Below are 56,033 nucleotides of genomic sequence, written 5' to 3'. Positions count from 1 at the left end.
GTCGCGGGTGTCGTTGAGTATCGGGACGACGACATCGGCGCGGTCACGGACCCAAGCGTGTTCGTCGCGGACCGTCTGCGGCGTAACGCGCATGGGCGGGGTTGGGCCGCCTGCGGCTTGCCCTTTGCGAAGGCTTTTATAACGGCGGGGCAGTAGCGTGAACCAAGCGGGTTTTCGCTGGCTGTTCCCGCGTACGGAACCAGTACGGACAGTACTTCCACTATGCCTACCCCGTCACGGTCGATCGATCGGCGGCGAGTCGCCGCACGACGCGCGACGCGATTCGACGACGACGGCGGCCTCGACGACCCGCAGTGAGATATGAGTCAAGTCGACAAGCAACTCGATACGTTGAAATCCGAGATAGAACAGGAGATTCCGAACGACATCACGGTCACCGACGTGAAATACGAGGGGCCGGAGCTGGTCGTGTACACGCGCGACCCCAAGCGCTTCGCGGGCGACGGCGACCTCATCCGACGGCTCGCCTCGAAGCTCCGCAAGCGGATCACGGTCCGTCCGGACCCGAGTGCCCTCTCGCCGCCGGCGCGGGCCGAAGACGAGGTCCGCGAGGTGATCCCGGAGGAGGCCGGCGTGACCGATCTGGACTTCCACGAGGACACCGGCGAGGTCGTCATCGAGGCCGAGAAACCCGGCATGGTGATCGGCCGCCGCGGCTCGACGCTCCGCGAGATCACCCAAGAGGTCGGCTGGACCCCCGAGGTCGTTCGGACGCCGCCGATAGAGTCCTCCACCGTCTCGAACGTCCGCGGCTTCCTGAAGAACGAGCGCGAGGAGCGCCGCGACATCCTCGAACGCGTCGGCCGGCAGATCCACCGCGAGGAGATGTCCGACGACGAGTGGGTCCGGATCACGACGCTCGGCTGCTGTCGCGAGGTCGGCCGCGCGGCCTTCATCCTCTCGACGCCCGAGACCCGGATCCTCATCGACTGCGGCGACAAGCCCGGCGCCGAGGGCGAGGTGCCGTACCTCCAAGTGCCCGAGGCGCTCGGCGCGGGCGCGGCGACCCTCGACGCGGTCGTGTTGACCCACGCCCACCTCGACCACTCGGCGCTGGTCCCGCTGCTGTACAAGTACGGCTACGACGGCCCCATTTACACGACTGAGCCGACCCGCGACCTGATGGGCCTGCTCACGCTCGACTACCTCGACGTCGCCGCGAAGGACGGGCGGACGCCCCCCTACGAATCCGCGCAGGTCCGCGAGGCGATCAAACACACCATCCCGCTGGAGTACGGCGACGTGACCGACGTTGCGCCGGACGTGAAGCTCACTTTCCACAACGCCGGCCACATCCTCGGCAGCGCGGTCACCCACTTCCACATCGGCGACGGCCTCTACAACGTCGCGTTCTCGGGCGACATCCACTACGAGGACACGCGCCTGTTCAACGGCGCCGTCAACGACTTCCCGCGCGTCGAGACGCTCGTCTTAGAGTCCACCTACGGCGGCCGCAACGACTACCAGACCGACCAGGAGGACTCCGAGGAGGCGCTCAAGGAGGTCATCAACGAGACGTACGAGCAGGGCGGGAAGGTCGTCATCCCCGCCTTCGCCGTGGGGCGCTCCCAAGAGATCATGCTCGTCTTGGAGGAGGCGATGCGCGAGGGCGAGATCCCCGAGATGCCCGTCCACCTCGACGGGATGATCTGGGAGGCGACAGCGATCCACACCACCTACCCCGAGTACCTCCGCGACGACCTCCGCGACCGCATCTTCCACGAGGACGAGAACCCGTTCCTCGCCGACCAGTTCAACCACATCGACGCCGGCGAGGACGAGCGGCAGGAGGTCGCCGACGGCGACGAGTGCATCGTCATCTCCACCTCCGGGATGATCGAGGGCGGGCCGATCATGTCGTGGCTCCGCCACATCGGCCCCGACCCGGACTCGAACCTCGTCTTCGTCGGCTACCAGGCGCAGGGGACGCTCGGGCGCCGGATCCAGAACGGTTGGGACGAGATCCCGGTCGACGGCTGGGGCGGCGGGAGCCGCGGCGACACGCTCACCCTGGAGATGGGCACCGAGGTCGTCGACGGCTTCTCCGGCCACGCCGACCGACAAGGGTTAGAGAACTTCGTGAAGACGATGAACCCGCGTCCGGAGAAGGTGTTGTGCGTCCACGGCGACGAGAGCTCCGTTCAGGACCTCTCGTCCGCGCTGTACCATGACTACAACATGCGGACGTTCGCACCGAAGAACCTGGAGACGTTCCGGTTCAAGTAGGCGGGCGACACCCTGTGTGACGCTCTGTCGTGCCGTCGTCAGCCGACGCGGGCGGGATCGACGGATCGACGACAATGACATCGAAGTTACTTTTACGATCCGAACGGTCGGTTCGGTAATGGCCACCTATGAGGCGTTCGACCGAGGCGTCGAGGTGAACGGGCAGACCGTGCTGACGATCGTCGAAGAGGCGATGGGGCGCTTCTCCGAGGCGTATCGGGAGCGGGCGCTGCGGGCGCTCGCTGCGGAGGGGATCACCGACCCGGACCCGGAAGAGTGGTATCCGCAACAGACCTGGTTGAACGCCTTCGAGACCATCGCCGAGGAGCTGCAGCCGCACGTGCTCGACCGGCTCGGGGAACAGCTCCCCGAGGTCGCCGCGTGGCCGAACGAGTTCGAGACCGTCGCTGCGGGGCTTCAGTCGATCGACGAGGCCTACCAACAGAACCACCGCGGCGGCGACATCGGCTACTACGAGTTCGAACGGAAGGGAGACCGAGCGGGCGAACTCACCTGTCACAACCCCTACCCCTGCCGGTACGACCGTGGCCTCGTCCGCGGCGTCGCCAGACAGTACGCGCCCGTGGACGCGTTTGTCTTCATCGAGGAGACCGGAGAGGCGTGTCGGCGTGACGGCGACGACGCCTGTTCGTACACGGTGTACTGGTAGCTACCGGTCGTAGGACTCGAGCGCGTCCCTGAGTTCCGCGGCGGTGAACTCCGACGCGAGCGTGACGATCTCTTGGAGGTCCTCGTAGCTCCGTCGCAGCTCCTCGATCCGCGCCGCCTCGGGCGAGCCGTCGTCGGGGAGCTGTGTCTCCGCGCGCTGGATCGCACGCAGCGTCGTCTGTATCTCGCGTTGGACGTACTGCTGGAACACGTCTTGGAGGCTGAACCAGAGTTCCCGCTCGGCCGCGTAGTGGACCCGCCGTCCGCCGCCCTCCGAGGACCGGCGGTGGACCAGTCCGATCCGCGTCAGCGTCCGTGTCACGTTGCTGATCGTCGATTTCGCGTACCCCGTTTCCTCGACGAGTTCCGGAATCGAGAGGGGCGCTTCAGAGAAGTATAAGACGCCGTAGATCCGCCCCGCGCTGCGACTGAGACCGTAGACTTCCGCCGACTGCTCCATCGACTCGATAACTCGCTCGCGGGCGAGGAGGCGGTCGTCTTCACTCATACCTGTCTGTCGTGCGCGCGACGTGATGGAAACGCTGTTGGATCATATCACGTACATATATTCCGAAAGTATTAAATTGTTTGATTCGTTTGTTCGGAGCAAGCCGAACAAACAGAACGAGAAGATCGCGATTCACCGATCCCATGCCTAGCGCCTTCCCCCACCAACCGCCAGTCACCCACGCCCCCCGAGAACAGACCAACATCGTCGTCGACCAAGACGGGACGACGGACGTCTTACAGGTCCTCTCCTCCGAGTCGGCACAGCAGATCCTGAGCACGCTGAAAGCGAGGCCGAAAACCGCCTCGGAGATCGCCACGTCGGTCGACCAGTCTGTCCAGAACGTCTCGTACCACCTGAAGCGGCTCTGTGACGCCGAACTGATCACGCCGACCGAGACGTGGTACTCCGAGAAGGGAACGGAGATGACGGTGTACGCGCTCGCGGCCGAACGACTCGTCGTCACGTTCGACGGCAGCGCCGACTGAGAGCTGCGCCCGGCTGAATCGCCGCCTACCCGCGGACGTCTCCGTCAGGCCGCTCGTCGGCCGACTCGCCCTCAGTCCTCGACCTTCCCGTCCCGTCGGTCTCGCTCCCGAGCCTTCGGGTCGCGCTCGGCGGGGTCGCCGTGCCCGCCGCCGCCCGGCGTCCGAATGGAGACCGTCGTGCCGGCGGCGACGTCGACGGACGCCTTCGCCGGGACCGCCTCGCCGTCAATCAGATTCTCGCCAAGCGCCCCGTCCTCGCCGCCGTCAAGGCCACGCGGCGCTGTCCGGCGGCGCTCAGTCAGCAGCGAGACGGTCGCGTCCGTCTCGACCGTGAGCGTCCGTTCGATGCCGAGGCCCCCGCGGTAGCGGCCGTCGCCGCCGCTCGACGGGCGCAGCGCGTAGCGCTCGACCCGGAGCGGGTACGCGGTCTCTAGCGCCTCGACCGGCGTGTTGAGCGTGTTGGTCATCCCAACCTGAACGCCGTCCATCCCGTCCTTGCTCGGGCGACCGCCGAACCCGCCAGCGATCGTCTCGTAGTAGGTGAACTCGCCGCCGCGGTCGCCAACGATCAGGTTGTTCATCGTCCCCTGTCCGCCGGCGGGGACGGCGTCCGGAACTGCCGCCGCGAGCGCCTCCAGTGTCACGTCCGTGACGCGCTGGCTCGTCTCGACGTTCCCGCCGACGACCGCGGCCGGCGGGCGCGGGTCGAGCAGCGACCCCTCCGGCGCCGAGATCGAGACCGGCTCGTAGCAGCCGTGGTTCGGCGGGATCTCCGGGTCGGTGATCGCGCGGACGACGAAGTACACCGCGCTCTTCGCGACCGAGAACGGCGCGTTCAGGTTGCCGTCCACCTGGTCGGCGGTCCCGGCGAAGTCGACGTCGATCGCGGCGCCGTCGACGGTGACGGCGACCTCGACCGGGATGTCCGCGTCCGTTACGCCGTCGCCTTCGAGGACATCCTGCGCCCGGTAGGTCCCGTCCGGGAGCTCCCGGATCTCGCTTTCGACGCGCTCGCGGGAGTAGTCGATGACGGCGTCGAAGGCGTCGAGGAGCGCGTCGCCGTGCTCGTCGAGCAGTTCGCCGACCCGCTCCTCAGCTCGCGAGTTCGCGGCGCGCTGCGCGCGGAGGTCCGCCTCGCGCTCGTCCGGCGTGCGGACGTTGGCGAGGATGAGGTCGCGGACGGCATCGTTCGGCTCGCCGCCGTCGACGAGCCGAACCGCCGGCAGGCGGAGCCCCTCCTCGTATATCTCCCGTGCGCCGGGCGGCATGCTCCCCGGCGCGCTCCCGCCGACGTCGGCGTGGTGCGCGCGCGACACGGCGTACCCGACGATCTCGTCGTCCGGTGCGATCGACGAGACCAGCGTCACGTCCGGGAGGTGCGTCCCGCCGGCGAACGGGTCGTTGACGACGAACACGTCGCCCGGCTGCGGGTCCTTTTCGAGGACGACCTCCACGGCGTCGGGCATCGCGCCGAGGTGGACCGGGATGTGTTCGGCCTGCGCGACCATCCGCCCGTCGGCGTCGAACAGCGCGGTCGAGCAGTCCTGCCGCTCCTTGATGTTCGGCGAGTACGCCCCGCGGATCAGCACGTGGCCCATCTCGCTCGCGACGCTCTCCAGCTGGTTGCGGAGGATCTCCAGCGAGACCGGGTCGATATCCGTGCCGCTCTCCGGGTCGCTCACGCGCCGCTCACCTCCGCGACCAGCGCGCCGTCGTCGCGCAGTCGGACGCCCCACGCGGGCGGGACGACGACCGTGCTCTCTGGCCCCTCGACCACGACGGGGCCCTCGACACGCTCGTCGGCCGGGAACCGATCGCGATCGTAGACGGGGGTCTCGTGGGCCCCGTCGGGGAACACCGTCTCGCGGGTGGTCCGCGGTTCCGCGTCAGGGACGCCGACGGACTCGATCGCCGGCGCGCTCCGCGTAACCGTCGCCGTCGCGCGGCAGTTCACCAGTTCGACGGGCTCGTCTGCCCGGTAGCCGTACGCCGACTCGTGGGCCGCCGCGAACCGCTCGCCGACGGCCGAGGGGTTGAACGGGCGCTCGACGTCGACGGTGAGCTCGAAGCTCTGCCCGGCGTACCGGCAGTCCGCGGCGTACTCGACGCGCGCAGCGTCCGGGTCGCTGACCTCGTCGAGCAGCCCGTCGGCGAGCTCCCCGTAGAGCGCGTCGACCGCCTCAGAGTCGACCTCGGCGAGCGGGCCCTGACGGGTCCGCACGGCGTCGCGCGTCTCGTCGGCCGCGAGCAGCCCGTACGCCGACAGGACGCCCGACGCGTGCGGAATAATAACACGCTCGACGTCGAGCCCGTCCGCGATCGAGACCGCGTGCATCGGGCCGGCGCCGCCGAACGCGACGAGGCCGAACGCACGGGGGTCGTGGCCGCGCTCGACGGTGACGGAGCGGATCGCGCGGGTCATGTCGGCGTTCGCGACGCGGTGGACGCCGAGCGCGGCCGCGACCGGGCCCTCCATCCTAGCCTCGTCGGCGAGGTCAGCGAGCGCGTCGCGGGCGGCGCCCGCGTCGAGCGACAGGTCGCCGCCGAGGTCCGTGTCCGCGCCGACGTAGCCCAACACGAGGTTCGCGTCCGTCACGGTCGGCTCCGTGCCGCCCTTCCCGTAGCAGGCGGGGCCGGGGTCGGCGCCGGCCGAGCGCGGGCCGATCCGGAGCGCGCCGCCGGAGTCGACCCACGCGATCGACCCGCCGCCCGCGCCGACCGTCTCGACGTCGACCATCGGGGTGCCGATCGGTCGATCGGCGATCACTGACTCCGTCGTCCGCTCGACCTCGCCGTCGCGGACGAGGCTCACGTCGCTGGAGGTGCCGCCCATGTCGAAGGTGATGAGGCCGTCGCGGTCGCCGTCGGTCGCCGCCGTCGCGCTCGCGCCCACGACGCCGGCCGCGGGGCCCGAGAGGACCGTCGTCACGGCGTTCCGCCTGACGGTGTCTGCGTCGGTGACGCCGCCGTTGGCCTGCATGATCTGCGGCTGCGGCAGGCCCAGGTCCCGGGCGCGCTCGGTGAGGCGACCAACGTAGCCGTCGATCGCCGGGCGGACGTACGCGTCGACGACCGTCGTCGAGGTGCGCTCGAACTCGCGGAACTCGGGGAGCACCTCGTGGGAAGCCGACACCGGGGCGTCGAGCGCGTCGCGCAGCGCGTCCGCGAGGCGCTCCTCGTTCTCCGGGTGCGCGTAGGCGTGGAGCAGGCAGACTGCGACGGACTCGACGTCCGCGTCGCGGAGGTCGGCGACGACCGACTCGATCGCCTCGTCGTCGACGGGGTCCTCGATCCCATCGGCCGTCGCGCGCTCAGGGACCTCGAACCGACGACGCCTCGGGACGAGCGGCGCCGGCTTCTCGGCGTCGAGGTCGTACAGCGACGGCCGGGTCTGGCGGCCGATCTCCAGCACGTCGCGGAACCCTTCGGTCGTCACGAGCGCGGTCTTCGCCCCGTCGTTCTCCAGCAACGCGTTGACGGAGACGGTCATCGCGTGAGAGAACTCGGTCACGCTCTCGGGGTCGATCCCGGCCGCCTCGCAGGCCTTCTCGATCCCGGCCGCGACGCCCTCGCTCTGGTCGTCGGTGCTGGGCACCTTCGCGGTGACGAGGTCGCCGTCGAGCGAGAGCGCGACGTCGGTGAACGTCCCCCCGACGTCGACGCCGATCGCTCGGTCGTCCGCCGATCTCCCGCCCATCTACGACACCCCCGCGGCGTCGCCGAGGCTCCGGACGCCGAGCGGTGCGGTGTCTCGGTCGCGTGGCATGGAGCCTCCTCGTTACCGGACGGACTTAAGACCGCCCCGTTCGGCGGTGCGGCGGCCTCACGCTCCCCGGCGCCCGCCGGCCGAGAGCCGCGTTCCCGGGACGCGACGGGGGGCGCGAACATCTTCGGGAACAGTCGGAGGGCGGCGGCGGATCGTGATCCGAACATGGGAGCAGTTCCGGGCGGAATCGACACGGCGCAGGGGCCGCCGATGACGGTCCCGCTTCGACACTTCCTCGTCGGGCTGGCCCTCCTCGGCGGCGCCCTGCTCGTCGGGGTCGGACTGGTCGTCGACGCGGTACCGGGGCTCGGCGGGCTCGTCCACGTTCACCTGTTCCTGGTCGGGTGGGTGTGCGTGACGATCATGGGCGCGATGACGCAGTTCGTCCCGGTGTGGTCGGGGACGACGCTTCACTCGCGCCGGCTCGCGAGCGCCCAGCTCGCGCTGGTGGTCGGGGGGCTGGTCGGCTTCGCGGCCGCGCTCGTGCTGGGCCGCCTCCCCTGGCTCGCGGGGTTCGGCGCCGTCATGCTCGTCGGGTTCTGGACGTTCGTCTACAACGTCGGCCGGACGCTCGCGACGGTCGACGAGCTTGACGTGACCGAGCGCCACTTCGCCGTGGCGCTCGCGTTCTTCGTCGTCCTGACCGGGCTCGGCGTTCTGCTCGCGGCGGATCTCGGCTCCGGGCTCCTCGCCGGGCTCGGCGTCTCGCACGCCGGCGTCCGCGGCGCCCACGTCACCCTCGCCGTCTTCGGGGCGGTGCTCACGACGATATACGGCGCCCTCTACCAGCTCGGAACGATGTTCACGCAGACGGAGCTTCACGGGATCGACCACCGCCTCGGCGCGGTCGAGGAGGTCGGTCACCCCGTGGGCGTCGTCGCGCTCGCGGCGGGGCGGCTGGTCGGAGCGACCGCGGTCGCCCGGGTCGGCGCCGCCCTGATCCTGCTCGCCGCGCTGGGGTTCGCGGTCGTCCTCGCCCGTCGGCTCTTCGAGATGCGCGTCGAGCGCACACCGATGCACACGCGGTACGCCGTCGTCGCGCTCGCGCTGGCCGCGTGGGTCGCGACCGCCGCGCCCGCATGGCTGCGGTCGCCGACCGCCCCGGAGCACGTGCTCGGCGGACCCGGCAGCGCGCCCCTGCTGCTGCTCGGCGTCGTCGGGTTCGTGATCCTCGGAACGTTATACCACATCGTCCCGTTCGTCGTCTGGGTCGAGCGGTACAGCGACCGGCTCGGCTTCGAGGCGGTGCCGATGGTCGATGACCTCTACGACGACCGGCTCGCGGCCGCCGACGGGACAATGCTGTTCGTCGGGACCGCGCTCGTCGTCGCCGCCGACCTCCTCGCGGGCGCGTCGGGGACGACGCTCGGGAGCGGAGCCCGGGGACCGGCGCTCGTCGGGATGTCCCTGGTGACGCTCGGCGTCGCCGTCTTCGCAGCCAACGCGGTTTGGGTTATCCGCCGGCACAGTCCCGGCACGCTGGCTCGGGTCGCCTTCGGGCGGTTCGCCGCTCACCGGGCTGTCGGCGGAAACGAAGCGGGCGACGAGCCCGCACCGACCGAGTGAACGTCGGAACGATTTCGAGCCAGAACCAGCGACGATCTGAGACACACTATCATGAACACAGTCACCCCCTCACGAACGATCGAAGCGCCCCCGGAGACCGTCCGCGACGCGATGGCGGACGTCGAGGCGTTCGTCCGCTCCTCGGGGTTCGACGAGGTCGAAGTCGACGGCGAGACGGTGCGTGTCGCGAACGATGTCGGCGTCGCGTCGATCGAGCTGACGCTGGAACTCGTCGACGACCCGGACGCGACCCTCGCCTACGAGCAGCGTGAGGGGATCTTCGAGGCGATGCGGACGGAGTACGTCGTGGCGCCGGCCGCGGAGGGAAGCGAGGTGACCGCGACGACGGAGTTCGCGCTCGACGTGGCCCTAATCGGCGACCTCCTCGACGCCACCGTCATCGAGCGGCAGCGCCGAAAAGAGCTGGCCGCGCAGTTCGACTGGCTCGAGGCGCGGTGCGCGGAGGCGATGTCCGGCGACCGGTGAGCGGGGCGACGACTGCGCCGAAACCAGTACTTAAGCGACGCCGCGATGTGCCAACCGTATGCGCATCGCGCTGATCGCTCACGACGAACTGAAAGACGAGATGGTCGCGTTCGTCGAGTCGCACACGGCGGTTCTCGACGAGTGCGAACTGGTGACCACCGGGACGACGGGGAAACGCATCGCGGAGGCCACGGGCCTCTCCGTGAACCGGCAGGCCTCGGGCCCGTTCGGCGGCGACCTACAGATCGGCGCGATGATCGCGAGCGACCGGATCGACGGCGTCGTCTTCCTCCGCGACCCGCTGACCGCGCAGGCGCACGAACCCGACATCTCGGCGCTTCTTCGCGTCTGCGACGTGAAGGACGTGCCGCTGGCGACGAACGTCGCGTCCGCCGAGCTGCTCGTCGAGGGGCTCCTCGGCGGCGATTCTCTCGGCTGATATCGCCGACCGCGGTGATTTAAACCGGGCCGACGAATGGACGGCCGATGACGCGCCCGCAACGGACCCGCGTCCGCGCCCTCGCGCTCGCGCTGCTGCTCCTCGTCGCGAGCCTCGGCGCCGGCGCGGTCGCGGGCCAGGTCACGGGACAGACCGCGCCGCCGGAGGGAACGGCGACGGAGTCGGCGGGTGAAGGGCCCGCCGCCGGTCCCGCAACCGTCGGGCCCGGCGTCGACGCGAACGGAGGCGAGGCCCCGCCGATCACGCGATGTTTCACCGGGAGCGGATACCCCATCTCGATCGGCGACGGCGAGAGCGGGGCGACGATGGAGACGGTGGTCCACCTCTCCGTGCTGACCGACCCCGGCGCAGGCAACGAATTCGGGATCGAGACAGCCGGGCGACTCGACGGGGAGCCGATCGTGACCCTCGCCGCGGGCGTCAGGCTGACCGCCCGGCAGGCGATCGCGGACGGAATCGACCCGTTCGCGGCGTTCGACGTGTTGTACACCTACGAACTCCAGCTCCCGATGTTCGCCGGCTCGGTCGGCGACGCCGACTACGAGGACGACGGCTCGCCGATCGAGTCGAGCGCCGGCGCGGTCGACTGCTGACCGGTCATTCCGAGCGCTCGACGGCGTCTCCCTCCACGTCCGGCGGCCGAACGCAGCGCACCATCGCCAACACGTCCTGTCTCGTCGCCTCGAAGCCCTCGCCGATCGGGTAGGCGCCGCCCGCGAGCAGGTACTCGCCGGCCTCCCACACCGCGAGCAGGGCTTCGACCGGAACCCGTTCACCGTCGACCGCACAGCGGCCGTGAAACACGGTGAGCGTCGCGCGCGACGCGGCCGGGTCGTCGACGTCGAGGCGTCGCTCGTCGCGGCGCGAGAGGTCGAAGATGTCTCGGTCGGCGAGGCGGTCGCGGAATCCCTCGCGGGCCCGCGACTCGACGAGTCGGGTCAGAGCGGGATTCGGCCCGGTGTCCGGCGAGATCCGGAGTCGACTCGCAAAGAAGAACGGCCGCGGCGGCGGGGTCTCGCGCTCGTAGCGCGCCGTGCCCGCCGTCACCGAGACCGGGCCGGCCTCGAAGGGGCGCTCCGTCGTCTCGGCGACGAGCGTCCAGCCGTCGAGACGGTCGCGGGGGACGACGGGCGGCTCCATGGGCGCGCATCTCCCTGGACGGGAATAAAACGGACGGGCGGCGAGAGTGGAGTCAGACGGGCGCCGAAAGCGGAGTTAGACTGGCGCCGAAAGCGGAGTTAGACTGGCGCCGAAAGCGGGGGTAGACCGACGGCGAAAGGGGAGTCGGGACGGCCGAAAACGCGGTCAGTGGTCGTCTTCGCGCCACTTGTGCTCGCACTCGGTACAGACAAAAAAGCGGGTCTCGGACTCGTCGGCCGAGCGGATCTGTTGCATGTACCAGTACGCCCGGTCGTTGTCGCACTCGGGACACTGGGCCGTCGTCGTCGGGAGCCCCTTGTCCTCCGCGTCGCTCACGTCGACGATCTCGGACTCGACCTGCGACTGGGTCGTCCACTCGTCGTCGCCGTCGTCGCGGCCGATCTCGTAGCCGCAGGCGTCGCACACCCAGTGGTCTTCGCCCTCGCCGGATTTCATCATGGATCCGCACTCGTCGCAGAACTTCATGCCCGAACCTACCGCGGATCGTATTTAAACGGCGGGATCGCGGGCGAGGAGCGGACGCGCGCTCGGGGCGCCGACGCGGCCGTCAGTCCGCGTCGACGTGTTCGGCGAGCGCGAACCGAACGCGCTCCTCCTCGGGGCCCTTCGTCTCCCGGCCGGTGACGACGACCTCGCCGATGTCGGCGGTGTTCGCGACGTGGGTCCCGGCGCAGGCGGTGCGGTCGTACGGCTCGTCCGCGTCGTCCGCGCCCGCGATTTCGACGATCCGGAGCTCCTCGATCGAGTCGGGCAGAAGGTCGATCCGCGTTCGGTAGGTGTCCAGCGTCGCCTCCGCGGTCTCTCGGTCCATCGTGTAGCTCGACACGGGCCGGCCGTCGGCGACAAGCTCGTTGATCCGAGCCTCGATCCGGTCGAGATCGTCGTCGGTGAACCGGTCGTACTCGGCGTCGAGGCGCGCGCGGTCGGCGTACAGCTGGTTGCCCGTCGTCCGCGCGTCGAACTCGTCGAGCAGCAGCGCCGACAGCAGGTGCTGTGCGGTGTGGTACCGCGAGTGCGCCGCGCGGCGGTCGGCGTCGACCTCGCAGGCGACTTCGGTGCCCGGCTCCGGGAGCGCAGGCGATTCGTCCGGACCGCCAGTCTCGCCGTTCTCGCCGTCCGCCCCGTCGACCGGTTCGATCTCGTGATACACCGTGTCTCGCATCTCGACGTCGACGACGCGCCAACGGGCGTCTCCGTCGTCGTCGGCGACCCGGATCGTTCCGGTGTCGTGCGGCTGGCCGCCGCCGGTCGGGTAGAAGTGGGTCCGGTCGAGGACGACGCGGTCCGGATCCGAGAGGACGCGTTCGACCGTCGCCTCGAACGCCGTCATCGTGTCGTCCGCGAGGTAGAGTCGCTCGGTCACGGGTGGCCGGAGGGGCGCCGGCGAGATATATCCCCGGTCCGCGGGAGCCGCCGTCCGGTCGCTCCGATGGGGAGAAGTCCTCCTCGAGTAGGGCTATCGCGACTGATACGCGGGTGTCCACGTTTATCAGCGGGCCCGACCTACGGGTCCGTATGAACGGAGGTGAGCGCGGAGCGACCGCCGAGCGCGCCCAGAGCGAGGTGCTCGGCACCGTGCTCCTGTTGGGGCTGACGGTCGCGGTCGTCGGCACCACCGTCGCGCTCGGCGCGACCGCGCTCGACGACTCCCAGCGGACCGCGGACATCCAGCGCGTCGAGGGGGCGATGACGCAGGTGGACTCCAAGGCGAGCCTCGTCGCGCACGGCGGGTCGCCCTCGCAGCGTGTACAGATGGACGTCGGTCAGGGCGCCGACTTCCGCGTCGACGAGGGGGCGGGAACGATGCGGATCGAGGTCGAGACCGAGAACGGGACTTACACCAACGAGACCACTCTGGGAGCGATCATCTACGAGCGCGGCGAGGACGAGATCGCCTACCAAGGCGGCGGCGTCTGGCGAGCGAACGCGGACGGCGCGCGGATGGTCTCGCCGCCGGAGTTCCACTACCGGGGCGATACGCTGACCCTTCCGCTGGTGACGGTCGCCGGCGAGGGAGACCTCTCCGACTCGGTCACAATCAGCGAGAGCGGCGAACGGCCCGAGGGACTGTTCGGGTCGGAGAACGTCTCGAACCCGCTCCTCGGCGGAAACGTTACCATCACCGTCGAGAGCGAATACGCCGAGGCGTGGGGGCGGTTCTTCGAGTCCAGAACCGAGGCGAACGTCACGCAACTGTCGACAGACGTGGTCGAGGTCAAGCTCCAGACCGAGACCGTTCACCCGACGCTCACCACGAGTGCCTCGGCAGTCGGAGGCGCAGACATCGCCGCGGGCGGACTCAGGCGGCTCGAAGCCGACAGCTACGACTCCAGGTCCGGTGTGTACGGTCCGGATACCGTCGACGACAATGCGATATTCCGGACCAACGGCGGGTTCGGGAAGGGTGAGGGCGGGATCGGCAAGCTAGAGGAGATCCGAATACGCGGAGATCTGCTCATGGGGGCGGACGATTTCCCGTCCGGACAGTTCGAAAAGAAGGTAAACGTGAGCGGAGAGACTCGGACTAACGTCGATTTCGTCAGCCTGAGTCCCGTCTCCGGAGCTATCAGACAGCAGATCGACGAGATGCGAGACCGCGATACGGAGCGTGAGACGGACGCCTTCGCGTTCGACGGCGGGACCGAGCGCGTGACCGAAGACACGGAATTCACCGGCGATCTAGTCGTCCCCGACGGGAACACGCTTACCGTCGAGAGCGGAGCAACACTCAAGATCGACGGCAACCTCGACGTCGCAGACGGCGGCTCGCTCGTGTTCGACACCCACGGCGGAGACATCGACGTGCTGGTGGACCGGGAGATGGTCGTTAACGGGACGAGTACGGTCCGGGCGAAGGGTGGCGACCGCGTGAATCTCCACGTCAACGGACCGATCACCGTCCGGGGCGACGAGACGGAGAGCGAAACGGCGTCGATAACGACCGCGGAGGACACGCAGCTCGAGATATTCGCTTTCGGCGGAGTCACCCTCGACGAGGGCGCGGCCGTCACGGCGGATGACGATCGGACGGAGAAGCTCTGGCTCTACGCCGGCGACGAACCGGTAGATATCAACGGTGACGACGGTCGCATCCACTTTACCGGGGTGTTGTACGTGCCGGAGAGCAAGATGACTCTCGACGGGTCGATGACGTTCAAGGGGTCGTTCACGGCGGACAAGTTCGAGTTCAACGAGGCTAGACTGATGCTTCACTACGACGAGGCGCTGCGAGATAATCAGCCATTCGACGGCAGGTCGGTCCCCGTCGTGAGCCACCTACACGTCTCCACGCACAGCGTGGTGGTCGAGTCCGACTGAGCCCGGCTGTCGTCCGGATCCGTGATCGCTCGCAACTCAGTCCGAGAACACGACCCGCGCGACGGTCCGGTGGACGACGAACCGGCCGTAGTGGTCGGCCGCGAACGTCACCGTAAGGTCCGCGGAGCCGTCCGTCGTCACGGATATCTGCTCGTGTTCTGCCGCGAGGTCGCGGTAGTACCGCTCCCAGACGACCGCCTGCGTGGAGTTGATGTCGAGCGTGACGTTCTCGGCGGCGGTCCGGTCGTCGGCCGCGACCTCTCGGTCCGTGCGCTCGCCAACAACGAGGACCGTCCGATCGCCGCTCACCGGTTCTGCGGGACCGTTGAGTCCGTACAGCGAGTAGACGACCGTCTCGCCGATCAGCAGGTCGGGCTCCCTGATCATCACGCCGTTGTCGCCGTCCATCCGGAACACCGCACCGTTCTCGTAGACGATCCGGGTGTCGCCGGCGCCGCGGTACGTGAGGGATCCCCCCTCGATAACCTGTGACTCGAATCCCGTCCCGTTGAGCCGGAACTCGGACTCGTCGTGGAACGCCAGCTCGCCGCCGCCGAGCCGAAGCTCGGTCGCGCGGCTCGGCACGCCGTCCCGGCTGAGGTCGTTGAAGTTGTCGTGGAGGACGTCGAACGCGCGCTCGACGTTGTTGTCGCGCTCGGCGAGCTGGGCGTCCTCTAACCCTCCGAGCCCGACGGTGAACGTGACCGCGATGGTCGTCGTGATCAGCGCGAACACCAGCACGAACCCGACCGTCTCGCTGACGCCGCGGTCGTCGGTAGAAAACGCCGACCCGCGGTTGGAGCCCGTCATGGCTCGCTCACCACCACGGCGCCGGCTCCGTCGTCCCCGCCGTCCGGGTCCCACCGGATCCGGAGGCTCCCGCCGTCGACGGTCGCGTTTTCGACCGCGACGCCCTCGCTCGTGCGGAACGGGATCTCAACGGTCGCGTCGGTCCCGTCGCTCTCCAGTGCGATCGTGCCCCCGGTCTCGCCCGCGGTCACGCGGATCCGATACCCGGTCCCGGACACCCTGTCGGGAAGCGTCAGGGACCGGTCGACGGTGAGCTCGTCCCGTGACGCCGTGTTGGCGACGAGCCTATCGACGGTGCCCAGGTCGGCCGCGAGCCGCTCGCCGACGACGGTGAGCTCCCCCTGCGCCGCGCGCTCGCGCTCCGACTCGACGAACGAGCCGCCCGCGACGAACAGCCCCGAGAGCAGCAGCGTCGAGATCGCGAGCGTCATCACGTACCCGACGGTGACCGACACGGCGCGGTCCGACCCGCCTGAGCGGTCACGCATCGCGCTCACCCGGCGCGAGCCGAATCACGTCGCCGTAGGTCAGCTCCGGCGTCCGGTGACCGATCTCGACCTTAACGCTGTACACCGCCTCGGTGACGTACGGCCGGGAGGACCGGTCGGGGTCAGCCCCACCGTCGCGGTCGTCGACGACGAGGTGGTACGTCCCCTCCGCCGCGTCGCCGTTCTCGTAGCGGATACTGTACGGTTCGCTCTCGGTCTGGACCGCTTCGGCCCAGACGAGCGCGTCGAACGGCTCGCCGTTGACCGTGCCGGCGGTGAAATCGACCGTGTGGTTCCCGTCCGGACGCGGCGCGAACGTCTCGGCGGTCGTCCCAGTCGCGTTCTCCACCGTCACGGTGAGATTGCCGCCGGTCGAATTCGACAGCGTCGCCGACCACGTCTCGTTGGTGCCCCCGGTCGTCCCGTCGGCCACGACGGTGAACGCGCCGCTCGTCGACTCCGACAGGGAGGTGGAATCGACCGTCAGCCGGTAGTTCCGCGTCAAGGTCGCGTTGCCCGCGACGGTCCAGTCCACGGCGTTCGAGTCCGGCGCCGTCATGTTCCGGAAGCCGCTCTCGGTCTCGTTTTGCGCGATGAAGTAGCCGTCCTTGACGGTGTCTCCCCTCACCCGAACGTCGGCGATCACCCCGTCTCGCGCTCTGAGGTCGGCGACCGTCCGGGCGTAGGTCTTCGCGCTCTCGTTGAAGTCGGTGAAGACGTTGCCGTCGCTCGCGTTCCGGTGTTCGCGGTGTAAGATTTCGGCGAGGTCCTCGGTGACGCCGTCGCGGAATTCGATCGCCTCCGCGCCGCCCGCGTCGGCGCCGCGGGTCGCGAGGTTCTCCGTGTAGATGACGGTGTTCAACAGGAGGACGACCGCGACGAAGAGGACCGCGAGCGTCAGCCCCGTGATCAGGATGATCTGTGCTCGGTCCTCGTCGCGGTCGGCGGGCTCGCGGCCGATGGGACTGGAGATGCTCACATCTGCCATGCGGTGATGCGCACCTCCACGACCGTGTACAGGATTTCCCCGTCCCCGTCAGCCGGGTCGGCGAAGTACCCCCTGCCGGGGCCGTCCTCGGCGAGGACGTGCTGGTCGTCGTCCCCGAACCGGTCGTCGCCGTACAGCGTCACGCGCGTGCTCGCGGTCGCCGCGTTGTCGCTCGGCGACCCCATGTCCACCATCGCGACGTCGCTCGTCCCGTCGCTGCTGTCGTCCGGGTAGTAGACGTCGATGTCGAACGCGATCTGGCGGTCCCCGAACGCCTCCGTCAGCGGATCGTGGAGCGGGTGCGACGCCGGCGGGATCCCCGCGTAGCCGGCCCCGTCGGTCGCGCCGACGAAGCTCCCGTTATCATAGTGTAGCAGCGCCGCCCGGAGGTTCCCGCTCGCCTCGGTCGTCGCTAGGAGGTCCCCCGCGGCGATTTCGGCCTGGTTCTCGACGTGCTGGTTCGACGTGCTCGCCGACAGCGGCGTGACGGCCGTCGCCTGCGTCGCGAAGATGAGGCCGGTGACTAAGAGCAGCGCCGCCGTGAACGCCTCGAGGGTGTGCGCCTGCCCACGGTCGTCGGGGAGGTGTTCGACGAACATCTCACCACACCCGCAGCGTGAGCCGGTAGGTCTCCGGCGGCTCCCTGTCTCCGGGGTCGTCGATGGTGACGATGCGGCTCGCCGACGAGACGCTCGTGCTGCTTGGCGGCGCGGGGCCGGCGCGCATCGCGACGGCGGTCCCGTCCGAGTCGAGCGACGCGATGGTCCCGTGCTGCGTTACGGTGAGGTTGAGTCCGCGACGGTCGGCGATGCCGAGTTCGGCGTGGAGGTCGTCGGCGTTCGCCGTCCAGGCGCAGTCCGAGTCGTCGCTCGCTGTCTCCGGATCCGTCCGGTCGAAGAACGCGAACGTACAGGCGTGCGACAGCGTCGCCGTCGACCCGGCGCCGGCGAGCGACGACTCCGCCAGCCGCGCCGCGCCGCGCTCGGCGACGATGACCGTCGCCCCCTCGCCGACGGCGTACGGCTCCAACAGCGACGGGACGAACGCGAAAGTGAACCCGACCGCGACGAGGAACACCGACATCCCCACGACGAAGTCGAGGACGGTCTGGCCGCGGTCATCCGACATAGATCCACACCCCCAGCGCCAGCGTCATCAGGATCACCGCGAACTTCACGCCGGAGATCAGCTCCGCGTCGCGGATGTAGCCGCTGATGAATCCCGAGAGGATCGCCTGGATCGTCACCGCGTGGAAGAACAGCATCGAGAGGACGTCAGGGTCGACGCCGCCTCCGCCGCCGCCGAAGCCCGCCCCGCCGCCCCCGTCGCTCTGAGAGACCAAGTCGCCCATCACGTCGATAAACTGCGTCTGGAGGATGGCCATCACACCGAGCAGCGTGATGTACGTCATCACGATGATCGCGACCTGCATCCGTGTCCGCGACTTCCGCTCGCGCTCGATGTCGTCCTGGTTCTCGGAGGCCTGCGCGGCGGTCGTCAACACGTCCGTGATCTGCGAGGAGGCCTCCTGCGCCTCGGTGATCAGCTTCACCGTCCGCGCGAGCCGGGGCACCGCGTACGAGTTGTTGAACTCCACGAGGGCGTCCCGCAGGCTCATCCCGTAGTTCACCTTCGCGTGGATCACCTCGAACTCCTCGGCGAGCTTCCCGGTCGACGTCTCCGAGACCGTCTGGACGGACTCCAGCAGCGTCTGTCCGGTGTCGTTCGCGGAGGAGAGCTTCCGGAGCGTCTCCGAGAGCTTCCCGGTCACCGCCCGGCGCGAGCGCTGGTGCCACTCGTAGAAGAACCCGAGCGGGATCAACACGACGTAGACGGGGACGTAGAGCCAGACGAACGCCGACCACACCGGCCGGGCGACCCACCCGTCGAACGTCGTCGGCGCCGACCCGGCCCCGGCCGCGACGACGACGAGCGCGAGCGCCGCGGGTACGGTCAACGCGAGGGTGTACAGCGGGTTCTCGCGGAGGAAGAGGTGCGGCGCGGCGAGGATCTCCTTCGTCTTGTGGGTCCCCTCGCGGTCGCGGATGCGGTCGAAGACGGAGAAGGTCCCGACGAACGCCTCCACGAGCCCGAAGTGGAAGAGTCCCTCCTGGCTCGTTTGTCGGAGCCGCTCGCTCCCGCCGTCCGGCTGGAGGTAGCCATCGCCGGGCTCGTCCTGTTTCACCGTCGAGACCAGCACGAGGAAGCCGGCGCCGACCAGGGGGATGAGGACGTAGACGGTCGCGTACAGCAGCCGGTCGTCGGCCTCGCCCATCATCCCCATGATGACGAGGATGATGATGAGCAGCAGCGGGAACAAGGAGAGCGTCATGTACATCTCGCCGAACAGCTCAAGCGTCTCCAGCGTCATCTCGCGCTCCTGTTTCGACGTGCGGAGGTGTTTCTCCTTTTTGTCCTTCAGGAAGCTCTCCATGTCGCCGCCGGAGTTGACGATCGAGAGCATGTCGGCGAGGAACTGCGAGAGCTCGTCTGAAGGGGTCTCCATCGACTGCTGGCGGATCGCGTTCCGGTAGTCCGTGCCGAAGTACTCCGTCTCGTTGACGATGCTCTGGAACTCGCGGGACACTTCGCCGTAGGTGTCCTCGGCGGTCGCCATCGCGCGCAGGATCTCGAGCTGGTTGAGCCCGCCGACGGAGAGCGCGTACATGAACGACACCGAGTCCGCGAGCAGGAGGTTGATCTCCCGCTTCCGTGCGGAGGCTCGTGAGTACGGGACCGCGACGAGGCCGCCGAACCCGATCGCGAATCCGATCGAGCCGAAGATCAGCCCGCTGAGAAGCACCGCCGTCGGCACGACGAGCGAGCGGAGCAGCTCCCGGATCGCGGGCGTCGGCGCCGGCATGCCCAGCGAGAGCGACGACGGGTCGATCAGCCCGAGCGAGAACACTCCGTAGCCGATCAGCGTGCCGAGCGCCCACAGCGACCCGCCGACGAGCAGGCCGACCGCCAGCGCCAGCGAGACGTACATCTCGACCTGGTCCGGCATCCGCGCCTCCGCCAGCTTGCGCTCGACGTCCGCAACGAAGTCTCCCTCGGGGTCGAACAGCAGCTCGAACACCGGGTAACACAGCTCCGCGAGGACGTTCGCGTCCATGCCGCCGTCGCCCGCGTCCACGTCGAGGCTCACGGCGCAGCCCTCACGACGGGCATGAGATTACCCGTCCTCCGCGGGCTCGACGGCGTCGAACCCCCAGTCGTCGATGTCGTCGGCCGATCCGTCGTCGAGGCCGTCGCCGCTCTTGTCTTCGGCGTCGTCGGGCTCGCTCTCCGCTTCGGTGTCGTCGCTCTCGTCCGCTTCCTCCGCAGACTCTCTGCCGTCTCCGTCTGTCTCCTCGGTGGCTGGTGCGCCGGAGGGGTCCTCTGGGACGGGTTCCGCGGCGCTGAACCCCACGCTCACGTCTGGGTCCGCGTCAGGGGCTGTGTCCGCATCCCGTTCGGTGTCCGCGTCCCGCTCGGTGTCCGCGTCCCGCTCGGTGTCCGCGTCCCCCTCGGTCGGCTCCGGGGGCGACGAGAGCACGTCGACCCCCTCGTCGAACGGCTCCCCGAAGTCGATCTGGTTCGGGTCGCCGGAGCCGTCGCCGGCTGCCTCGGAGACCCCTTCGAAGTCGCCGTGCGCAGGGTCCGGCGACGGGGGTCCCGAGGGGCCCGAACCCTCCGCGTCCCTGCGCGGCTCGTCCGGGTCGTCCGGGTCGTCCGGGTCGTTCGAGTCCGTCGCGCTCGGCGCCGGTTCCGGACCGGCCGGGTCCGCGTAGGCCGCCTCGGCCTCCCGAGCCGTCTCGGCGAGCGCCTCGCGGTCGCTCGTCGGCCGGGCCTCGACGTCGCCCGCGTGATTCATCTCTAAGAGGGCGTCGGCGACCGAGTCGGGCACCTCGCCGCGGTACGTCTCGAAGATGTCATCGGCGGCGTCGAGTATCTCCGCGGCCTCCGCTTCGCCGTCCGCGTCCGGATTCGGCCGGGGGACCAGCTCCTCCTTCTCGCGGTCGACGTTGATCAGCACCGACTCCATCTCCCGGAGGTCCTCCAGCGAGCGCTCCAGCTCCTCGTTGGCCATCAGCGCGAGCACCGTTTCCGGGTCGTTGATGAACGCCTGGAACGTCGCCGCCACCTGCGCGTAGCTGTTGAGCCCGCGGTCGATGAGGTACGCCAACACGACCCGGCGCTTGCGCAGCTCCTCGTCGAGGGTCGCCCGGCTCCACCCGCGGTCGAACATGATGTCCTCGAGGGTGTTCGAGTCGCCCATCTGGAGGAACTCGTCCGTCTCCGCCTGCCATTGGAACACGTCCTGGACGTTGATCTCGTCGTTCTCCGCGTCGTAGTGGTTGATCTCGGTGATCGACTTGTTCCGGCGCACCTTCTTCCCCTGAACGCGGGTGGAGGTCTGGATGGAGACCAGATCCAGCGCCGTGAACATCGTCTTCGAGACGTTGATCGGGTCGGTGGTGAACCGCTTGAGCACCTCGCCGACGGAGTCGGCGTGGAACGTGGTGTAGGTGGTGTGGCCGGTGGACATCACCTGGAAGGCGGTCCGGCCCTCCTCGCCGCGGATCTCGCCCATCACGATGTAGTCCGGGCGCTGACGGAGCGCGGCCTCCAGCAGGTCGAACTCGTCGATGTCGCCTTTGTCGTCGTCGGAGAAGGAGGGGCGCGTGACGGAGGCGATCCAGTTGCGCTGGGGGAGCTCCACTTCGCGGGTGTCCTCGATGGAGACGATCTTCGCGTTCGAGGGGATAAAGAGGGAGACGGCGTTCAGGCTCGTCGTCTTCCCGGAGGCGGTCCCGCCCGCGAAGATCAGGCTCTTGTGGTTCTCGATCGAGAGCCACAAAAAGGCCATCTCGTCGAGCGAGAACGTCTTCCAGTTGATCAGGTCGATCGGGGTGAAGGGGACGTCGTTGAACTGCCGAATCGTGTAGTTGGTCCCGTGGTCGGACACCTCGCGGCCGAGCGTGAGCTGGGCGCGCGAGCCGTCGGGGAGGGTGGCGTCCACCTGCGGCCGGCGCTTCGAGATCCCCTTCCCGGAGCGCTGGGCGAGCTTCACGACGAAGTCGTCGAGCTCGTCGGTGCCGTGGTAGACGTTGGTGATGATCTGCTCGTACTCGGAGTGGTAGACGAAGACGGGGGAGTTGTACCCGTCACAGGAGATATCCTCGACGTTGATGTCGTACTTGATCGGGTCGATCCGCTCGTAGCCGATGAAGTCCCGCTTGAGGTAGTACAGCAGCTTCTCGACCTGGTGGGCCGACAGGGTTCGGGAGTCCTCGGCGAGCACCGCGGGCTCCGGACGGGCGCTGATCTTCGGCCGGTCCGTGGGCGCTTCCATCGGGGGCTCGTAGCCCAGCGACTCCGCGATCCGCCCGGCGATCCCCTCGGTCGGGTCGATCCCGAACCGGTCGACCAGCGTGTCCGCGATGCCGCGCTCGTCGCCCTCGTCCTCGTAGAGCCCGTAGCGGTCGAGCAGCGTGCGCGTCTCCTCGACGATCACCTCCTCGCGGAACGCCTCGTCGCCGCCCGCAATCGACTCGTCGGCGTACTTGATCGACGTGCGGAGCTTCCCGGTGAGGAACTCGGTGAGGTCCGCCTCGATCTCCGTCCGGTACGGCTGGACGGCGTAGTACTTCGCCTCGTTCTCCTTCCGCGACCGGAAGACGATGACGAACGCGTACGGCTTGTTCACCCAGTAGCGCTCCTCCTCCTGGAAGTGCGTCTTCTTTTGCATCGGCACCGCCTTCTCTAGGTCGTACCGGTTCGTCAGCGTGGTGTGGCCCTCGTCGGTCGAGAAGAACGCGTCCTCGTCGATATCAGGGTTGACGTCCACGGTCCGCTCGTCGACGAGGTCGGCGAGGTCGGCCGCGGCGCTCCCGCCCGCCCCGAGCAGCTCCTCGGTGCGGTCCGGGTCGAAGCCGAGCGCCTCGGTCTTGTCCTCGTGGGTGAACTCGATCGGGACCGCCTCACCCTCTTCGTTCTCCTCGGTCGGCGGGTTCCCGTCCTCGTCGAGGAAGAACTCCTCGCGGTAGTTATCCCACGTGTAGTACCCCTTCAACACCGGAACGGAGTAGGGGTCGTAGCGGGCGGCGCACAGGTCCCAGAGTACGTCGCCGACCGCGGCGGCCGCGCGGAATCGATAGTCGGTCTCGCCCGGGTCGAATCCGAGGAGCGTCGCCGGGTCGAAGTCGACTCGGTCCCAGTCCTCCGGGGTCGGCGCGCGCGACGGCACCGACTCGACGCTGTCCCCGGAGGCGACGACGACACCGGAGACGCCGCCGCGCCCGACCGGACTGTCGAAGACCGTCTCGGGGGTGGTGTGGACGCGCTCGGTCTCGTCGGGGTCGTGTTCCTCGTCTGTATCCGAACGCGACTTTTCGCCCTCGTCCGCGCCGGATTCCGCGCCGGTGGCCTCTTCGTCCGAATCTGTCTCGTCCGCGTCGGATCCCGCCTCGTCCTCCGGAGCGTCGTCGGTGGCCTCGGTGTCGGCGTCCTTTCCGGGGTACTCCTCCTCAGCGGACTCATCCTCGCGCTCGTCCTTCTCGGCGGATTCGGGTGTCGCGGCCGCCGCCACGCGCTCGCCGGTCGGCACGACGGCGGCACCATCGAGGACGACGGCGTCGGGGCCGGCCACGGGCGTCCCCCGCTCCGGGGTCCCGTGGCCGGGCACGTCCGTCTCGCCGTCAGCCTCGAAGGGCGCGTCGACGCCCCGGGCGCGGACGACCTCGCCCGCGCCGTTCGGCAGGTGGAACGCGACGGCGTCCGCCGGGACGACCGGTGCGTCCGGCACGTCGGCGTACACCTGCTCCGCGGCGTCCTCGCGTCCTCGCTCTGCGAGCAGCGACCGCCAGGTGTACCGATCGGTGACGACCGGCGCGCCGTCGCTCGTTTCGTCCCGCTTGTCGGGTTCCGAGAGGTCGGACGCACCGGCGTCGGAATCGTCCGTCTCGTCTTGGTCTCCCGACTCCGCCCCCGCCGTGTCCGGATCAGTCGCTTCCGGTTCGGTCGCATCCGCGTCCGGTTCGGTCGTATCCGCGTCCGGTTCGGTCGTATCCGCGTCCGCCGTGTCTTCCTCCACCGCATCCGCCTCCGCAGTGTCTGTGTCCGTTCCGGCCGCGTCCGCCTCTGGGCCGGGGTCCGCCGCGTCCGCCTCGGGCTCCGCTGCGTCGGACGCCGATCGATCGCCCTCTGGATCGGATCGGGGGGCGGACCGCTCGGCGTCCTCGTTGGCCATAGTCGGGGGAACGGCGCGTCCGTTGAAAAAGGTGTCTCGCAAAACACCGCGATTGATAATCGTCTGCGACGGGCGGATTTTAATCCCCCGCGAACCGATCGTCGTCCGTGTCACGCGCCGAGCGACTCCGACGGCTTCGACGACTCCGCCGACCGGCGGTCAGGCGGCGGGTCCGGGCGGCGATCGCCGAGGAGCTGCTCGGGACGCCGCGGAGCCTCGCCGTCGTCTTCGCGTTCACCGCGTTCATGCTCGCGGTGGGGATCGGGTACTACGCGCCGACCGCGGGCGAGGTGCCGGTCGCGCTCTGGCCGCTGTACGCGGACTCGGCGGTCGCCGTCGCGCTCGGCGGCATCGTCCTCGCGACCCTCGTACCGACCGTGCGACGCGGCGGCGACCTCACCGCGGCTGCCCCGGCGTCGCGGCCGTTGGCGTACCTCCACACGCTCGCGTTCGTCTGGCTGGTCCAGTTCGGGGTCTGGCCGCTGGTCTCGCTCAACCTCGCGTTCGGCGAGTACGTCGCCGCGCCCGACGCCTGGATCTACTACTGGGGCGTGATCGGCACGCACCTGCTGTTCGTGGGGCTCGCGCTGCTGTTCCCCGCGTTCGGGCGCACGACGCGCGGGGCGCTCGCGACGGCGCTCGCGCTCGGCGTCGCGAATGTCGTCCTCGACTACGGGTTCGGCTACCACCCGCCGCTGTTGTACGAGCCCGGACCCGGGCTGGCGGCCGCAACCCTCGCTATCGCGGTCGGATCGGTCGCGCTCGCCTCGCGTTCGTTCCGGCGGCTGGGGGAGGAGTCGGACTGAGAAGCGTTCGGAAAGTCGATTTCGGCGAACGTCATTTAAATATCCACACGGCTACGGCGAACGTCATTTAAATATACTAAAAGGGCGCGGCGGGATCCACGCGAGCGAACGCAGTGAGCGAGCGTGGAGCTAGTCGCGCCCGTGACTGAGCGAAGCGAAGGAACGGGCGCGACGGGATTCGAACCCGCGATCGAGAGGTTAGGAACCTCTCGCCCTGTCCGCTAGGCCACGCGCCCAGAACGTGTGGAGAAAACGGAACGGCGGGAATCGGTCGGCGGAGGGGGCCGGCTTACGAGCTGGTTTCCTTGTTGGTCTCGGTCTCGGTCTCGAGCTCGTCGAGGTCGTCGTCCTCGTCGTCGAGCGTCGAGTCCGCCTTCTCGCCGTCTTGCATGTCTTTCAGTTCCTCTTCGACCTGTTCGCGGCCCTTCTTGAACTCTCCCATCGCCTGGCCGGTCGACCGAGCGAGCTTCGGGATCTTGTTCGCCCCGAACAGCAGGACCAACACGAGCAGGATGATGAGGAGCTCCGGCCCCGCCGGAATGCCGCCGATTAGTGGTGTCGCACTTACCATCTCTGTCTCGCAGTAGCCCTGTGTCGATTATAGTCTTTTTGCCTCGTCCGATCCGACGCGCGGGCCGCCCGAGTCAGTCCGGCCGGGAAAGATGCGTGAAGTACCAGCTCCCGTCGTAGCGGACGAGGGGGACAACCTCCCCGTCAGCCGAGAGCGCGTCGAGGACCGTCGCGAACGCCTCCGAGTGTGGCGGGGACTCGGCGTACTCCGAATCGACGGCCGCGTCGAGGATCGCTCGCTGGTCCGCGGTCGGATCGTCGATCGACCGGCCCCGCTCCTTGCCGACGGCCCGACGGAACTCGTGCTGCGACGAGGCGACGCGGTCGGCGCGGACGGCGACCGTCGCGACGTCGACCGACCGTTCCCCCTCGAACGCGAACCGGAGCAGTTCGCCGTCCCACTCGACCCGCTGCCCGTCGTTCTCCGGCACGAACAGGGAGCGCTCTCGCCGCTCGGCGGACGCGTACGCGAACGTGGCCTCGAACGGCGGGTAGTGGGGCGCGTGGATCAGCGACGCGTCCCCGATTGCGTCGCGAACGGTGTCCCGGTCGTGCTCCGGGAGGTCGGCAAACGGCACGCTCGATGGGGGACCGAGGAGGAACGAGTCGACGGAATCAACCTCGACCGTATAGTCGTAACCGGGCGCCTCGACGGAGCGGAGAGCCTCGGTTTCGATCCGGTAGTACTCGGGCGAATCGGTGACGACGTACGGCGCCGAGACGCCCGGCGCGTAGTATCCCTCGACCGTCGCCTCGTCGCCATCGACCGCGGTCCGGACGGCAGTCCGTCCCGCGTGGCTGACGGCGCCGATCGGCGTGCTGAACTCGTTCGAAACGCCCACGGGTGACGCCTCGTCGAGCTGAAGCGCCGTCTCCGCTCGGGCGTCGTCTCCGGAGTCACCGGTGAGACACCCGGACAGCGCCGTCAGGGAGGCGGTCGCCGCAAGCAGTGCCGTCTCTCGGCGGGTCGGGCGGTGTGGAGGGCCGGACATGAACGGGCGTTCGTCGGTGGCGCACTTGATTCTCCCCCCGAACGCCGAGCGGGCTGCCCGCCGTTGATACGGGTCGGGGAAGTCGGGACTCCGGCCGGGTTCCGCCGTCGAAACCGTGATACCCGCGGCCGACGAGATGTCTGATATGCCAGACGTCGGCGACGACGCCCCCGACTTCACCGGATCGCTCGTAGACGGCGACATCGAACCGTTCGAACTTGCTGACCACATCGGCGAGGAACCGGTCGTGCTCGCCTTCTTCCCCGCCGCGTTCTCGAACACCTGTACCGACGAGATGGAGGCGCTGCGCGACGGATTCGACCGCGACGACTGTACGCTGTTCGGCGTGAGCACCGACCTTCCGCACGCGCTCGGGGCGTACCGGACGCAGTACGACCTGCCGTTCGCCTTGGTCGGCGACCCCGACCACCGTGCGATCGAGGCGTACGATGTGATCGAGGACTTCGAACACTACGGCGTCGAGACGGTCGCACAGCGCGCCGTCTTCGTGATCGACACGGACGGGACCGTGACGTACCGGTGGCTCGCGGACAACGCCGGGCAGGAGCCGGACTACGACGCTGTCGAGGAGGCGGTGGCGGACGCGACCGCTTGAGGAGCGGAACAGTCCGACCGGAAGTCGCTTCGGTCAGGCCGGGTCGCGCAGCGCCTCCAGCGCCTCCGGGTTCTCCATCGACGAGAGGTCGCCGGGGTCCTCGTCGTTGTACACCGACTCGATCGCGCGCCGGATGATCTTCCCCGACTGCGTTTTCGGGAACGCGTCGACGAACAGCAGCTCTCGCGGCCGGAACGGCTTCCCGTGCTCGTCGCCGACCAGCGCCCGTAGCTCCTCGCGGAGGTCGTCGCTCGGGTCGACGCCCGGTTCGAGGACGACGTACGCGACGACCGCGGTGCCGGTGGTGTCGTCGGGGACGCCCACCGCCGCCGCCTGGTTGACGGCGTCGTGGTCGATGAGGACGCCCTCGATTTCGGCCGGGCCGACCTTCCGACCCGCGACGTTGAGCGCGTCGTCGGCGCGGCCGTGGAGGAACCAGAAGCCGTCTTCGTCCTTCTGCGCGAAGTCGCCGTGGTCCCACAGGTCGTCCCACGTCGACCAGTACTCCTCGAGGTAGCGCTCGTCGCCCGACCACAGCGACTTCGTCATCGAGGGACAGGAGTCGCGCGCGACGAGGTAACCGCGCCGCCCCGACTCCTCCACCGACTCGCCGGTCTCGTCGACGATGTCGATGTCCATCCCGAGCCCCGGGCCGCCGAGCGTACAGGGCTTCAGGGGCTGGTTCGGCATCGGCATCAGGAAGCAGCCGCAGATCTCCGTCCCGCCCGAGATGTTGACGATGGGGCAGTCGCCGCCGCCGACCGCGTCGTAGAACCAGCGCCACGACTCGGGGTCCCACGGCTCGCCCGTCGACCCCAGAATCCGGAGCGAGGAGAGGTCGTGGTCCTCGACCCACTCATCCCCGTGCTTGCGGAGCGCACGGATCGCGGTCGGCGAGATGCCGAACTGCGTGATTCCGTGCCGGTCGATCATCTCCCAGAAGCGGTCCGGCTCGGGGTGGTCGGGCGCGCCCTCGTACATCACCACCGTCCCGCCGAACGCGTGGTTGCCGATCAGCGTCCACGGGCCCATCATCCAGCCGATGTCGGAGACCCAGAAGAACCGGTCCGCGGGCTTCTGGTCGAAGCCGAAGTGGATCTCCTTCGCGCACTGGGTGAGGACGCCCGCGTGGGTGTGGACGATCCCCTTCGGCGTCCCGGTCGTCCCCGAGGAGTACAACAGCATAGATTCCTGGTCGCTCGGGAGATGTTTCGTCTCGTACGTCGCGGACTGGGAGCCGACCGCCTCGTCCCACGTCCGGTCGCGCTCGTCGTCCCACGGGACGGGGTCGGCGTCGTCGGCTTCGCGGCCCGCGTCGTCGCCGTCGCTCGCGGGCGTCGCCCCGAGCCGGTCGTACACGACCACCTCCTCGACCTGTCCCGCGTCCGCGATCGCCTCGTCCGCGGTCGCCTTCAGGCGGACCTCGTCGCCCCGCCGGTAGAACCCGTCGCCGGTGAAAAGCACCGAGGGCTCCGCGTCGTCGATCCGGGTCGCGGTCGCCTCGCGGCCGAAGCCGGAGAAGATCGGCACCGCGATCGCGCCGACCTTCAGGCAGCCGTAGAGGATCGCGACGACCTCGGGCACCATCGGCATGTAGAGGCCGACGGTGTCGCCGGTCTCGACGCCCGCCTCAGTCAGGTAGTTCGCGACGCGGTCGCTCTGTCGCCGGAGCTCGTGGAAGGTGATCTCGCGGACGTCGCCGGGTTCGCCCTCCCAGATCAGCGCGACGCGGTTCCGGTTCGGCGAGTCGACCGCGGCGTGGCGGTCGACGACGTTGTGCGCGACGTTGACCTCGCCGCCGGGGTACCAGTCGGAGAACTGCGGCCCCTCCGTGTCGTCTCGGACCGTGTCGTAGTCGGTGTAGAAGTCGATGTCGAGGTAGTCGACGATCTCGTCCCAGAACCAGTCGACGCCCGATTCGGGCTCGCCGGCGACCTCCGAGGTGGTGCGCTCGATGAGCGCCTCGTAGTCGTCGATCCCGTACTCGCGCATGAACGCGGCGACGTTCGTCGACTCGGCGAACGCCTCGCTCGGCGCGTGTACGACCTCGTCTATCCCCTCGTACTCGTCCATCTCGTCCGGGGGTTTTCGCGGCGACAGTAAGTAACTTTCCTGAAGAACCTACCGCGGGTCGACGCACTCGCCCGCAACCTCGACGGTCTCGCCGTCGACCGCGACCTGCCCGTCGTACACCGCGCAGGTCTCCGCGTCCCACGCGAGCCGACCCTCCCAGTCGGCACCCGTCACCGTGACCTCGTGGCGCCCGCTGGCGCCGACGGTGACCTCGAACGCGCGAGCGACGCCCGCGTCGACCCGGTCGGATTCCTCTTCGTACGTCGTCCCGTCGTCTCCCGCAACAGTCACGTCCACGTCGACGGGGTCGTCGCCGTCGTTGCGGACCGTCAGGTCCAGTCGGCCGGGGTCGGACTCACCGAGGCCGAGACAGCCGGCGGCCGCGGCTGCGAGCGCGCCGGTGCTCGCGGCGAGGAGTCTGCGTCGTTCCATGGCGATCGCTCGTCGCGGCGGGACTTCAAGCCCGGACACCGTGGGCGGGAAAACGCGGAAAAAACCGGTTCTCGGTCCGCTATTCGTCGTCCGTCTCGTCGTCGTCCGTCTCTTCCTCGTCCGCGGCGGCGTAGACCGACTCGGGGACGATGTCGACGGAGGCGACCTCGTCGTCGGGGTCGAGGTTCATCACGATGACCCCCTTCGTGTTGCGGCTCACCGTCGAGATCTCCTCGACGCGGGTCCGCATGATCTGGCCGGCCCCGCTCATCGCGACGAGGTGGTCGCCGTAGGTGACCGCCTCGATGGCGACGACCCCGCCGTTGCGGTCGCCGGTCTTGATGTCGACGAGCCCCTTCCCGTTGCGCGACTGCGGGCGATACTCGTCGAGGTCCGAGCGCTTCCCGTACCCGTTCTCGGTGACGGTGAGCACCCAGTTGTGGTAGTCGGCGTCGATGGCGGCGACGCCCGCGACGGCGTCGCCCTCGCGGAGGTCGATGCCGATCACGCCGCGGGCCGTGCGCCCCATCGCGCGGGCGTCCGATTCGTCGAACCGGATCGCCATCCCGTTCCGGCTCCCGATGACGATGTCGCGCTCGCCGTCGGTCACCTCGACGTCGACGAGTTCGTCGCCGTCCTCCAGCCGGATCGCCCGGATCCCGGTCGACCGGATGTTACCGAACTCGTCGACGGCGGTCCGCTTGATGTAGCCGTCGCGGGTGACCATCGTGAGGAACTCGTCGTCGTCTAAGTCCTCGGTGTTGACGACCGACTCGATCTCCTCGCCGTCGTCGAGGTCGAGGAGGTTGACCGCGGACTTCCCGCGGGCCGTGCGGGACATCTCGGGGATCTCGTAGGTCTTCAGCTCGTAGATCTGCCCGCGGTTCGTGAACACGAGGAGGTAGTCGTGGGAGTTGGCCGCGAACACGGAGGAGACGCGGTCGCCCTCCTTGAGCCCGGTGCCGATGATCCCCTTGCCGCCGCGGTTCTGCGCGCGGAACTCGTCGAGCGGCATCCGCTTGATGTAGTCGTCCTCGCTCATCACGACGACGCACTCCTCTTCGGGGATGAGGTCCTCGTGGGTCACGTCGCCCGCGTCCTCGATGAAGCTCGTGCGGCGCTCGTCGTCGTACTCGGCTTTGATCGCCTGAAGCTCGTCGACGATCACCTGGTCGAGCTCGTCGGGGTCCGAGAGGATCGTCTCCAGCCGCTCGATCCGCGCTTTTACATCCTCGTACTCGTCTTCGATCTCGGCCGTCTCCATCGACGTGAGCGAGCCGAGCTGCATCCGGACGATGTGGGCCGCCTGCGCCTCGGTGAAGTCGAACGTCGACTCCAGCGCGGCCTTCGCGGCGTCGCGGTCGTCGGAGTCCTGGATCGTCTCGACGACGCTGTCGACGTTGTCGAGCGCCTTCAGGCGCCCTTCGAGGATGTGCGCGCGGTCCTCGCGCTCCGCCAGCTCGTGTTCGGAGCGCCGGCGCACGACCTCGCGGCGGTGGTCGACGTAGTGCTCTAAGGTCTGTTTGAGGTCCAGCACCTGCGGCGAGCCGTCGACTAAGGCGAGGTTGATGACGCCGAACGTGCGTTCGAGGTGGCTCTCCAACAGCTGGTTTTTCACCACTTCCGCCATCGCGTCGCGCTTGAGCTCGACAACGATCCGGATCCCGTCGCGGTCGGACTCGTCGCGGAGGTCGCGGATCCCCTCGATGGCGCCCTCGTTGACGTCCTCCGCAACCCGCTCGACGAGCCGCGACTTGTTCTGCTGGAAGGGGAGCTCGCTTATGACGATCCGACCCTCCCCCTCGTCGACCTCGAACTCCGCACGGACGCGGATCCGCCCGCGACCCGTCTTGTACGCCTTGTGGACCGCGTTCCGCCCGACGATGTTCGCGCCGGTCGGGAAGTCGGGCCCCTTGACGTGTTTCATCAGGTCCTCGACGGTCGCGTCGGGGGTCTCGATGAGCTCGACGGTGGCGTCTATCACCTCGCCGAGGTTGTGCGGCGGAATGTTCGTCGACATCCCGACGGCGATGCCGGAGGAGCCGTTGACGAGCAGGTTCGGGAACGCCGCGGGCAACACCTCGGGCTCTTCGAGCCGGTCGTCGTAGTTGGCGGAGAAGTCGACCGTGTCGCGCTCGATGTCCGCCATGAGCTCCTCGGCGATGGGGGCCATCCGGGCCTCCGTGTACCGCATCGCGGCCGGCGGGTCGCCGTCGACGGAGCCGAAGTTCCCCTGCCCGTCGACGAGCGGGTAGCGCATCGAGAAGTCCTGCGCCATCCGCGCGAGCGTGTCGTAGATGGCGCTGTCGCCGTGCGGGTGGTAGTCACCCATCGTCTCGCCGACGACGGAGGAGGACTTCCGGTGCGCGGAGTTGCTTGTCACGCCCGCCTCGTTCATCGCGAAGAGGATGCGGCGGTGGACGGGCTTGAGCCCGTCGCGAACGTCCGGGAGCGCCCGCCCCGCGATGACGGACATCGCGTAGTCGATGTACGACTGCTCCATCTCGTCTTCGATGCGGGCGTTCGTCACCTGCGCCGCGCGCACGTCTGCCGGGTCCGGATCGGGGCTTTCCGAGCTCATATGTCCACCCACTCCGCCTCGGTCGCGTGCTCTTTGATGAACTGCTTGCGCGGCTCGACCGCGTCACCCATCAGCACGTTGAACATCCGGTCCGCGGCGGCCGCGTCGTCGATGTTGATCCGCTTGAGCCGGCGGTTCTCCGGGTCCATCGTGGTGTCCCACAGCTGATCCGGGTTCATCTCGCCGAGGCCCTTGAACCGCTGGACCTGCGTGGGGTTGCCGTCGCACTTCTCTTCCACGATGCGGTCGCGTTCTTCCTCGGTCATCGCGTCGTACGTCTCGCCGCGGTAGCGGACGCGGTAGAGGGGCGGCTGGGCCGCGTACACGTAGCCCGCTTCGAGCAGGGGCTTCATGTGGCGGTAGAGGAGGGTTAAGAGGAGCGTCCGAATGTGGGCGCCGTCGACGTCGGCGTCCGTCATGAGGATGATCTTGTTATACCGGACGTCGTCGATGTCGAACTCCTCGCCGATGCCGGCGCCGATCGCGGTGATCAGCGCGCGGATCTCGTCGTTCTCGAGGATGCGGTCGAGTCGGTGTTTCTCGACGTTGAGGATCTTCCCTTTAAGTGGAAGAATCGCCTGGTTCTCGCGGTTGCGGCCCTGCTTGGCCGAGCCGCCCGCGGAGTCGCCCTCGACCACGAACAGCTCGGCCTCGGTGGGGTCGCGGGTCTGACAGTCCGCCAGCTTGCCGGGCAGCGCGGTCGATTCGAGCGCCGACTTCCGGCGCGTGAGCTCCTCGGCCTTCTTCGCGGCCTTTCGGGCGCGGGCAGCCTCGGCGGCCTTGTGGACGACCTTCTCCGCGGTGTCCGGGTTCTCCTCGAAGAAGGTGCCGAGCTTCTCGTGGGTCGCGGACTCGACGACGCCGCGGACCTCGCTGTTGCCGAGCTTCGTCTTCGTCTGCCCCTCGAACTGCGGGTCGGGGTGTTTCACGGAGACGACCGCCGTGAGCCCCTCGCGGACGTCCTCGCCCTTGAGGTTGGCGTCGAGGTCGTCGACGAGCCCGTGCTCGTTGGCGTAGTCGTTGACGGTCCGCGTGAGCGCGGTCTTGAACCCGGTGAGGTGGGTGCCGCCCTCGCGGGTGTTGATGTTGTTCGCGAACGCGTGGACGGAGCCCTGCAGCTCCTCGGTCGCCTGCATCGCGACCTCGACGTGGACGCCGTCGGTCTCGTCCTCGAAGTAGATGACCTCCTCGTGGATCGGGGAGCGCGTCTCGTTGAGGTACGCGACGAACTCGCGGATGCCGCCGTCGTACTTGAACGTCTCCTCGGTGCCGTCGCGGTCGTCGACGAGCCGGATCTCGACGCCGGAGTTGAGGAACGCCAGCTCGCGCAGCCGGTTCGCGAGCGTCGACGTCTGGAACTCCGTCGTCTCGAAGATCTCCTCGTCGGGCCAGAAGCGGATCTCCGTGCCCGTCGACTCGTCGGCGTCCATGTCGCGGACGCGCTCGAAGCCGTCCTCGGCGGGCTCGCCCTGCGCAAATCGGTGGCGGAAGACGCCGCCGTCGCGCTTGACCTCGACCTCCAGCCGCTGGGAGAGGGCGTTGACGACGCTGACGCCGACGCCGTGGAGGCCGCCGGAGACCTGGTACGACTTGGAGTCGAACTTCCCGCCGGCGTGAAGGACGGTCAGGATGACCTCCAGCGCGGGTCGGTCGTACTCCTCGTGGGTGTCGACGGGGATGCCGCGCCCGTCGTCGCTGACGGAGACGGAGCCGTCGTCGTGGATCCGCACCTCGATCTCCTCGCAGTGGCCCGCGAGGGCCTCGTCGATGGAGTTGTCGACGACCTCGTAGACGAGGTGGTGGAGCCCCCGACCGTCCGTGGACCCGATGTACATCGCCGGTCGCTTACGGACGGCCTGTAGGCCTTCAAGGACCTGTATTTGGCCGGCTCCGTATTCACTCTGCTCTGACATAGGAACTTACCCTCGCTAATCGCCGTCGGGTTATAAAGCCGGCGCACGCGCGCGGGCGTGAGCGCAAACGGCAGACGCTTTGACGATCCGAGTCGACGCGCCGTCGGACCCTAATCCGGGAGATAACCGAAGTATGCGGTTCCTTCCCACAGCTACAAGCCGCGCCCCCGCGTACCGCTCCCCGATGCTACCGATCGCGGACTCCTTCGAACACGTCCACCGCGGCTGCGAGATCCGGTACGGACGAGGCCGAATCGCCGACCTCGGCGGCTGGCTCGGCGAGCGCGACCTCGACGACGCGCTCGTCGTCTGCGGCTCGAACACGGGCGCGAACGACGCGCTGATGGACCCGATACGAGAGGGGCTCGGCGACAGACTCGCCGGCGTCTTCGACGGGACAACCCCCGACAAACGGGTCGAGACCGCCTACGATCTGCTCGACGCGCGGGCCGAGGTCGGCGCGGACGTCCTCATCGTGGTCGGCGGGGGCGCCAGCCTGGACATCGCCAGACAGGCGACGCTGCTCGCGGCGGACGGCCGAGACCTCGGCGAGATCCGCGCCGACGCGGAGGACGGGCCGGAGGCGCTCGGCGACCTCGCGCCCGGAAGCGACCCAGCCTTCCCGTTCGTCGTCGTGCCGACGACGTTCGCGGGCGCGGACGTCTCCACCGGCGGGTCGCTTGAGATCTTCTCGGCGGACGAGTCTCCGACCGGCCAGCCGGTGAACGTCAGCGGGAGCGACGCGTGGCCGATCGCTGACGTCGCCGACCCCGCGCTGTTCGAGACGACGCCGAAATCGGTGCTGGCCGGGTCGGCGATGAACGGCTTCGACAAGGGGATCGAGACGCCGTACGCCGCCGACGCCGACCCGGTGAGCGACGCGGCCGCGGTCCACGGGCTTCGGCTCCTCTCGGACGCGCTGCCGCGCGTGGCCGGCGACCGGCCGGGCGGCGAGGAGGCGACCGACCGCGCGGTCGTCGGGGCGCTGCTCGTCCAGCTCGACCGCAAGATCAACGTGATCCACGCGTTCGGCCACGGGTTCGCCCGGCGCTACGACGTCCAGCAGGGCGCGATCCACGCCGTCGTCGCGCCGCACGCCCTGGCGTACCTCTTCGACGAGGTCGACGCGAGCAGGCGGGCGCTCGCGGCCGGACTAGGGATACCGACCGACGGCCGCGACGACGACGCGATCGCGGAGGACGTCGTCGAGGCGGTCGCCGAGGTCCGCGACGCGCTCGACGTCCCGAGCCGACTTCGGGACCTCCCCGAGACCGACGAAGACGACCTGCCGGCGATCGCCGAGTTCGTCGCCGAGGACCCGCCGATGGCGCGCGCGCCGGCCGACCTCGACGCGACCGCAGAGGGAATCTTAGGCGTGTTGCGCGCCGCGTGGTAGGACGGAGTCCGGCCGACTGCGGGCGCTTATGACTCGGCCGCGTACGTCTCCAGCGCGGTCAGCTTCCCGCCGTCCACGTCGACGGAGAACACATCGACGAACGCGAACAGCTCCTCGCCGTCGGCGTCGAGCAGCCGGCCGCGGACCGCCACGCCCGGACCGGCAGGATACACGCGCTCGACTGCGTGGGTCGTGTCGGTGTTCGGCCGCTCGTCGCGCATGAACGCCACGAAGCGGTCGCGTCCCTCGAAGGTTCGATCGGGGCGCCGCTGGACGAAGTCGGGGTCGAGCAGCGACGCCAGCCGGTCGTACTCGCCGGCGTCGAGCGCGTCGTAGTAGGCCCGCGCGAGCGCGGCGGGGTCGGCGTCCGCAGGCGCCACCGCCTCCCCCTCCCCTCCCTCACGCCGCGAGGGCATCGAACTCCTCGGCCGAGGTCCGGGTCCCTTTCGCGATGATCACGTCGCCGCCGCGTAGCGTGGTATCGATGTCGGGCCCGACCAACCACTCGTCGCCCGTGCGCCGGATCGCGAGGACGCTCGTCGAGATGTCGGTCGCGGGTACGCCGTCGACAACCTCGGTGCCGTCGAGGTCGCTCCCCGCGGCGACCTCGGTCCGGGTGATGATCTCGTCGGACTCCTGGACCGCCATCTCCACGACCGGGTGGACGTCGAGGTCGCGGCGGACGCCCTCGGTGATCGCGAGCGCGGCGTCGGAGATCTCCTCGGTCGCGACGCCGAGGTGGATGAGCCCGCGCAGCGACACCGGGTCGTCGGCCTCGGCGGCGGCCCGGAGCGTCCACGCCTCGAACCGCGACTGGAGCGCGTCCACCTCGATCTCGAGGTTGCTCACCTCCTCCGCGAGCTCCTCGTTGTCAAAGAGGACGGAGCCGTACGCGAGGTCGACGGCGAGCTCCGAGAGGTTCTTCATCAACACGATCGAGTCGACCGCGCGCTCGAGGTCGTCGATCGCGGGCTCGGCCTCGGGCTCCGGCTCGAACGGGTCGCCGCTCAGTTCGGGGAACACGTCGGCGACGCCCGCCTCGGGGCCGCGCAAGAGGGTCACGTCGCCCGCCTCCAGCCGCGTGGTCGGCCCGGGGTTGAGGATCCAGTCCTCGTCGCGCCGGACCGCGATGACGCGGACGCCGGTCTCCGATTCGAGGTCGATGTCGTCGAGCGTCCGGCCGGCGTACGCCGAGTCGGCGGCCACCGTCCCGCGGACGAGCGTCTCGACGCCCGCCGAGAGCGCGCCGCGCATCGCATCGGGGAGGCCGATCTCCTCGGTGACGATCTTGGCGATGTCGCCCGCGGCGTCCGCGACCTTATCGGCGGCGGCGATGACGCCGAGGACCGGCGCGAGCGTCTCCGCCTCGCTCGGATTCCGCGCCGCGAGCATTAGGCTCATCCGGGCGCGCATCTGGAGGACGTCCATCCGGTGTTCGAGCTCGACGACCTCGTGGGCGACCGTCGGGCTCCCGTGGAGGACCGCGGAGTACGAGAGGTCGATCAAAAGCTCCGCGGTGTCCTTCATCTCGACGAGCAGGTCCTTGACGCTCGTCGGCTCGTAGCGGACCGTGCGTCCGTCGAAGCGTCCCATGCGACTCCCTCTCCGGCGGCGAGTAAAAGGCTTGTTGCGGGGGCGGCGGGACGGTCGGCGCCAACCCGACGGCCGGGTCAGAGCGCGTCGCCGGCGACGTAGCCGACGGCGGCGGCCGGATCCGCGTCGCCGGCGACCGGCGCCGCCAGGTCAACGAGCGCGAGCCAGCCGAGCAGCCGGGCCGCGCGGTCGCGCCACGCGGCCTCCCAGTCGGGGTTCCGGGCCCTGTCGTGTCGCGGGACCCGCTCTCGGGTGGCCGCGAAGAGGTCGTCCGGGGTCAGCGGGTCGTCGAGCGAAGCCTCCCGCAGCGCCGCGAGCGCCTCGGGGACGAGGAGGACGCCGTCGCGGAGCCCCTCGCGAACGCGCTCGGGAGTCGGTTCGGCGTCGGCGCGGACGAACCCGCGCGAGGTCTCCTCGACGAGGCCGAGCGCGCGCAGGAACGCGAGCCAGTCGTTGGCGGTCTGCCGGTCGGGGAGGTCGCGGCGCCGACGGAGCCGAGCGCAGCAGTCGTCCGTGTCGCCCGGGACGAGCGGGACCGCGCGCTGGTACTCGCGGAGTTCGTCGAGGTCGGTCGGGGGTTCGGGGACAGGTTTGAGTCGCACGGGTTCGGGGGAATGAGATCGGGGTTTCTGCGGCGGTCAGCGGTAGCCGAACGACTCGGCGAGCAGTTCCTCGTCGGTCTCGCCGACGGTGTAGACGGGGCCGTCGACGACGTCGACGGTGACCTGCGCCGGGGCGAACACGCTCTCCGGGACGTCGTAGAAGTCCCAGTCGGCGTCCTCGAACACCTCAACGAAGGGGGTTCCGTACTCCTCGCTGGCGGTCGAGACGATTTCGCCGAAGCGGTCGTCGTCGCGCGCGACCTGGAGGTGGACCTCGCCGCCGTACGCGAGGGCGTCGTTCGTCCGGCCCATTGCCTCGGTTTCGTCGCGTGTCGATGGCGCGAGCGGCGCCGAGCCGGAGGCGTGGAGCACGTCGGTGGGCTCGTAGCCGACCTCCAGCAGTCGGAAGACGGCGAGCTCGGCGGCGCGGGCCGCGGTGGTGACGGAGCCGGCGGTCGAGCCGGTGGCGAACGTCGGGAGGAACACGCCGTCGGTGTCGACCTCGGCCATGTCGGCGACCTGCTCGGCGACTTCCTCGTCGGGCAGCGTCGTCGACTCGATCGCCAGCGTGGCGAACTCCGAGGAGTCGTAGTAGCCGACGCGTTCGAACTCGGTCTCGCGGCCGACGAGCGCGCGGGCCGGCCCGGAGCCGAGCCCCTCGAAGCCGCCCTCGGTCGTTAGCTCCCAGCCGGCCTTCTGCGAGCAGAGTAAGGCGATCGCCGGGTGGTCGGTCGACAGCTCGACGTACTGGCGCGGCGCGCCGGCGAGCTCGCCCATCCGGGTCTGGAGGTTCGCGAGCCCGGCGGTCTGGATCTCCGCGAGCAGCAGTCCCGCCTCGACACCGCCGGCCGCGTCGATTCCGAAGTCGACGACGGTGGCGCCGTTGTCCAGCTCGTAGCCGACGACGTCCAGTTCGCCGGCGAAATCGAGCGCCTCGTCGACCAGCTCGATCGCGGTCCGGTTGATGCTTTCCATGCGAGAGCCTACTCGCTCACCGTTTAAGGGGTTTGGCTGTTCGACTCGGGAACTCTCGGCATTCCACGGAGACGACATTTATAAATGAACGGTGCGGTGGCGCGTGCCGGTGAGCGGCCGATAGGCCGCGAACCGCACGCGCGAGGGAGTCGGCCGACCGAAGGGAGGCCGACGAGGCTGGGGAGGCGTGAGGTGCGGTGCGGGGTGGGACTCAAAGGGGCAGGCGCGAGAGTAGCGCAGGCGACGCAAGCACTGGAAGGAGCGAGCAGAGCGAGCGACTGAAGCGCGCAGCGAGCGTGCGCTACTCTCGCGGCTGGGGCTTTGGAGGCACTCACCGCTGCTCTCTACTCAATCATTTATAAGCGAGCGGCTAGGCTTTGGAGGTGTACTCCGGCGATCAGTCGTCTATCACTTATAAATTATCTACGAATGCGTTCGATGAGTACTCACCAGAAGCCGCCGTCGGAGTCGCCGGGGCCGCCGGCTTCGCCGGGACCAGGCGGACCACGGGGACCGCTCGGTCGTGGGTCGGGGTTGATCTCGACCGGCTCCGAGTCCGCTCCCGGATCAATTTCTCGCCCCTCTTCGAAGCGGACGAACGAGAGGTAGAAGGGTTCGCCGCAGCCGACACCCTCGGCGTCGGGTTCCCGGTACGGCTCGTCGCCGCCCACGTCGGTCCCCCGAACCCCATCGTGCGGGTCCCAGTCGACGCCGTCGCTTTCGCCGCAGACGAACCGAACACCGTCCGCCTCGACCGCGCCCCCGTCACCCTCACCGCCCTCACCCTCCTCCGCGTCGAACGGTTCCGTGGGCGCGACGTACGTCCACCCCTCCAGCGGGTACGGCGTCACCGACTTGTCCGCGAGATACCCCTCGCGTTCGAGCGCGACGAGCGTCCCGCAGTGCGGACAGTAGTACGTGACCGGGTAGCTCATACCGGACATACGAGAGCCATTGATAAACAGCCGTCGCCGCCGCGTCAGGTATTTGATCGTTCGGAGCGACGATTCGGTATCTCATCCGATACTCCCGCTGACGACTCAGACGCATCGGACGACCCCTCCAGCCTCGTCACGCGACGACGGTTCGTGTACAGCGTCGCGGCCGGGGTCGGTCTCCTCGGGGGCGGCGGGCTCTACGTCGCGAACGAGCTCGACGGCGACGCGGGCGGGTACGAGGCCCCCGACACGCAGCCGATGGTGTCGACGCGCGGGCGCCTCGACGCCGACGATCCGACGGAAAGGTCGGGGTCCTGGGCGTTCGACGACGCCGACTCCGTGGTCCTGTTCGTCCACGGGCTCGGCGCGGACGCGGCGGCGGCCCGAAACCTGGCGTACACCGCTCGGCTGGGCCTCGCCGCGGCGACGGACGCGGCGGGCGACGGCGACGCCACGGCCGAGGGCGCCCGCCCCGTGATCGGCTACTCCTGGGCATCGAACGTCGACTGGGGACCGGCCAAGGAGACCGCGGACACCAACGCCGTCCCGCTCGCCGACTGGCTGACGGCGTGGGCGGACGACGACGGACGCCCGGTCCACCTGTTCGCCCACTCGCTGGGCGCCCGCGTGACGGGCGCGACGCTCCGCGAACTCGCCGCCCGAGAGCGACCCGATGCCCTCGCCTCGGTCTCGCTGTTCGGCGGCGCGATCCCACATGACAGCGCAGCCGCCGCCGGCCGATACGGCCCCGCGATCGCGGCGCTCGACGCGCCCGTCTACAACTTCCACAGCCGGAACGACCACGTCCTCGGCTGGGTGTACCGCGCCTCGGACCGGACGCGCGCAGTCGGTCACGGCGGACTCCCTGACGCCGCGACCGCGCCCGACGGGTACGCCGACGTCGACGTCACCGATCTGGTCGCGGACCACTACTCGTACGTCGAACCCGAGGAGGGGTGTCTGCCGCGTGCGGTCGACCGGCTCGGGTTCGAGTAGCCCACCGGCGTTGCGAAACGCCTCGGGCCGCCTCGCCGAATCGCATCGGGACGCCGTGGGACACCATCCCGCTGGCTCGCCCCCGGAACCCCTTTTACCGGCGCGGTCGACCGTTCGGGCATGATCGACGAGACCGTCGCCGAGATCCGGGCGATGCGGACCCACAGCACGTCGGCGGTGGCCGTGAAGGCGACGCGGTCGCTCGCGGACCTGTTAGACCGCGAGTACGTGACCGTCGACGAGTTCGAGCGCGACCTCGAACACAACGCGGGCGTGTTGCGCCGGTCGAACCCCTCTCACGCCGCGCTCCACAACGCGATGCGCGACGTAGAACGCTCCATCGTCGGCGAGGCGACGAGCGTCGAGGGCGCGAAGCAGCTCCTCGAGGACGTGATCGCCCGCGTCGTCGACGACATCGAGACGGCGAAGGGCGAGGCGGCCGCCAACGCGGCCGAGCGCATCGAGGACGGCGACACGCTGCTCGTCCACGACTACTCGACGACGGTGCTGGAAGCGATCGAGAACGCCGCGCGCGACGGCGCGCACCTCACCGTCTACGTCACCGAGGCGCGCCCGCGCACTCTCGGCCGGAAGACCGCGCGCGTCCTCGCCGGAATCTCCCGCGTCGACGTCCGCATGGTCGTCGACAGCGCGATGGGGTACGCGCTCCGCGACTGCGACCGCGTCCTGCTCGGGATCACCTGCATCACCGGCGGGACCTACTACAACCGGATCGGCACCTTTCCCCTCGTGGTCACCGCCCGCGAACTCGGCGTCCCCGTCACCGCGGTCGGCTCGGGCGCGAAGACCATCGAGGAGTTCCGGTTCGAAAACGAGTTCCGCGACGCCGTCGAGGTGATGCGCGAGCCCGTCGAGGACGTCGAGATCGAGAACCCCAGCTACGACGCCACCCCGATCGGAATGATCGACACCGTGATCACCGACGACGGCGTCCGCGACTGAGGTCTGGTACCTTCTCGCACGCCGCGTGCCGCACCGAACGTCGCCGCACCCGCTCGAACGCCGTTTCTCCCGCCGAACGGCGCCGAGCGGCCCAAAATTCTTTGTGCGTGTACCGTGTTAACGGACACAATGAGCGTTCATCGGGGTTCCACGTCGGTCTTTCAGATTCCAGAACAGGGGGTGACGGGTGCGAACTGCGCGAGCGGCTGGTGCGAGCTGTGGGCGGTCGCGACCGAGCCGGGAGTGATCACGGCGGTCGCGCTGGCCGGCGTGCTCGCGCTGCTCGCGTTCGCGTACGTCCGCGACGCCGAGTCGGCCTGCCGCCGCGAGCGACGCCGCGTCCTCGACGAGCGGGACGCGTTCGAGTCGTTCGCCGACCGGGTCGCGGGGATCGACACCGTCTCCGTCGCGACGGACGCGACGCCCTCGGGCGTCCCCGCCGGTGCGATCCGCGGACTCGACGGCCCGGGCGGCCGACGGCGCCCCGGAGGCGGGCCGAACGCCGACAACGCCACGCTCAGGCGGGTGATGTCGGCGTACCACGACACCGTATTGTCGCTGCCGCACTACCGGGCGGAGTACGACGAGTCGGCCGCGGAGAGCCTGGCCGCGGAGCTCGGCCCGGACACGGCGACCGCGCTGGCGTCCGACGGGGGGCTGTCCAGCGGCGCCCGGTCGGCGCTCGTCGACCGGAGTCGCCGCGCCGCCGGGGCGCGCGACCAGCTCGCCGACGCGATAGGCGAGGAGATCGACGAGCTGGACGACCGGGAGGCGACGCTGTCGTCGATCGACCGCCGCCGACGCCGGCTGATCGGCCACTTGGAGGGGGTCCGGTCCGGCCGCGAGACCGACGCGGCGATCGACGTCTGGAACCGGCTGGCGGAGCTCGAAGCGGAGTGCGACGACCTCGCCGCCGATCGGCAGCGCTCGCTCGACGACCCGCCGCTGACCCCCGAAACGGCGCTCGACGAGGACCGCGAGCGCCCGTTCTACGACTACCTCTACGGCCCCACCGACGGGCCGCGGTACCCGGTCCTCGCGCAGATCGCGGAGGTCGCCGACGGGATCCGCACGGACCGGGACCGCGTCGGCACGCGGATCGCCGGCGGCCGCTGACCGCTCGCCGCCCGCTGACCGCCTAGTGGCCGCTCCGAGCGGGAAGAAACTCACAACCACCGGATTGTTTATGAAGGTAGGGCGGGACTGAGCGTGTATGAGCTGGCAAGCCGCGGAACGAGCGTTCACGGACGACGCGGTCGCCCGGGAGACGCTCCCCGAGATGTTCGAACGCACCGCTGAGCGGCACGTTGACCGGATCGCACAGCGGTACAAGGGGGGAACCCACGACCGGTCGCTCGTCGCCGCCGGGGTCGTTCCGGAGGCGCCCGCGGGCGAGTACGCGGACCTGACGTACGCCGAGATGCGCGGGATCGTCCGGAACCTCGCCGCGGGGTTCCGCGAGCTCGGCGTCGACGGCGACACGCGGGTGGCGATGTACTCGCAGACGCGCATGGAGTGGGCCCAGACAGACTTCGCGGCACTGGCTGCGGGCGCCGTCGTGACCACCGTCTACGCCTCTTCGTCGCCGAGGCAGTTGCGCTATCTTCTCGAAGACCCGGAGGCGACCGTCGTCGTCGCCGAGAGCCGCGAGATGCTCGAGGACGTGCTCGCGGTGCGCGGCGACCTCGAACACGACCTCGACGCGGTCGTGACCGTCGACGACGTGGACACCGACGATATCTCGGTCGACAACGCCGACGCCGGGCCCGATGCGCTCGACGACGTGTACACCCTCGGGGAGGTCCACGAGCGCGGCGCCGACGCGTTCGACGAGGCGGCCTACGAGGGGTGGATCGACGCCGCGGACGTCGGCGACCTCGCCAGCCTCATCTACACCTCCGGAACCACCGGGAAGCCGAAGGGCGTCCGGCTCACGCACGCGAACTTCCGCGACAACGTCTCGCAGTGTTACCGGCGGTTCGCGGACCGTCCCGACCGAGACCCGGGAGTGCCCGGCATCTCCGAGGAGACGACCACGCTCTCGTTCCTCCCGCTCGCACACGTCTTCGAGCGGATGGCGGGCCACTACATGATGTTCGCCGCGGGCGCGACGGTCGCGTACGCGGAGAGCCCCGACACGCTCCGGGAGGATTTCGGCCTCGTCCGCCCGACGACGACGACCAGCGTCCCGCGCGTCTACGAGAAGCTGTACGACGCGATCCGCGAGCAGGCGAGCGAGTCGCCGGTGAAAGAGCGCATCTTCGAGTGGGCGGTCAGCGTGGGGAAGGCCCACCACGAGGCCGACGACCCGGGCGCCCTGCTCGACGCCAAGCGCGCGGTCGCGGACAGACTGGTCTTCTCGTCGGTCCGGGACGCGATCGGCGGCAACGTCGACTTCTTCATCTCGGGCGGCGGGTCGCTGTCGGCCGAGCTGTGCGCGCTGTACCACGCGATGGACCTGCCGATTCTGGAGGGGTACGGCCTCACGGAGACCTCGCCGGTCATCAGCGTCAACCCGCCGGAGGCGCCGAAGGTCGGCACCATCGGCCCGCCGGTCATCGACACGGAGATCGCGATCGACGGCGCGGTCGTCGGCGAGGAGGTCGCGGACTTGGCCGGCGACGTGGGCGAGCTGCTCGTCCGCGGCCCGCAGGTGACCGACGGCTACTGGAACCGCCCGGCCGCGACCGCGGAGGCGTTCGTCGACGCGGACGACCTCCCCGCCGACGCCGTGACCGCCGGGACCCCGCCCGACGAGCGCGTCGGGACGGGGGAGGCGGAGCCGGACCGCGACGCCGCGGCGGCGGAGCCGTGGTTCCGCACCGGCGACATCGTCCAGCTCCGCCCCGACGGGTACGTCGCCTTCCGCGAGCGCGCCAAGCAGCTGCTCGTGCTCTCGACCGGGAAGAACGTCGCACCCGGGCCGATCGAGGACCGCTTCGCCGCCAACGAGTTCGTCGAGCAGTGCGTCGTCCTCGGGGACGGCCGCAAGTTCGTCTCCGCGCTCATCGTCCCGAACTTCGAGCGGCTCGCGGCGTGGGCCGAAAACAACGGGATCGACTTACCCGACGAGCGCGCGGCGATCTGCCGCGACGACCGGGTCCGCGAGCGGGTTCAAACGGAGGTCGACCGCGTGAACGAGGAGTTCGAGTCGTACGAGAAGATCAAGCAGTTCCGGATCGTCGAAGAGGAGTTCACCGAGGCGAACGACCTGCTCACGCCGACGATGAAGAAGAAGCGGCGGAACATCTTAGACCGGTTCGCCGACGAGGTCGAACTGATCTACGAGGAGGACTGATTCCGCCCGTCGCCGGCGGTCTCCCGAGAAAGTCCTAAACGTCGGGGGAGAGTACGGCGCTCGATGACCTCCCTCACCCCCCGCGTCGGATTCGCCGCGCTCGGCGTCCTCTGCGCCGGGCTCGGCGCCGGACATCTGGCGCTCCAGGGGAGTGGCGTTGGCTCGCTGCTCGAGTCGGCGCTCATCGTCGGGCTCTCCGGCTTCGTCTTCTATACGGTGTACGACCTGCCCGACTGGGGAATCTCGCCGACCGGCCGGTGGCGGGCGGTCCGGATCGCCGCCCTGACCGCCCTCTCGTTCGCCGCGCTCGCCGGCGTCGTCTGGCTCATCTGGCTGCTCGATCACCACGCGTTCAAGCTCTCCTTCCTGATCTCGTTCGCCGCGAGCCTCGGCGCGGCGGTCGGGTCCCGCGCGGGACCGTACGCGGTGAAGGCCGACGAGCAGCTCGTCGAGGCGCAGGAGCTCGCCACCCTGCTCTCGATCAACGACCGCGTGCTGCGCCACAACATCCGCAACGAGCTGTCGGTCGCGCTCGGCTACCTCGACGGGATCGAAGACGTCGACGACGACGCGGAGATCGCGGACCGGGCGGCGATCGTCCGGACCCACCTCGAAGAGCTCGTCGAGACGAGCGAGCGGACCCGCCGGATCGCGTCGATCTGGCGGACCGAGTCGCGCCAGTCGTTCGACCTCGTCGCCGTCGTCGAGGAACGGGTGTCGCAGGTGACCGCGGAGACGCTCGACGTCGCTGTCAGGACGGAGCTCCCTGACAGCTGCGTCGTCCGGGCGCACCCGTCGCTCCCGCTCGCGATCGAGGAGGCGCTGCGCAACGCGATCGAGCACAACGACGACGACGTGACGATTACAGTGCGCGTGGGGCGGGACGACGACGCGACGATCCTCTCGATCGCGGACACCGGACGAGGGATCCCGGAGATAGAACGGGAGACGCTCCGGAACGCCGAGGAGACACCGCTGGAACACACCGAGGGGCTCGGGCTGTGGCTGATCTACTGGACCGTCACCCGGGCCGGCGGAACGGTCGAGTTCGCAGAGAACGACCCGCACGGGACCGTCGTCCGGATCCGGCTCCCGGATCACCTCGAACCCGACGGGCCGATCGGCCCGGTCCCGGAGGGCGTCGGACTCGGCGATCGGGCGGAGAGGCCTTCCGGATGGAGCGATTCTGACTTCGCCGGAACCGGGAGAACGGACCCGGATCAGGACGGGCCCGCCTGAGCCGACGCCCCGGAGAAATACCGCTGGCGACGTGGCTCGGGTCGTTACGCCGACGAAGCCGTCGATTCCGGCCGGTCGTCGCGCTCGACCGAATCGCCGTCGACGCCGCCGGCGTCGGACCGCGCTTCTTCGACCGGGTCGCCGAACGCGTACACCGTGTTGTGACCGGTCACCTCGACCGTGAGGAAGTCGCCGACCGCGACGCCGCGGTCGCTCGCGTTCTGGACGATGATCTGTCGGTAGGCACCGTCGCGGCACTTCACGGAGTCGCCGGTCCCTTCCTCGACGACGAGGACCTCGAAGGTCTCGCCGACCATCGACTCGTACGCCTCACCGACGACCTCCATCTTCAGTTCGGACATCGCCTTCGAGCGCTCCTTTTTGACGGTCCCGCCGAGCCCCTTCATGTCGGCGGCGTCGGTGCCGGGGCGCTTCGAGAAGCGGGTGACGTTGATCTTCTCCGGGCGGACCTCCGCGAGCAGATCCATCGACAGCTCGTGGTCGGCCTCGCTCTCGGTCGGGAAGCCGACGATGAAGTCGGTCGAGAGCGTCCAGTGGTCGAGCCGGTCGTCGAACGTCTCGACGACCTCACGGAACTTCTCCACGCGGTGTTGCCGGCGCATGTCCTCCAGCACGTCGTCGGAGCCGGACTGAACGGGCGCGTGGATGAAGTCGTACAGCTCCTCGTTTGCCGCGAACACGTCGGCCAGCTCCTCGTGGATCCCGTGGATGCCGCCGGGGTTCGCCATCCCCAGCCGGACCCGGAACTCGCCGTCGATGTCGCAGATGCGGTCGAGCAGCTCGGGGAGCTTTCGGTCGCCGTTGTCCCAGCCGTAGACACCCGTGTCCTGACCGGTGACGCGGATCTCCTTCGCGCCGGCGTGGACCAAGGCCCGGGCCTTCTCGACGTTCTCCTCGACCGACGGGGAGTCGACGCGGCCGGTGGCGAACTTGGTGATACAGTACGAGCAGTTGCTCATACAGCCGCGGGCGATGGGGAGGATGCCGACGACGCCGTCGAGGACCGGTTCGGCGTCGGGGGTGACAGTGGGGCACTCGCCGTTGAGCACGTAGGAGGGAACCTCGTCCCAGTGGAGGATCTCGGCGTCGACATCGGCCTCGGCGAACATGTCGCCCTGCGCGAGCGCCATACAGCCGGTGACGACGAGCTCGGCCGTCATATCCGACAGCTCCTCGGCGCGGCGGAGCATGTTCCGCTCGGTCTTCTCGACGACGGTACAGGTGTTGAGGATGGCGACGTCCGCGTCTTCGGGGCCGTCGGCCGGGCGGTGCCCCCCGTCGCGGAGGGCGCGCTCGATCTCCCGGCTCTCTCCCCGGTTCGAGCTGCAGCCGTAGGTTTCGATGTGGTACGTCGCCATCGGAGTGAGTTTGCTACCGGTCCCGTGGGCAAAAGCGCGACGGATCGGGACGTCTGCGGGGCGAGTCGAGTTCCTTCGGGCCTCAGTCCTCGGCGACCGCGGCGGCCGGCGCGTCGGCCTCGGAGGCCGATTCGGCGGTCGCCTCCGGCTCGTCGACGGGGTCGCGCTCCGCGGGCGGCACGGCCTGGTAGACGGAGCGGCGGGCGTCGCGGGGGCACAGCCCCTCCTCGACGAGCCCGACCTCGGTGAGCTTCTCGACCGCGAACCGGACGGTGCGCGTCGAGAGGCGGGTCTCCTCGGCGAGGCCGGTCTGGTCGAACCGACCCTCGGCGTCGAGCACGTAGTAGACCAGCTTGGCGCTCGGCGGGAGCGGTTCGAGCAGCTCACGAGTTCCTTCGTCCATACGTTACGTACAGGGGCGAATCGCGCATAACCGTGGCCCGCCTGTGCGCCGCCCGCGCACGCCAACCCGGTTTTTATATACCAGTTCGCTGGCGGAACTCGAACCGCGCGCCGTCGTCGCCGTCGATCGACAGCTCCCAGCCGTGTGCGGCCGCGATCTCGCGCACGATCGCGAGGCCGAACCCCGTCCGGTGCGACGCGCTCGAACGGCCGTACTCCGTCGCCTCCTCCGGGTCGATGTCGAAGCCGACCCCGTCGTCGGCGACGAAGAACCCGTCCGGGAGCGCCCCGACGGAAACGGTGAGGTCGGCGGCGTCGGTGTCCGAGCCGTGCTCGACACTATTGGTAAATAGGTTCTCGAACAGCGTGCGAAGCCGCTCCGGGTCAGCGGCGACCGCGGCCGTCGCATCGGAGACGTCGAGCGTCGCGTCGCCGGTGTCGACGGTGCGCCACGCGCGCTCGGCGGCCTCGGCCAGCGGGACGGACTCGATCTCGTCGACCGTCCGCCCCTGCCGCGCCAGCGCGAGGAGGTCGTCTATCAGCTGGCTCATCCGATCGTGCGCGTCCTCGACCCGGTCGAGTTCGTCGAGAACGGCCGCGTCGTCCGTCAACGACCGGGCGAGGTTGGTCCGGCCCGCGGCGACGTTGAGCGGGTTCCGGAGGTCGTGGGAGACGAGCCCCGCGAACTTCTCCAGCCGGTCGATCTCCCGCTGGAGGGCGGCGTCGCGGTCGCGGAGCTGTTCGGTCCGCTCGGCGTGGTCGAGCGCGACCGTGACGTTCGCGGCGAGGACCCGGGCCAGCTGGAGATCCGTTTCGTCGAAGAAGCCCGGCTCACGCGACCCGAGCGGCATCGCGCCGTGGTCGCCAAGGGGCACGACGAGGAGGCTCCGGAGGTCGCCGTACCCGACCGCGGTGTCGACCGCGTCGAGGTCGTCGGTCACGACCGGCTCCCCGGTCTCGAACGTGTTCCAGACGCGGCCGTCGCCCGGGCCGAACGCCGGCCGGTCGCCGAAGGCCTCCGTCGCCTCCGCGCTTATGGCCGTCGGGCGGAGGACGTTCGCTTCGGGGTCGTACAGGCGGACGCCGCTGTTCGGGAACTCGAGGATGTCGATCGCCGCCCGGGTGGCCACCGCCGCGACCCCCTCGCGGTCCTCGCCGCCGAACATCTCTCGCGTCGTCGCGTGTAGCTTTCTGAGGGTCTGTTCGACCCGTTTCTGCTCGTCGATGTCGGCGTAGACGGAGTAGACGACCGACACCTCCGGCTTGTCGACGGGAATCGCGTGGAGGATGAAGTTCCGCAGCCCGTCGGTCGCCCGGCGCTGGACCTCCAGCCGAACCGGGTCGTCGTCGGCGAGCAGCGCTTCGTGGTCGAACCGCTCCGCCTCGGCCGGCATGACCGCGTCTACCACCTCGTCGTACGACGACGATGACGCGTCGTGCCCGAACGCGTCCACGAAGGCGTCGTTCGTCTCCGCGAGCGTCCGCTCTCCGTCCTCGTCGACGACGGTCCGTGCCATCGGGAGCGGGAGGTTCTCGAACAGCGCGGCGAGGCGGTCGCGCTCGGTCCGGAGCGCGGTCTCCGTCTCGATCCGCTCGATCGCGTTCGCGGCGTGCGAGGCGATCAGCTCCGCGAACTCCACGTCGGTGTCGTCGAAGGCGGCGTAGCCGTCCGACACGGCCTGAAACACTCCGTACGGACCGAGCGGGACGCTGATCGCAGAGCGCACGTCGTCGGACACCGGGTCCGCCACCTCGGCCGTGTCGAGGGCGTCGCCGTCGACCCGGTCGTGGTCCGGGGTCCCGGGAGGCGATCGACCCGGTCCGGCGGGGTCCTCCAAATCGTCGGGGTCCTCCGGGTCGACGCTGAGGTTGTCCACCACGACGGTCCGCTGCTCCCGAGCGGTGTATCCGACGACCCCCTCGTCGAGGTCGAACGCGCGGATCTCGTCCTGAGAGACGCTCTCGGACTGCGTGGCGGGAACCAGTCGGTCCCCGTAACGACTGGCGGCGACGCACCGGTCGAACTCCAGGATCTCCTCCGCCGCGGCGATCACGCGGTCGAACACCGCCGAGACCTCCTCGACCTCGGCTAAGTCCGCCGCGAACCGGTGGATCGCGGTGATCTGGTCGTTCATCTCGCGGAGGTCGCGCTCAGCCCGTCGCCGGCCGAGCGCGTTCGCGACGCTGTTGGCGAGCATCTCGTAGCGGTCACGTCCCGCGCCCTTCTGGAGGTAGTCGGTGACGCCGGCCGAGATGGCGTCGCTCGCGATCTCCTCGCTCCCCTTGCCGGTGAACAGCACGAAGGGGAGCGCGGGGTCGGTCTCGCGGACCGATTCGAGCAGTTCGAGCCCGTCGGCCCCCGGCATGTCTAAGTCGCTGACGACGCAGTCGATCCGCTCGGTCCGGACCACGTCGAGCGCCGCGTCCGGGGACTGCCGCGTAACGGTCTCGACGCCGTCGAGTATGCGTTCGACGTGCGTCGCGGCGAGGTCGGCCGCACCCGGCTCGTCGTCGACGAACAGGACGCGGCTCGCGCCGCCGTCGGTCGGTCCCGACGAGTCCGTCTCGGCCGCGCCGGCGTCGGCCGGCGGATCGTCGGGGCCCGAATTCATGTGTGTGTGTTACCCTACCGCTAATTTTAGCTTTCGCTCCGGCTACCGATATTGAAAAACGGGAGCCGAGCCGAGACCGGATCCGATGATGGAAGCGGGTCGACGCGGGGTGACGGTCGCTACAGGAAGTCCTCGACGTGGTCGGCGACCTCCTCGGGGGTGTCGCCGACGGGGACGCCCGCGTCGTTGAGCGCGTCGATCTTCGACTGCGCCGTGCCCGTGCCGGAGCCGGAGACGATGGCGCCCGCGTGGCCCATGCGTTTGCCCGGCGGCGCCGTGCGCCCGGCGATGAACCCGGCGACCGGCGTGTCCATGTGCTCGCCGATGAACTTCGCCGCCTGCTCTTCGTCCTCCCCACCGATCTCGCCGCACATCACGACGGCGTCGGTGTCGGTGTCGGCCTCGAACGCCTCCAGCGCGTCGACGAAGGACGTGCCGATGATCGGGTCGCCGCCGATGCCGATGGCGGTCGACTGGCCGAGCCCGCGCTCGGTGAGGTTGTCGACGACCTGGTAGGTGAGCGTGCCGGAGCGGGAGACGAGGCCGACGTTCCCCTCGGAGAAGATGTTGCCGGGGAGGATGCCGAGCTTCGCCTCGCCGGGGGTGATGATTCCCGGGCAGTTCGGGCCGATGAGGCGGGTGTCGGTCTCGCCCAGGCGCTTGTTCACCTTCGCCATGTCCTGAGTCGGGATCCCCTCGGTGATCGCGACCGCGAGGTCGAGGTCGGTGTCGAGCGACTCGAAGATCGCGTCGGCGGCGAACGCCGGCGGCACGAAGATGACGGAGGCGTCCGCGTCCTCGGCCTCGACGGCCTCGTCGACGGTGTCGTAGACGGGGACGCCGTGGACCTCTTGGCCGCCCTTGCCGGGCACCGCGCCGGCGACGACGTTGGTGCCGTACTCGATCATCTGGCCGGCGTGGAACTTCCCCTCCCCGCCGGTGATCCCCTGGACCACCACTCTGGTGTCGTCGTCGACGAAAATACTCATTGGGTCACCTCATCCGCGTTCTTCACCGCGCGCTGGACCGCGTCCTCCAGCGTCTTCTCGACCTCGACGAGGTCGGTGTTCAGAATCTCCATCCCCTCCTCGGCGTTCGTGCCTGCGAGCCGGACGACCACCTTCTTGGGGATCTCGTCGAACTGTTCGAGGGCCTCGTTGATCCCCTTGGCGACCTCGTCGCCGCGGGTGATCCCGCCGAAGATGTTGAACACGACGGCGTCGACGTTGTCGTCGGAGAACACCATGTCGAGCGCCTGCGTGACGCGCTCGGCCTTCGCGCCGCCGCCGATGTCGAGGAAGTTGGCGGGCGCGCCGCCGTAGTAGTCGACCAGGTCGAGCGTCGTCATCACGAGCCCGGCGCCGTTGCCGATGATGCCGACGTTCCCGGAGAGGCGGACGTAGTCGAAGCCGTACTCGCCGGCCTTCCGCTCTAAGTCGTCCTCGTAGGACTCCTGGGCCATCTCGGCGAGGTCGGGCTGGCGGAACAGCGCGTCCTCGTCGATGTTCATCACGGCGTCCGCGGCGACCACGTCGCGGTCGCTCGTGATCATGACCGGGTTGACCTCTATCTCGGAGGCGTCGTTCTCCTCGTAGAGGTCGTACAGCGTCGAGAGGATCGAGGCCACGTCGAGCGCGACGTCGGCGTCGACGCCGGCCTCGTAGACGACCTTGCGGGCCTGATACGGGTGGAGCCCGAACGCGGGGTCGACGTGCTCGCGCGCGATCGCGTCGGGGTTCTCCTCGGCGACCTCCTCGATGTTGACGCCGCCCTCGGTCGACACCATCAGGACCGGCTTCCCCTCGCCGCGGTCCATCGTGACGCCGACGTACAGCTCGTCGACGAAGTCGACGCCCGCCTCGACGAGGACCTGATCGACGGTGTACCCCTTCAGGTCCATGCCGAGGATCTCCTCGGCGTACCCCTCGGCCTCCTCGCGGTCGGTCGCGATCTTGATCCCGCCGGCCTTGCCGCGGCCGCCCACGTGGACCTGCGCCTTGATCGCGGCCGGGTAGCCGATCTCGTCGACGGCGTCGAGCGCTTCGTCGACGCTCGTCGCGAGCCGGGAGTCCGGAACCGGGATCCCGGCGTCCGCGAAGAGAGACTTCGCTTGATATTCGTGAAGTTTCATCCGTGTTGGATCGGTACCGACATCGGCTTAAATGGTTCCGATTCGGCGCGAACGGCGCGGCCGCGCGGTCGCCGCGAAATCCCCGCGAAGTCGTCGTCAAAGAGGCGCGAAATCGCCGGTGAGGAGGCGCTCAGCGGCGCCGCCGTCAGTCGAACGTCCAACTCGTCTCGACGTCCGGCGGGTCTGCCAGCGTCTGGTAGACGACGCAGTACTTCTCGGTGTACTTTTCAAGCGCCGCGCGGGTGTCCTCGTCGACGTCGCCGTCGACGGCCACGTCGAGGCGGAGGTCCTCGAACCCGACCGGCGCCTCGTCGTCGACGCCCATCGTCCCGCGGAGGTCGAGGTCGCCGCTGGCCTCGACGCTGACCTCCGCGTCGACGCCGAAGCTCTCGGCGACCGCCTGCGCGGTCAGCTGGGAACAGGCGGCCAGCGCGCCGAGAAGGAGGTCGCCCGAACAGGCGCCCCCGCCGGGGCCGCCGGCCCCCTCGTGGAGCTCCGCCTCGTAGATGGCCCGGCCGATGTCGACGCTACACGACCGGGCGTCGCCCTGCTCCTCGCCGGTCGCCGACAGCGTGATCTGCGCCGCCTCGGGGTTCTTCTCGTACTCCTTTTTCAGCGGCTCCTGCTCGGCCTGTAAGTCACTCTCAGCCATGTCCGGCACTCACACGCTCCCGCAAAAAACGTTCTGCCGGCTTCGGTCGCCGCTTCCGATAGCCCCTCGCCCGCGCCGTCTCAGTCCTCGTCGCCGAGGATGACGCGGTGGGTCATCGCCTCTGGGTCGAGCACCTCGTCGGCCTCCTCCTCGGTGAGGTAGCCGGCCTCGACGGCGGCCTCGCGGACGCTCTTGTCCTCCTTCAGCGCCGTCTTCGCGACCTTGCTCGCCTTGTCGTAGCCGATGGCGGGGTTCAGCGCGGTCGCGAGCGCCATCGACTGCTCGACGCGCGTCTCGCAGTGCTCCTCGTTGGCCTCCAGCTTCCCGACGAAGCGCTCGCCGAACGTCGCGGCGACGTTCGAGAGCAGCTCCGCGGACTCGAGGAAGTTGTGCGCGATGACGGGCTTATACAGGTTCAGGTCGATCTCGCCGCGGGCGGCACCCGCGGAGACGGCGGCGTCGTTGCCCACGACCTGCTTGTGGACCTGGTTGACCGACTCCGCGACGACCGGGTTGATCTTCCCGGGCATGATCGAGGAGCCGGGCTGGTTCTCCGGCTGCTCAACCTCGCCGAGGCCGTTGCGCGGGCCGGAAGCGAGCAGCCGCAGGTCGTTGGCCATCTTGTTGAGGCTGCCGGCGATCGTCTTGAGCGCGCCGTGGCCCTCCGCCATCGCGTCGTGGGCCGCCTGCGCCTCGAAGTGGTTCTCCGCCTCGCGGAACTCCGTCCCGGTCTCGTCGGAGATGTACTCCGCGGCGAGCTCGGGGAACTCGGGGTGGGTGTTGAGCCCGGTGCCGACCGCGGTGCCGCCGAGGGCGAGCTCGCGGAGGTTCGACTGGACGCTCTCGGCGCGCTCGATGCCCTTCGCGACCTGCGTCCGGTAGCCGCTGAACTCCTGGCCGAGCCGGATCGGGGTGGCGTCTTGGAGGTGCGTCCGACCGGTCTTGACGACGCCGTCGAACTCGGTCTCCTTGGCCTCGAGCTCGGCGTGGAGCGTTTCGAGGGCAGGGACGAGGTCCTTCTCGACCGCCTCCAGCGCGGCCACGTGCATCGCCGTCGGGATCACGTCGTTCGACGACTGCCCGTAGTTGACGTGGTCGTTCGGGTGGACGACGCGGTCGCCGATCTCGGCGCCCGCGATCTCGGCGGCGCGGTTGGCGATCACCTCGTTGGCGTTCATGTTCGAGGAGGTGCCCGAGCCGGTCTGGAACACGTCGACCGGGAACTGGTCGTCGTGCTCGCCGGCGATCACCTCGTCGGCGGCGGCGACGATGGCGTCGGCGGTGTCCGCCTCGATGAGGTCCAGATCGCGGTTCGCCTGCGCGGCCGCCTTCTTCACGACGCCGAGCGCGCGGATGAACCGTCGGCTCATCGGGATCCCCGAGACGGGGAAGTTCTCGACGGCTCGCTGGGTCTGTGCGCCCCAGTAGGCGTCCGCCGGCACCTGCATCTCGCCGAGGCTGTCCTCCTCCGTGCGGTAGTCGTCACCCATGCGCCGACCTTCCCGCGAGACGCTGTAAAAGGTACTGGAAGCCGCCAGCGCGCGGGAATATGCGGATTGATACCGTATCAATTGGTAGCACGCGACGAGAACGGGAGCGACGAAAACAAATCGCGCAAAACCGGCCGAAAATCGACGCAAACGCTTGGCACTTATATACCGGTCCGTCGGCAACGGCCGGGCGCCCATGAGCTCGAACGATTCTGCGATCGGAACGGCGCTCGACCGCGACACGGTCCGGTCGACGAGCAGACTCCTGATCGGCGCGCTGGCGGTCGTCGGCGTCCTCGCCGTCGTCACGCTGCTGCCGGGCGTCGACCGGCTCGTCCCCTTCGCACCGGTGACGTTCGCCGCGGTCGCGACGGCCGTCGTCGCGCTCGCGGTGGCGGGCATCCTCCTGTACGCCGCGCCCAAGTTCGCGCTGCTGACGCGCCTGGCGCTCGGCGAGGCCAACGCGGAGGGAGACGCTCGCCCGGACCGGATCGTCGAGAACGCGGGCGGCGTGGTCCACTGGCTCGTCGTCTTCGGCGCCGTCCTCGTCGCGTACCGCGGGCTCGCCGGCGTCGCGGTGCCCGTGTTGAACGGCGCCGCGTGGGCGTACGACGCCGCGTTCCTGTTCGTCGCGCTCGTCCCGGTCGTGTTCCTCGTCGCCCGCCTGACCGTCACGGTCGACCCGCTTGCCGAACTGGTCGCGGACCGGGTCGCTGGCGACGACGGTGCCGCAGACGACGACGCAGACGACGACACCGCGGCCGACGGGTCTGTGAGCGAATCCGACGAGACGACCGCGAGCGAGACCGACGACGGCTGACCGAAACGCCGACCGGCGGCGCCTTATTTATAAACGAACGGGAGCGTCACGAGCGCCCCGTTGAGCCCGAACGCGACAAGCAACAGCAGCCCGAGCGGCGGGTCCTCGCCCGGATAGGTTGCGAGGATAACGAGCGCGCCGACTCCCAGCGCGGCCAGCCCGAACGTCAGCGCGGCGTCCGACCACCGGTTCCACGCGTCGTCGAGCGCGGGTTCGAGCCGCGCGGGCGGCCAGTCGGGCTCGGAATCGTCGCCGGCGCGGTCGGAGCGGTCGGTCCACGGCGTCTCGTCGCCGGACTCGTCGAGCCACGCGTCGCCCTCGGTGGTCGATTCCTCGCTGCTCGCGGAGGACGACTCGTCCCAGCCGAGCAACCGT

At 69.3% G+C, this 56,033-nt stretch carries 50 protein-coding genes and 1 tRNA gene (2 of these 51 only partly in view); 17 read left to right on the top strand and 34 right to left on the bottom strand.

Going from position 1 to position 56,033, the window contains the following annotated elements; translation table 11 throughout:
• Positions 1–93 carry the beginning of a hypothetical protein gene (locus ACOZ35_RS04850; RefSeq protein WP_424015319.1) on the bottom strand. Its footprint begins 423 nt before the window's first position, so 93 of the gene's 516 nt are visible here — the first part of the coding sequence; its start codon is at positions 91–93; the stop codon falls past the left edge of the window.
• 228 nt (positions 94–321) lie between these two features.
• Here ACOZ35_RS04850 and ACOZ35_RS04845 point away from each other — a divergent pair, with 228 nt between their 5' ends.
• A complete protein-coding gene (locus ACOZ35_RS04845; RefSeq protein WP_424015318.1) occupies positions 322–2,247 on the top strand; it encodes a beta-CASP ribonuclease aCPSF1 in 1,926 nt (641 codons plus the stop codon).
• A 118-nt stretch (positions 2,248–2,365) separates the two neighbouring features.
• Complete coding sequence (locus ACOZ35_RS04840; protein ID WP_424015317.1) at positions 2,366–2,917, top strand: hypothetical protein; 552 nt, start codon at positions 2,366–2,368, stop codon at positions 2,915–2,917.
• Here ACOZ35_RS04840 and ACOZ35_RS04835 read toward each other — a convergent pair whose 3' ends face one another.
• Positions 2,918–3,424 carry a GbsR/MarR family transcriptional regulator gene (locus ACOZ35_RS04835; protein WP_424015316.1) on the bottom strand — a complete coding sequence of 169 codons (507 nt, stop codon included), beginning with the start codon at positions 3,422–3,424 and terminating at the stop codon, positions 2,918–2,920.
• 143 nt (positions 3,425–3,567) lie between these two features.
• On the opposite strand from ACOZ35_RS04835, the gene ACOZ35_RS04830 reads away from it, so the two are divergent.
• Positions 3,568–3,912 carry an ArsR/SmtB family transcription factor gene (locus ACOZ35_RS04830; protein WP_424015315.1) on the top strand — a complete coding sequence of 115 codons (345 nt, stop codon included), beginning with the start codon at positions 3,568–3,570 and terminating at the stop codon, positions 3,910–3,912.
• Positions 3,913–3,983: 71 nt separating this feature from the next.
• On the opposite strand, the gene ACOZ35_RS04825 is transcribed toward ACOZ35_RS04830, so the two are convergent.
• A complete protein-coding gene (locus tag ACOZ35_RS04825) occupies positions 3,984–5,594 on the bottom strand; it encodes a hydantoinase B/oxoprolinase family protein (protein WP_424015314.1) in 1,611 nt (536 codons plus the stop codon).
• On the bottom strand, positions 5,591–7,609 hold the full coding sequence (locus tag ACOZ35_RS04820) for a hydantoinase/oxoprolinase family protein (RefSeq protein WP_424015313.1): 2,019 nt from the start codon (positions 7,607–7,609) through the stop codon (positions 5,591–5,593). The genes ACOZ35_RS04825 and ACOZ35_RS04820 overlap by 4 nt, the downstream gene beginning before the upstream one ends.
• Before the next feature lie 279 nt (positions 7,610–7,888).
• Between ACOZ35_RS04820 and ACOZ35_RS04815 the strand changes: the two genes are divergently transcribed.
• From ACOZ35_RS04815 to ACOZ35_RS04800, 4 genes are read left to right on the top strand one after another with little or no spacing between them, the layout of a single operon-like run.
• Positions 7,889–9,244 (top strand): hypothetical protein, encoded by a 1,356-nt coding sequence (locus ACOZ35_RS04815; protein ID WP_424016033.1) that lies wholly within the window; start codon positions 7,889–7,891, stop codon positions 9,242–9,244.
• Positions 9,245–9,295: 51 nt separating this feature from the next.
• Complete coding sequence (locus tag ACOZ35_RS04810; protein WP_424015312.1) at positions 9,296–9,730, top strand: SRPBCC family protein; 435 nt, start codon at positions 9,296–9,298, stop codon at positions 9,728–9,730.
• A gap of 58 nt (positions 9,731–9,788) precedes the next feature.
• Positions 9,789–10,169 (top strand): methylglyoxal synthase, encoded by a 381-nt coding sequence (locus ACOZ35_RS04805; protein ID WP_424015311.1) that lies wholly within the window; start codon positions 9,789–9,791, stop codon positions 10,167–10,169.
• Positions 10,170–10,216: 47 nt separating this feature from the next.
• On the top strand, positions 10,217–10,783 hold the full coding sequence (locus ACOZ35_RS04800; protein ID WP_424015310.1) for a DUF7332 family protein: 567 nt from the start codon (positions 10,217–10,219) through the stop codon (positions 10,781–10,783).
• 4 nt (positions 10,784–10,787) lie between these two features.
• Here ACOZ35_RS04800 and ACOZ35_RS04795 read toward each other — a convergent pair whose 3' ends face one another.
• The 3 genes from ACOZ35_RS04795 to ACOZ35_RS04785 form a co-directional block, all read right to left on the bottom strand.
• The gene (locus ACOZ35_RS04795) at positions 10,788–11,330 is read right to left on the bottom strand and encodes a hypothetical protein (protein WP_424015309.1); all 543 of its coding nucleotides are present in this window, start codon (positions 11,328–11,330) and stop codon (positions 10,788–10,790) included.
• A 165-nt stretch (positions 11,331–11,495) separates the two neighbouring features.
• Positions 11,496–11,816, bottom strand: a complete 321-nt coding sequence (locus ACOZ35_RS04790; RefSeq protein ID WP_004595707.1) for a transcription factor S — start codon at positions 11,814–11,816, stop codon at positions 11,496–11,498.
• 82 nt (positions 11,817–11,898) lie between these two features.
• Positions 11,899–12,714 (bottom strand): alanyl-tRNA editing protein, encoded by an 816-nt coding sequence (locus ACOZ35_RS04785; RefSeq protein ID WP_424015308.1) that lies wholly within the window; start codon positions 12,712–12,714, stop codon positions 11,899–11,901.
• A gap of 152 nt (positions 12,715–12,866) precedes the next feature.
• Here ACOZ35_RS04785 and ACOZ35_RS04780 point away from each other — a divergent pair, with 152 nt between their 5' ends.
• Positions 12,867–14,669, top strand: coding sequence for a DUF7289 family protein (locus ACOZ35_RS04780; protein ID WP_424015307.1), 1,803 nt, complete (start codon positions 12,867–12,869; stop codon positions 14,667–14,669).
• A gap of 36 nt (positions 14,670–14,705) precedes the next feature.
• Here the strand turns inward: ACOZ35_RS04780 and ACOZ35_RS04775 are convergent, their stop codons facing one another.
• From ACOZ35_RS04775 to ACOZ35_RS04745, 7 genes are read right to left on the bottom strand one after another with little or no spacing between them, the layout of a single operon-like run.
• A complete protein-coding gene (locus ACOZ35_RS04775) occupies positions 14,706–15,479 on the bottom strand; it encodes a DUF7289 family protein (RefSeq protein WP_424015306.1) in 774 nt (257 codons plus the stop codon).
• Positions 15,476–15,967: a DUF7266 family protein gene (locus ACOZ35_RS04770; RefSeq protein ID WP_424015305.1), complete on the bottom strand. Its 492-nt coding sequence runs from the start codon at positions 15,965–15,967 to the stop codon at positions 15,476–15,478. The genes ACOZ35_RS04775 and ACOZ35_RS04770 overlap by 4 nt, the downstream gene beginning before the upstream one ends.
• Positions 15,960–16,946: a DUF7261 family protein gene (locus tag ACOZ35_RS04765; RefSeq protein ID WP_424016032.1), complete on the bottom strand. Its 987-nt coding sequence runs from the start codon at positions 16,944–16,946 to the stop codon at positions 15,960–15,962. The genes ACOZ35_RS04770 and ACOZ35_RS04765 overlap by 8 nt, the downstream gene beginning before the upstream one ends.
• A complete protein-coding gene (locus ACOZ35_RS04760; protein WP_424015304.1) occupies positions 16,943–17,554 on the bottom strand; it encodes a DUF7288 family protein in 612 nt (203 codons plus the stop codon). The genes ACOZ35_RS04765 and ACOZ35_RS04760 overlap by 4 nt, the downstream gene beginning before the upstream one ends.
• 1 nt (position 17,555) lies before the next feature.
• A complete protein-coding gene (locus tag ACOZ35_RS04755; RefSeq protein WP_424015303.1) occupies positions 17,556–18,083 on the bottom strand; it encodes a DUF7287 family protein in 528 nt (175 codons plus the stop codon).
• A complete protein-coding gene (locus ACOZ35_RS04750; protein ID WP_424015302.1) occupies positions 18,073–20,103 on the bottom strand; it encodes a type II secretion system F family protein in 2,031 nt (676 codons plus the stop codon). The genes ACOZ35_RS04755 and ACOZ35_RS04750 overlap by 11 nt, the downstream gene beginning before the upstream one ends.
• A 27-nt stretch (positions 20,104–20,130) precedes the next feature.
• A complete protein-coding gene (locus ACOZ35_RS04745; protein ID WP_424015301.1) occupies positions 20,131–24,189 on the bottom strand; it encodes an ATPase, T2SS/T4P/T4SS family in 4,059 nt (1,352 codons plus the stop codon).
• A 107-nt stretch (positions 24,190–24,296) separates the two neighbouring features.
• Here ACOZ35_RS04745 and ACOZ35_RS04740 point away from each other — a divergent pair, with 107 nt between their 5' ends.
• Positions 24,297–24,995: a DUF1405 domain-containing protein gene (locus ACOZ35_RS04740; protein ID WP_424015300.1), complete on the top strand. Its 699-nt coding sequence runs from the start codon at positions 24,297–24,299 to the stop codon at positions 24,993–24,995.
• A 163-nt stretch (positions 24,996–25,158) separates the two neighbouring features.
• On the opposite strand, the gene ACOZ35_RS04735 is transcribed toward ACOZ35_RS04740, so the two are convergent.
• The 3 genes from ACOZ35_RS04735 to ACOZ35_RS04725 form a co-directional block, all read right to left on the bottom strand.
• Positions 25,159–25,231 (bottom strand) — tRNA-Arg (locus tag ACOZ35_RS04735).
• A gap of 53 nt (positions 25,232–25,284) precedes the next feature.
• Positions 25,285–25,566, bottom strand: coding sequence for a Sec-independent protein translocase subunit TatA/TatB (locus ACOZ35_RS04730; RefSeq protein ID WP_424015299.1), 282 nt, complete (start codon positions 25,564–25,566; stop codon positions 25,285–25,287).
• Positions 25,567–25,639: 73 nt separating this feature from the next.
• Positions 25,640–26,557, bottom strand: coding sequence for a hypothetical protein (locus ACOZ35_RS04725; protein WP_424015298.1), 918 nt, complete (start codon positions 26,555–26,557; stop codon positions 25,640–25,642).
• A 145-nt stretch (positions 26,558–26,702) separates the two neighbouring features.
• On the opposite strand from ACOZ35_RS04725, the gene ACOZ35_RS04720 reads away from it, so the two are divergent.
• Positions 26,703–27,173 carry a redoxin domain-containing protein gene (locus ACOZ35_RS04720; protein ID WP_424015297.1) on the top strand — a complete coding sequence of 157 codons (471 nt, stop codon included), beginning with the start codon at positions 26,703–26,705 and terminating at the stop codon, positions 27,171–27,173.
• A gap of 33 nt (positions 27,174–27,206) precedes the next feature.
• Here the strand turns inward: ACOZ35_RS04720 and ACOZ35_RS04715 are convergent, their stop codons facing one another.
• From ACOZ35_RS04715 to gyrB, 4 genes are all read right to left on the bottom strand, one after another.
• The gene (locus ACOZ35_RS04715) at positions 27,207–29,246 is read right to left on the bottom strand and encodes an AMP-binding protein (protein WP_424015296.1); all 2,040 of its coding nucleotides are present in this window, start codon (positions 29,244–29,246) and stop codon (positions 27,207–27,209) included.
• A gap of 48 nt (positions 29,247–29,294) precedes the next feature.
• Positions 29,295–29,678 (bottom strand): hypothetical protein, encoded by a 384-nt coding sequence (locus tag ACOZ35_RS04710; protein ID WP_424015295.1) that lies wholly within the window; start codon positions 29,676–29,678, stop codon positions 29,295–29,297.
• A 79-nt stretch (positions 29,679–29,757) separates the two neighbouring features.
• On the bottom strand, positions 29,758–32,259 hold the full coding sequence (gyrA, locus tag ACOZ35_RS04705) for a DNA gyrase subunit A (protein ID WP_424015294.1): 2,502 nt from the start codon (positions 32,257–32,259) through the stop codon (positions 29,758–29,760).
• Positions 32,256–34,172, bottom strand: coding sequence for a DNA topoisomerase (ATP-hydrolyzing) subunit B (gyrB, locus tag ACOZ35_RS04700; protein ID WP_424015293.1), 1,917 nt, complete (start codon positions 34,170–34,172; stop codon positions 32,256–32,258). The genes gyrA and gyrB overlap by 4 nt, the downstream gene beginning before the upstream one ends.
• A gap of 184 nt (positions 34,173–34,356) precedes the next feature.
• On the opposite strand from gyrB, the gene ACOZ35_RS04695 reads away from it, so the two are divergent.
• The gene (locus tag ACOZ35_RS04695) at positions 34,357–35,568 is read left to right on the top strand and encodes an iron-containing alcohol dehydrogenase family protein (protein ID WP_424016031.1); all 1,212 of its coding nucleotides are present in this window, start codon (positions 34,357–34,359) and stop codon (positions 35,566–35,568) included.
• Positions 35,569–35,594: 26 nt separating this feature from the next.
• On the opposite strand, the gene ACOZ35_RS04690 is transcribed toward ACOZ35_RS04695, so the two are convergent.
• The 5 genes from ACOZ35_RS04690 to ACOZ35_RS04670 form a co-directional block, all read right to left on the bottom strand.
• Positions 35,595–35,984, bottom strand: coding sequence for a nuclear transport factor 2 family protein (locus ACOZ35_RS04690; protein WP_424015292.1), 390 nt, complete (start codon positions 35,982–35,984; stop codon positions 35,595–35,597).
• Positions 35,968–37,161, bottom strand: coding sequence for a potassium channel family protein (locus ACOZ35_RS04685; RefSeq protein WP_424015291.1), 1,194 nt, complete (start codon positions 37,159–37,161; stop codon positions 35,968–35,970). Before ACOZ35_RS04685 ends, ACOZ35_RS04690 begins: the two co-directional genes overlap by 17 nt.
• Before the next feature lie 77 nt (positions 37,162–37,238).
• Positions 37,239–37,763, bottom strand: a complete 525-nt coding sequence (locus tag ACOZ35_RS04680) for a hypothetical protein (RefSeq protein ID WP_424015290.1) — start codon at positions 37,761–37,763, stop codon at positions 37,239–37,241.
• Between the two features lie 36 nt (positions 37,764–37,799).
• Positions 37,800–38,738: a methenyltetrahydromethanopterin cyclohydrolase gene (gene mch / locus ACOZ35_RS04675; RefSeq protein ID WP_424015289.1), complete on the bottom strand. Its 939-nt coding sequence runs from the start codon at positions 38,736–38,738 to the stop codon at positions 37,800–37,802.
• A 446-nt stretch (positions 38,739–39,184) separates the two neighbouring features.
• On the bottom strand, positions 39,185–39,673 hold the full coding sequence (locus tag ACOZ35_RS04670) for a hypothetical protein (protein WP_424015288.1): 489 nt from the start codon (positions 39,671–39,673) through the stop codon (positions 39,185–39,187).
• A 261-nt stretch (positions 39,674–39,934) separates the two neighbouring features.
• Between ACOZ35_RS04670 and ACOZ35_RS04665 the strand changes: the two genes are divergently transcribed.
• From ACOZ35_RS04665 to ACOZ35_RS04645, 5 genes are all read left to right on the top strand, one after another.
• Positions 39,935–40,672, top strand: a complete 738-nt coding sequence (locus tag ACOZ35_RS04665; protein WP_424016030.1) for a DUF726 domain-containing protein — start codon at positions 39,935–39,937, stop codon at positions 40,670–40,672.
• A 120-nt stretch (positions 40,673–40,792) separates the two neighbouring features.
• Entirely contained in the window at positions 40,793–41,635 is an 843-nt protein-coding gene (locus tag ACOZ35_RS04660) for a translation initiation factor eIF-2B (RefSeq protein ID WP_424015287.1), read from the top strand.
• Positions 41,636–41,764: 129 nt separating this feature from the next.
• Entirely contained in the window at positions 41,765–42,751 is a 987-nt protein-coding gene (locus ACOZ35_RS04655; protein WP_424015286.1) for a DUF7260 family protein, read from the top strand.
• A 97-nt stretch (positions 42,752–42,848) separates the two neighbouring features.
• Complete coding sequence (locus ACOZ35_RS04650; RefSeq protein WP_424015285.1) at positions 42,849–44,933, top strand: AMP-dependent synthetase/ligase; 2,085 nt, start codon at positions 42,849–42,851, stop codon at positions 44,931–44,933.
• Between the two features lie 63 nt (positions 44,934–44,996).
• Positions 44,997–46,172 carry a sensor histidine kinase gene (locus ACOZ35_RS04645; protein WP_424015284.1) on the top strand — a complete coding sequence of 392 codons (1,176 nt, stop codon included), beginning with the start codon at positions 44,997–44,999 and terminating at the stop codon, positions 46,170–46,172.
• Positions 46,173–46,216: 44 nt separating this feature from the next.
• On the opposite strand, the gene ACOZ35_RS04640 is transcribed toward ACOZ35_RS04645, so the two are convergent.
• The 7 genes from ACOZ35_RS04640 to ACOZ35_RS04610 form a co-directional block, all read right to left on the bottom strand.
• On the bottom strand, positions 46,217–47,551 hold the full coding sequence (locus ACOZ35_RS04640) for a tRNA (N(6)-L-threonylcarbamoyladenosine(37)-C(2))-methylthiotransferase (protein ID WP_424015283.1): 1,335 nt from the start codon (positions 47,549–47,551) through the stop codon (positions 46,217–46,219).
• Positions 47,552–47,633: 82 nt separating this feature from the next.
• Complete coding sequence (locus ACOZ35_RS04635; RefSeq protein WP_096392973.1) at positions 47,634–47,954, bottom strand: ArsR family transcriptional regulator; 321 nt, start codon at positions 47,952–47,954, stop codon at positions 47,634–47,636.
• Positions 47,955–48,027: 73 nt separating this feature from the next.
• The gene (locus ACOZ35_RS04630) at positions 48,028–50,565 is read right to left on the bottom strand and encodes a GAF domain-containing protein (RefSeq protein WP_424015282.1); all 2,538 of its coding nucleotides are present in this window, start codon (positions 50,563–50,565) and stop codon (positions 48,028–48,030) included.
• Between the two features lie 119 nt (positions 50,566–50,684).
• The gene (sucD, locus tag ACOZ35_RS04625; RefSeq protein ID WP_007993119.1) at positions 50,685–51,554 is read right to left on the bottom strand and encodes a succinate--CoA ligase subunit alpha; all 870 of its coding nucleotides are present in this window, start codon (positions 51,552–51,554) and stop codon (positions 50,685–50,687) included.
• Complete coding sequence (sucC, locus tag ACOZ35_RS04620; RefSeq protein WP_424015281.1) at positions 51,551–52,696, bottom strand: ADP-forming succinate--CoA ligase subunit beta; 1,146 nt, start codon at positions 52,694–52,696, stop codon at positions 51,551–51,553. Before sucC ends, sucD begins: the two co-directional genes overlap by 4 nt.
• A 145-nt stretch (positions 52,697–52,841) precedes the next feature.
• Positions 52,842–53,348 (bottom strand): OsmC family protein, encoded by a 507-nt coding sequence (locus ACOZ35_RS04615; RefSeq protein ID WP_424015280.1) that lies wholly within the window; start codon positions 53,346–53,348, stop codon positions 52,842–52,844.
• Positions 53,349–53,428: 80 nt separating this feature from the next.
• Positions 53,429–54,838, bottom strand: coding sequence for a class II fumarate hydratase (locus ACOZ35_RS04610; protein ID WP_424015279.1), 1,410 nt, complete (start codon positions 54,836–54,838; stop codon positions 53,429–53,431).
• A 196-nt stretch (positions 54,839–55,034) separates the two neighbouring features.
• Between ACOZ35_RS04610 and ACOZ35_RS04605 the strand changes: the two genes are divergently transcribed.
• Complete coding sequence (locus ACOZ35_RS04605; RefSeq protein ID WP_424015278.1) at positions 55,035–55,658, top strand: hypothetical protein; 624 nt, start codon at positions 55,035–55,037, stop codon at positions 55,656–55,658.
• Positions 55,659–55,681: 23 nt separating this feature from the next.
• On the opposite strand, the gene ACOZ35_RS04600 is transcribed toward ACOZ35_RS04605, so the two are convergent.
• Positions 55,682–56,033, bottom strand: the 3' portion of a protein-coding gene (locus ACOZ35_RS04600) for a hypothetical protein (RefSeq protein ID WP_424015277.1). The gene runs 176 nt beyond the window's last position; the window shows 352 of its 528 coding nt (coding positions 177–528); its start codon lies off the right edge, out of view; it ends in the stop codon at positions 55,682–55,684.

This window comes from Halorubrum xinjiangense, from assembly GCF_049604745.1.
Taxonomy (GTDB): Archaea; Halobacteriota; Halobacteria; order Halobacteriales; family Haloferacaceae; genus Halorubrum; species Halorubrum xinjiangense_A.
This window is presented reverse-complemented; position numbering and strand designations above follow the sequence as displayed.

Bases quoted from the DNA above. Each gene is read 5' to 3' on its own strand.
- ACOZ35_RS04650 (WP_424015285.1), top strand. From the start codon at position 42,849: ATGAGCTGGCAAGCCGCGGAACGAGCGTTCACGGACGACGCGGTCGCC.
- ACOZ35_RS04640 (WP_424015283.1), bottom strand. From the start codon at position 47,551: ATGGCGACGTACCACATCGAAACCTACGGCTGCAGCTCGAACCGGGGA.
- ACOZ35_RS04695 (WP_424016031.1), top strand. From the start codon at position 34,357: ATGCTACCGATCGCGGACTCCTTCGAACACGTCCACCGCGGCTGCGAG.
- mch (WP_424015289.1), bottom strand. From the start codon at position 38,738: ATGGAAAGCATCAACCGGACCGCGATCGAGCTGGTCGACGAGGCGCTC.
- ACOZ35_RS04755 (WP_424015303.1), bottom strand. From the start codon at position 18,083: ATGTCGGATGACCGCGGCCAGACCGTCCTCGACTTCGTCGTGGGGATG.
- ACOZ35_RS04820 (WP_424015313.1), bottom strand. From the start codon at position 7,609: ATGGGCGGGAGATCGGCGGACGACCGAGCGATCGGCGTCGACGTCGGG.
- ACOZ35_RS04720 (WP_424015297.1), top strand. From the start codon at position 26,703: ATGCCAGACGTCGGCGACGACGCCCCCGACTTCACCGGATCGCTCGTA.
- ACOZ35_RS04730 (WP_424015299.1), bottom strand. From the start codon at position 25,566: ATGGTAAGTGCGACACCACTAATCGGCGGCATTCCGGCGGGGCCGGAG.
- ACOZ35_RS04670 (WP_424015288.1), bottom strand. From the start codon at position 39,673: ATGAGCTACCCGGTCACGTACTACTGTCCGCACTGCGGGACGCTCGTC.
- ACOZ35_RS04745 (WP_424015301.1), bottom strand. From the start codon at position 24,189: ATGGCCAACGAGGACGCCGAGCGGTCCGCCCCCCGATCCGATCCAGAG.
- ACOZ35_RS04840 (WP_424015317.1), top strand. From the start codon at position 2,366: ATGGCCACCTATGAGGCGTTCGACCGAGGCGTCGAGGTGAACGGGCAG.
- ACOZ35_RS04630 (WP_424015282.1), bottom strand. From the start codon at position 50,565: ATGAATTCGGGCCCCGACGATCCGCCGGCCGACGCCGGCGCGGCCGAG.
- ACOZ35_RS04715 (WP_424015296.1), bottom strand. From the start codon at position 29,246: ATGGACGAGTACGAGGGGATAGACGAGGTCGTACACGCGCCGAGCGAG.
- ACOZ35_RS04605 (WP_424015278.1), top strand. From the start codon at position 55,035: ATGAGCTCGAACGATTCTGCGATCGGAACGGCGCTCGACCGCGACACG.
- ACOZ35_RS04775 (WP_424015306.1), bottom strand. From the start codon at position 15,479: ATGACGGGCTCCAACCGCGGGTCGGCGTTTTCTACCGACGACCGCGGC.
- ACOZ35_RS04835 (WP_424015316.1), bottom strand. From the start codon at position 3,424: ATGAGTGAAGACGACCGCCTCCTCGCCCGCGAGCGAGTTATCGAGTCG.
- ACOZ35_RS04760 (WP_424015304.1), bottom strand. From the start codon at position 17,554: ATGTTCGTCGAACACCTCCCCGACGACCGTGGGCAGGCGCACACCCTC.
- ACOZ35_RS04685 (WP_424015291.1), bottom strand. From the start codon at position 37,161: ATGGGACGCTTCGACGGACGCACGGTCCGCTACGAGCCGACGAGCGTC.
- ACOZ35_RS04710 (WP_424015295.1), bottom strand. From the start codon at position 29,678: ATGGAACGACGCAGACTCCTCGCCGCGAGCACCGGCGCGCTCGCAGCC.
- ACOZ35_RS04795 (WP_424015309.1), bottom strand. From the start codon at position 11,330: ATGGAGCCGCCCGTCGTCCCCCGCGACCGTCTCGACGGCTGGACGCTC.
- ACOZ35_RS04645 (WP_424015284.1), top strand. From the start codon at position 44,997: ATGACCTCCCTCACCCCCCGCGTCGGATTCGCCGCGCTCGGCGTCCTC.
- ACOZ35_RS04770 (WP_424015305.1), bottom strand. From the start codon at position 15,967: ATGCGTGACCGCTCAGGCGGGTCGGACCGCGCCGTGTCGGTCACCGTC.
- gyrB (WP_424015293.1), bottom strand. From the start codon at position 34,172: ATGTCAGAGCAGAGTGAATACGGAGCCGGCCAAATACAGGTCCTTGAA.
- ACOZ35_RS04660 (WP_424015287.1), top strand. From the start codon at position 40,793: ATGATCGACGAGACCGTCGCCGAGATCCGGGCGATGCGGACCCACAGC.
- sucD (WP_007993119.1), bottom strand. From the start codon at position 51,554: ATGAGTATTTTCGTCGACGACGACACCAGAGTGGTGGTCCAGGGGATC.
- ACOZ35_RS04830 (WP_424015315.1), top strand. From the start codon at position 3,568: ATGCCTAGCGCCTTCCCCCACCAACCGCCAGTCACCCACGCCCCCCGA.
- ACOZ35_RS04655 (WP_424015286.1), top strand. From the start codon at position 41,765: ATGAGCGTTCATCGGGGTTCCACGTCGGTCTTTCAGATTCCAGAACAG.
- ACOZ35_RS04815 (WP_424016033.1), top strand. From the start codon at position 7,889: ATGACGGTCCCGCTTCGACACTTCCTCGTCGGGCTGGCCCTCCTCGGC.
- ACOZ35_RS04805 (WP_424015311.1), top strand. From the start codon at position 9,789: ATGCGCATCGCGCTGATCGCTCACGACGAACTGAAAGACGAGATGGTC.
- ACOZ35_RS04665 (WP_424016030.1), top strand. From the start codon at position 39,935: ATGGTGTCGACGCGCGGGCGCCTCGACGCCGACGATCCGACGGAAAGG.
- ACOZ35_RS04790 (WP_004595707.1), bottom strand. From the start codon at position 11,816: ATGAAGTTCTGCGACGAGTGCGGATCCATGATGAAATCCGGCGAGGGC.
- ACOZ35_RS04615 (WP_424015280.1), bottom strand. From the start codon at position 53,348: ATGGCTGAGAGTGACTTACAGGCCGAGCAGGAGCCGCTGAAAAAGGAG.
- ACOZ35_RS04800 (WP_424015310.1), top strand. From the start codon at position 10,217: ATGACGCGCCCGCAACGGACCCGCGTCCGCGCCCTCGCGCTCGCGCTG.
- ACOZ35_RS04635 (WP_096392973.1), bottom strand. From the start codon at position 47,954: ATGGACGAAGGAACTCGTGAGCTGCTCGAACCGCTCCCGCCGAGCGCC.
- gyrA (WP_424015294.1), bottom strand. From the start codon at position 32,259: ATGAGCTCGGAAAGCCCCGATCCGGACCCGGCAGACGTGCGCGCGGCG.
- sucC (WP_424015281.1), bottom strand. From the start codon at position 52,696: ATGAAACTTCACGAATATCAAGCGAAGTCTCTCTTCGCGGACGCCGGG.
- ACOZ35_RS04810 (WP_424015312.1), top strand. From the start codon at position 9,296: ATGAACACAGTCACCCCCTCACGAACGATCGAAGCGCCCCCGGAGACC.
- ACOZ35_RS04845 (WP_424015318.1), top strand. From the start codon at position 322: ATGAGTCAAGTCGACAAGCAACTCGATACGTTGAAATCCGAGATAGAA.
- ACOZ35_RS04725 (WP_424015298.1), bottom strand. From the start codon at position 26,557: ATGTCCGGCCCTCCACACCGCCCGACCCGCCGAGAGACGGCACTGCTT.
- ACOZ35_RS04780 (WP_424015307.1), top strand. From the start codon at position 12,867: ATGAACGGAGGTGAGCGCGGAGCGACCGCCGAGCGCGCCCAGAGCGAG.
- ACOZ35_RS04610 (WP_424015279.1), bottom strand. From the start codon at position 54,838: ATGGGTGACGACTACCGCACGGAGGAGGACAGCCTCGGCGAGATGCAG.
- ACOZ35_RS04690 (WP_424015292.1), bottom strand. From the start codon at position 35,984: ATGCCCTCGCGGCGTGAGGGAGGGGAGGGGGAGGCGGTGGCGCCTGCG.